This window comes from Streptomyces sp. WM4235, assembly GCF_001279725.1.
Classification (GTDB): Bacteria; Actinomycetota; Actinomycetes; order Streptomycetales; family Streptomycetaceae; genus Streptomyces.
Map to the genome: position 1 here is coordinate 1 of NZ_LGDE01000215.1, position 57,671 is coordinate 57,671.

Below are 57,671 nucleotides of genomic sequence, written 5' to 3' on the forward strand. Positions count from 1 at the left end.
CCCCACCAACCCCGCCAAACCCATCAACGCCTCGCGCGCCGCACCACGACAGCCGCCACGGCCCCGCCGATGAGCACACAAGCCCCCAACCCCAACGCGAGCCACGGAAGCCCCCCGCCGGACTCCTCCGCCCCGGCCCGAGGCGCAGGCGCGGGCTCCACCGACTCGGAGGCCTTCGCACCCGGCACCCCGGAAGGCGCCTTGCCGGCCCCGGCCCCGGCACCCGCGAGATCCGGCAACGGATACACATCGGCCGGCCCAGGATCACCGGGCGTCGGCACCGCGATCCGGGGGCGGACGACGCCGTAGCCGATACCGTCATTGCGCTCGGCGCCATCGACAGACTTACCCGCCGTGTTCAGCAAGACCCGAAGCACCTGATTGTTGGTCCAGTCGGGATGCAACGACCACACGAGTGCGGCCGAGGCGGAGGCGAGCGCGGTGGCATCACTGGTGCCGTGACTCTTACAGAGCCCGGACTTGTCACTGCAAGCCGAGACGATGTCGACACCGGGGGCCGTCATGTCGACCTGAGGCCCGCGCTGCGATTCCTTGGTCACAACACCCTTGGAGTCCACAGCACCGACCCCAACTACGCCCGGCGTGGCCGCCGGATAGTTGATCTCGTTCGTCGAGTGCCCAGTGTTCCCGACAGCTGCAAAGATCAGCTTTCCCTTGGAGAGGGCATACTTCACCGCTTCAAGGCGCGCCGGGTCATCCTTGGGCCTCCCCATGGAAATACTGATGATCTTTGCATCCGAGTCTGCCGCATATCGAATCGCCGCAGTCCAACTCGGGGTCTTCAGGTCTTCCTCGTAGGGCACGCGGATCGGGAGGATCTTGGCGGCGGGCGCCAGCCCGAATGCCCCATCACCACTCGGGTGCCTTCCGGTTGCAGCAATGATCGCCGCCATGGACGTGCCGTGACCGGCGAGGTCGGTTTTCTCATCGCCCTCGACCGTATCGGGTGCGAAGTCTTTGCCGGGAAGAACCTGGCCTTCCAGCTCAGGAATGATCTCCACGCCGTCGTCGATAACAGCGACAGTAACGCCGGCGCCCTTGCTGATCTTCCAGAGGTCGTCTGCCTTCATGACGTCGAGATGCCACTGCTTCTCGCGAATGGTCTCCGCATGGGCGGGGGTCGCAGCGACCCCCGCCAACAGCAGGCCAACGAAGACCGATGTCGCCTTGTGCATGCGCATCTGTTGCAACGTCCGTTCCACTCAGTCAATTACCGGTGGCACAACACGACGGTTGGCCTGCCATGTCTCTTCATCTTCGGCCAGGTAGTCGGGGCGTTCGCCTGCCCGCCCATCGCGCCGCCTGCCCGGATTCTGTGAACCCGAGCTCCCGTGCCCCATCGCTCCGCCGACCGGCCCTGCGCCCGGTGCGTTACGCACGAGCCCCGAACCACCTTGAGTGAACGGTTGACCGCCCACCCCAGGCCGACGTCCGCCGGCAACACCACCGGTCTCTGAGGCCAGGCGGCGCCCAACCGCCGAACCTCCAGAAGCTCCATGAGGGGACCCGGCACCGCCCCCCATTCCGCCGCCCATCATTCCGCGGCCGGCCTGGCCTGCCTCCCCGCCGATGACCGTGCCGCGCGGAATCCCGGCGCTGGGCCCGGTGGCGGGAAGCGCCCGACCGCCAACGATGCCGGGATCACGGGCGGGCAAGCCTGCGGCGCCTACAACCTTGCCGAAAGGTCCGCTCGGCCCGGTCAACTTGCTGCCACCCACCAGGCCAGGGCCACCCGGGTTCCCTAGACCGATGGCTGGTGGGAGCGTCGCGGGCGGAATCGGCAGAACAGGGTTGCCTCTGGCACCTGGGCCGTCCGGCAGCATGCCTGCAATCGGGGGTGAAGGGTGCACCTTCTCCGGCAACGTTCCGGCGGCGTTCAGATCCACAGTCACGTCACGGTCCGGGACCCCCACCACGTTCGCCGTGTCCAGGTTCGCGGAAGAGGGCAGAGGAACAGCGCTGTCCGACCGTGGCACTCTGCCGGACTCCCCGGTCAACTCCCGCGTAGAAGAACTAGATGTGCTCTGAGAGGCACTGAACCGACCTTCGGGGCCAGCCACTGCCCCGGGAGCGCCCTCAGGGCGCTCAAGGCCTTCATTCCCATGGAGGGTCGGTGGAACAAAGTTCGCCGGCGGCGGTGGGAACGTCGGGATCTCCGCCGTGTTCATCTGGTACGCCGACTGCTTGTACGAGGTGGTCAGCTTCTCCAACTGCTGAACAGCGGCCATGCGATGCACTTCCAGCTTTCGCCAGGACTCCCGAGCGACCGGCTGCGCGTCCGGGTCGTTGTGGAACTTCTTGGCCGACGCGTAGCTGGACAAATCCGGGTCGACTTCGTCCCGCTTCGGCATGTCCCGCCGGACCTCGCGCATGGTCTGACCGGCCTCGACCATGTACTTGCCGCCGGTGGCGCTGTACTCGCTCAGGCGGAGCGTCGCGCTGCCCGCCTGGCTCACCCATTCCTGGAAGGCCGTCGAGGCCTCGCCCTCCCAGCCGGACACCTTGTGCGACTTCAGGATCTCCCCGATCGCCTTGATGTCCCCGGCGGCCTTGACCAACGCCGTGCCCCGCGCCTCCACCGTCTCGGGGCTGAAGTTCGCGACCATCGCCATCAGTTGTTCGATCGAGTAGTCCCCGAAGCCCGGCATCAGTTCCCCCCTCCCGGATAGTCCTTGCCAACGGCCGTCGGTGCCTTGTACAGCGGGTCCCGTTCCGGGACGTAGTCCTCGTGCGCCTTCGCCGAGATCGCGGCCATCCGGCGGCGGGTCTCCTCGTCGATGCCCGCGAAGCCCTTGCCCGCCGTTCGGATCGCGATGCCCAGGCCCTCGATCTGTCCCGCCAGCCCCCGCGACAGGTTCACCAGTTGTTCGTGCACCGTCGTGTAGGCGGTCTGCAGTTGGGCGGCCGCCGGGAAACCTTCCCCGAGCACGCCGGCCGGTAGCGTCCCGTCGGCCAGCTTCTTGTCCGCCGCCGCCGAGCCGTCGAGCCTTTCGAGGAGGTCGTCGACCAGGTTCTTGTAGCCGTTCAGCGTCTCGTACTCGATCCGCATCGCCGCCGTCGGCGGGGGTCCTCCGATGTACGGTCCCGGCCCGCCCTGCCCGTAATCCAATGCCACTACGGCCTCCCCGACTCCCCGTTGTCCCCGCGGGAGCGGTGTCGGCACCGCTCCCCGTCCCCGTTCGCTCCCGTTCACACGCGCACGTGCGCAGTCTCGTCGGTCACTCTAGCGACCGGCGCGGACAGCCCCAACCCCGGGGTTGCACGTGCAATGGGCCTCACACGGTCAGGAGTTGGGCGCCGCCACCGCCGCGGATGGCCGGATCGGGAGCCTGTTGACCGGGCGTCCGGTGGCGGATCGGACGGCCGAGGCCACGGCCGCCGGGGTGGTCACCACGGGGACGGCGCTCGCCGCCTTGGCCCCGAAGGGGGCCACCACGTCGCGTTCCTCGACCAGTTTGACGATGCGGACCGTCGGGGCGTCCAGCGCGGTGGGCAGGGCGTAGCCCGTGAGGTCGGGGTGGCGGATGACTCCCCCGATCGAGCGGAGGTTCTCCGTCAGGGCCGCGCCCACGCCCTGGGTGACGCCCGCCTCGATGCGGGCTTCGAGCTGGCGGGGGTTGAGGATGCGGCCGACGTCCTGGGCGACCGCGAGTTCGACGACGCGTACGGAGCCCAGCTCGATGTCCACGTCCACCACCGCCCTGATCGCGCAGAACGCGAGCCCGACGAAGGCGTCGCCCTGGCCGTCGGCGTCCAGGGGTTCGGTGGGGTGGGGGCGGCACTGGGCCGTGGCCCAGAGTTCCTTGCCCTCTATCGCCTCGGCGACGGTGGTGGAGAACGCTCCGTCGTACGACGTGATCCGGCCGTCCGTGATCTGGAGCAGTTCGGTGGACATGCCCAACTTGTGGGCCATCGGCTGGAGGAGTTGGGTACGGACCATCTTCGCCGCGCGTTCGACGGCCCCGCCCGACACCCACGTGTGGCGCCCGTGCGCGGCGGGCCCGGCCGGCGGCTGGTCGGTGTCGACGGGGGCCGTCACGACCTCGTCGACGCCGAGGACCTCCTGGACGATCTGTCGGGCGAGCGTGGCAAAGCCCTGGCCGGTGTCGACGGCCGCGCAGATGACGGTGGCCGCGCCGTCCACGATCTTCACGGTGGCGGTGGAGACCTCGTCGGTCCCCTCGGCACCGAGCATGTGGACCATGCCGACGCCGTATCCGACGCCGCGCCGGACCGCGCCCGGTTCGCCCGCGCCTTCCGGGCCGCCGGGCAGCAGCCACTCGTCCTCGGGGGTGTCCTTCGGGAGGGACGGCAGCGGGTGGTCGCGTACCGCGCGCAGGAGTTCGGCCACCGGCGCGGGGCAGGTGACCGTCTGGCCGGTGGGCAGGAGGTCGCCGGTGGCCAGGACGTTGCGCATGCGCAGCTCGGCGCCGTCGATGCCGAGGGCGGCCGCGAGCTTGTCCATCTGGCCTTCGTAGGCGGCGCACACCTGCATGGCGCCCTCGCCGCGCACGTGGCCCGACGGCGGGTTGTTCGTGCGTACCACCCAGCCTTCGACGAAGGCGTGCGGGACGACGTACGGGCCGCACGCGAAGGCCACGGCGGCGGCCAGCGATTCCGAGGACGAGTCGGCGTACGCGCCCGCGTCCATCAGGATCTGCGCCTCGACCTTGACCAGCCGGCCCTCCGCGTCCGCGTGGTGGCGGTAGCGCAGGAGCGTCGGGTGTCGGTGGGCGTGGCCGAGGAAGGACTCCTCGCGGGTCGCGGCCAGTTTGACGGGGCAGCCGGTACGCAGGGCCAGCAGGCCGAGCGGCAGTTGGAAGGCGGGGTCCTCGCGGTCGGCGGTCGCGCCGGGGACGCCGGTGACGACGATCCGTACCCGGTCGGGCTCCAGCCCGAAGCAGGCGGCGGCCAGGTCGCGGTCGGTGTGCGGGTCGGTGGAGGCGGTGTAGATCTCCACGCCGCCGTCGGGGCGCGGTACGGCGAGTCCGGCCTCGGCGCCGATCGGTGCCGGGTCCTGGCGGCCGATGCGGTACAGGCCCTCGACGACGACCTCGCCGGTCGCGTCCGGGTCGCCGTAGCTCAGCGGGATGTGCCGGATCAGGTTGCCGTCGGGGTGCAGGGCGGGGGCGCCGAACGCCTGCTCGGGGTCGGTGATCGCTTCGAGCGGTTCGTACTCGACGGTGATCGCGGCGGCCGCGAGGCGGGCGGTGTCGGGGTGGTCGGCGGCCACGGCGGCGATGGGCTCGCCGTGGTGGCGGACGATGTCGTGGGCGAAGACGGGCCGGTCGGCGATGCGGCGGCCGTGGGTGGTGGCGCCGGGGACGTCGGCGTGGGTGACGACGGCGCGGACGCCCGGCATGGCGGCGGCGGCCGTGGTGTCGACGGAGAGGATGCGGGCGTGGGCGTGCGGGGAGCGCAGTACGGCCGCCCACAGCAGGCCTTCGGCCCACAGGTCGGCGGCGTAGGGGAACGTGCCGCCGGTCTTGGCCCGGGCGTCGGCGGACGGGACGGAGGCTCCGATCCCGCGCAGCGGTTCCTGCCCGTCGTCCGCTCCGGGGCCCGGGGCCGTCGTCACGGTGGCCGTGCTCGTCGCGGTGGCCGCGTCCTGCCCGCTCACGCCGTGCCTCCGTTGGGGTGGATGCCGCCCTCGCCGGGCGGCGCCTGGTGCGGGATGCGCGTCTCGGTGCCGGAGCCGGAGCCGGTACCGGAGTCGCCGGCGGCGGTCGCCTCGCGTTCGGAGACGACCTCGCGGACGGCCTCGATGACGCCCTTGTAGCCGGAGCAGCGGCAGAGGTTGCCGCAGAGCGCCTGGCGCGTCTCCAGCTCGCTCGGCGCGTGGTTGCCTTCCAGCAGGTCATGGATGGTCATGGCCATGCCGGGGATGCAGAACCCGCACTGCACCCCGCCCGACCTGCACAACGCTTCCTGTACGTCGGAGAGTTCCCCGTCCGTGGCGAGCCCCTCGACCGTCCGGACCTCGCTGGACGCGGCCGTCGCGGCGGGCACCAGGCAGGACGCGACGAGCCGGCCGTCCACCTGCACGGCGCAGGCCCCGCACTCGCCCTGCGAGCAGCCGTCCTTGGCGCCGGCGAGGCCGAGCCGCTCGCGCAGCACGTACAGCAGCGACTCGCCGATCCAGGCGCCGGTGACGGGACGGTCGGCCCCGTTGACGCGCAGGACGTAGGACGCCAGCGGATGCTCGTGATGGGCGTCGGCCCCCGCGTTCTCTTCCTCGTACGTCGTCTCCCCGAGCGGAACACCGGCCCGGTCGCCCGCGTCCGGCAGTGCCACAGCACTGTCCGGGGCGCCCTCGACCGGCACGTCCCGCGCGGTGGCTTCGGCGCGACCACCGGCGGACTCCTGCTCGGGCTCGACGAACACGAGCCCGTGCCCGTCGGTGGCCTCCGGCCCGGCCGGGGCGTCCGCGCGCCCCTCCCCGGGCTCGGACTCCGGCCCGACCACGTCCAACCCGCGGCCGTCCGTGGCGAGACCGCCGGAGTCCACCGCGAACCCGCGCCCGTCCGTACCGGGACCACCGCGGTCATCCACCGCGAACCCGCGCCCGTCCGTGGCGAAGCCGCCGGAGTCCACCGCGAACCCGCGCCCGTCCGTGGCGAGACCGTCCCGATCCACCGCGAACCCGCGCCCGTCCGTGGCGAGACCGTCCCGATCCACCGCGAACCCGCGCCCGTCCGTGGCGAGACCATCCCGGTCCACCGCGAAACCGCGCCCGTCCGTGCCAAGCCCACCGCGGTCATCCACGACGAACCCGCGCCCGTCCGTGGGCTCGGGCTCCCGCCCGGTGGCGGGTCGGTCCGTCCGGGTGAAGCCGTGTCCGTCGCCCGGGCCGGCCTCCGTGCCCACCGGGCGCGGTCGTTCGCCCTCGACCGGCGTCTGTGCCGGGCCGTGGGCGGCGTCGATGTCCGGGGCCGGATGGGTGACCGGCTCCGGGTCGGGGAGCGGGGTGCCCACGCCGGGTCCGCCCAGCACCCTGGGGCCGCGACCGGGAGGGCCGCCGACCGGGCCGTCGCCGTGCCGTGCGGCTCCCCCGTCGTCGCCCTGGAACGTGCCCGGGAGCACCCCCGAGCTCAGCGAGGCGTCGTACACGGGCGTCGCCCAGGGGGCGGCCGCGCCACCCGGCAGGGTCGCCGGGGCCTGGCTCCAGTCGGCGGCGGGCGCGCCGCCGGGCAGCGTCCACTGGCCGGTGTCCCGGCCGTCGCCGGACCGCGTCGCGTCGGGGAACCGCCATTCGGCGGTGTCGGCGGGGTCGGGGTTGCCGGGCGTCTCGGCGGGGTCCGCCTGCGCCTGGTCCTGGCCGGTCGCGCCGAAGACGGCGGCCACGGACGCGGGCAGCGGGATCGAGGCCGGGATCGGCCCCCGCGCGGGCGCCTGGCCGGCCGCGGAACCCGGCGCGGAACCCTGTACGGAACCGTCCTGGCCCGCCGCGCCCGTTCCCGCCTCGGGCCACTGGACCGGCATCGTCCAGGTCCCGGTGGCCGAGGGGTCGGCGGAGCCGGAGCCCAACGGCACGATCATCGGCGGCGGCACGTACCCGTGCCCGGGGGCCGCCAGCGGCTCCCGGTTGTCGAGCGCGTCCAGCATCTCCTGCGGCAGCTTCACGAAGGCCGTGGCCTCGGAGTCCATTTCGCCGCCGTGCGGCACCGGCTCCCAGCCCCAGCCGGCGGGCGCGTGACCGGCGCCCCCGGTCGTTCCGCTCACGTTCTCGTTCTCACTCATGTGCTCAGTGCCCTCCCCAGGGCCCTCCGTGCCAGCACGGCCACCGTCCGCCGCAGGTGCAGTACTCCGGCAGCCACCGGTTCTCCCTGGTCGGGCACGCAGGCCGCGGCGACGTACTCGCCGAAGGCCTCCAGTGCCTCGGGGGCCAGGCTGCGGTCCCCGTCCCAGTCGATCAACGAGGCCACCCACTGTTCGGCCTCCAGCGGCCGCAGGGGCATCGGGGCGACCGCGCCGATGGCGCAGCGCACGCCGCGGCGCGCTGGGTCCAGCACGAGCCCCGCGGAGGCGACCGCGCGCCCGGGGCCCGTACGTCCCGTGGCCTTCAGGAACACCTGCGGCGCGTGCAGCAGGGGAACCCGTACGAAACCGATCAGTTCGCCCGGGCGGAGCATCTCGCGGCCGGCCAGCAGGTGGGAGACCGGGATCTCCCGCCGGGACACCCCGGAGTCGCCGAGGGCGGGCGGGCCGACGATGATCAGCACCGCCTCCAGGGCCGCCAGGACGGGCAGGGCGTCGCCCGTGGGGGCGGCCGTGGCGATGTTCCCGCCGAGGGTGCCCGCGTTGCGGATCTGCGGCGGTCCGGCAGCGCGGGCGGCGGCGGCCAGCGCGGGAATCAGCGCGGCGAAGTCGGGCCTGCCCATCCGGGCGTGGGTGAGGCCGGCGCCGAGGAGGGCGTGGCCGTCCTGGTACTGCCAGCCGCGGATCTCGTTGATCCGGCCGAGGCCGACCAGCGCGGCGGGCCGCAGCAGTCCGGCGTTGACGGCCGCCATCAGGTCGGTGCCGCCGGCGACGGGCACGGCCGCGGGCATGGCGGTGAGCGCCGCCACGGCCTCGTCGAGCGAGGTCGGCAGCGTCACGGACTGCGCCGCCCGAGGACCCTGAGGCCCCTGAGATGAATGCGGTGAGTGCGGTGCGTGCGTGGTCAACCCGGCTGCCCCTTCCCGATGTCCCGGTCCCGGCGCTCACGCCTGTCCGCCGTACGGTACGTCCTCACCGCCGGGACGTGGCAACTCTGGCACATGTTCCGCACCGGCCGGCGCGAGGGTCGGCCGGACGCGCGATGTCGGGGTCCGGCCCGCCGACACCGCGCACTTGCGTCCGTATCGACCTAAATCGGGAAAGAGTTCCAAAGGACTTCAAACGCTGCGTCGGTTGCCTGAGTCACACGATCGGGGGCTCGCCGTCGATCGGGCGCCCGAGCACCCCGGGGCGTCGCTGCCGGGGCAACGGGCCGCCGGGCGGACGGTAGTCGACCCCGAGGGCGTCCAGCCGCGCGTAGTGCGTCGCCATGCGTGCCTCGAACCCCGCCCAGTCCCGTTCCGCGGGCTCCGGCAGGCGTGACCAGACCACCTCGGCGAACGCGGCCAGGCGCGGGAACACCTGGTAGTCGACCCGGCTCTGGTCCTCCGTCACCTCGGTCCACATGTTGGCCTGCGCGCCCAGCACGTGGGCGGCCGCCTCCGGCGACAACTTCGGCGGTACCGGCTCGAACCGGTACACGTCCGCGAGCGAGCGGACGTATCCGATCGGCATCGGCTCGTCCTCGCCCGGCGCCTGACGGTGGTCCAGGTACACCTGCTGCTCGGGGCACATCACCACGTCGTGGCCCGCCTCGGCGGCGGCGACGCCGCCCGCGTAGCCGCGCCAGGAGGACACCGCCGCGCCCGGCGCCAGTCCGCCCTCCAGGATCTCGTCCCAGCCGATCAGCCGGCGGCCGCGCTCGGCGAGCCAGCCGTCGAAGTGCCGGATGAACCAGGCCTGGAGCCCGTCCTCCCCGTCCACTCCCAGTTCCCGGATCCTGGCCTGCGCGGCCCGGGAGGCGCGCCACTGCGTCTTGGGGCACTCGTCGCCGCCCACGTGCACGAAGGGCGAGACCTCGGCCGGGAACAGTTCCAGCAGTTCCTCGAAGACGCCCTCGTAGAACCGCAGTACGGCCTCCGTGGGGGCCAGCACGTTCTCGCAGATCCCCCAGTCGTCCCAGACCCCGAGCGCGGCGGTGTCCACGACGTCGGTGTTCCCCAGTTCGGGGTAGGCGGCGATGGCGGCCTGCGAATGGCCGGGCACGTCGATCTCGGGCACGACCCGCACGTGCCGCTCGGCGGCGTACGCGACGATCTCGCGGATGTCGTCCTGGGTGTAGAAGCCGCCGTGCGGGGTCTCGTTCCACAGCGGTGACGCCCGGTGCCCCCAGCGGCTGCGCGGCCGCCAGGCGCCGACCTCGGTGAGCCGGGGGTACCGCTTGATCTCGACGCGCCAACCCTGGTCGTCCGTCAGGTGCAGGTGCAGCACGTTCAGCTTGTGGGCGGCGAGCAGGTCGATGTAGCGCAGCACCCCGTCCTTGGGCATGAAGTGCCGGGCGACGTCGAGCATCAGGCCGCGCCAGCCGAAGCGGGGGCCGTCGGCGAGGTCGCCGACCGGCAGCCGCCAGACGCGGCCGGGCGCGGCGGGCGCGCGTCGGTACGCGTCGGGGCCGAGCAACTGGCGCAGCGTCTGCACCGCCCAGTGGAGGCCCGCCGGGTCGCCGCCTTCGAGGAGGACCAGGTCGCGGGTGACGTGCACCTCGTACGACTCGGCGCCGGCGCGGGCGATGTCGGGGCGCAGCGCGAGCCGGATCACCGTGCGACCGGCGTGCGCCGCGCCCGCGACCGGCGCGGGGAGCTCCCAGCCGGTGGCCGCGCCGAGTTCGGCGCGCAGTCGGCGGGCGGCGCCCTCCGTGCCGGGGGGCGCCACGAGCACCGGGTCGGTCAGCTCGCACGCGTCGGCGGTCGGGAAGCGCGCGTACCGCGGCTCCGGGATCAGGTCGGGCATGGGCGGGCCTCCACGGAGATGCCGTTGCGTCATGCGCAACGCGCGTTCCACATGTTGCTTACCCGGCCGACCCTAGCTTTCCTCCCGGGCGCGCAAAAGGTCCCCGGCGCACGGTGGCGCGACCGGGGACCTCGGTCCTGCGTGGTGCGGGACGAACGGCCCGGACTACTTGTCCTTGCCGCCCTTGTCCTTGTCGCCGCCGGCGCCCATGGATTCGTAGATCTCCTTGCACATGGGGCAGACGGGGTACTTCTTCGGGTCCCGTCCCGGGACCCAGACCTTGCCGCAGAGGGCGACGACGGGCGTACCGCCGAGCGCGCTCTCCATGATCTTGTCCTTCTGGACGTAGTGGGCGAAGCGCTCGTGGTCGCCGTCGCCGTGGGACACCTGCGGCGTCGGCTCTACGAGGGTCCCCGTACCAGTCCCGCGCTCGGGCTCAAGAGTGCTCATGAAAGCCAGGGTACCGACCCCCGCGCGGCTCAGTTGAGCGACGGGTCGTCCGGATAGGTGGCGATCATCGCCAGCTCGCTGCGCTGACGGCGGAGCACCGCCCTCCACAGCCGTTCGGGGTCCGGGAAGGAGATGTCGCCCGGCTCGGAGTCCACCACGTACCAGGCCCCGCCGCCCAGCTCGTCCTCCAGTTGGCCGGGGCCCCATCCGGAGTAACCGGCGAAGATGCGCAGGCCACCGAGGGCGGCGGCCAGCAGCTCGGGCGGCGCCTCCAGGTCGACCAGCCCGATCGCCCCGTGCACCCGACGCCACCCCAGCGGCCCCTCCTCGCCGGGGATCACCGCGATGCCGAGGGCCGAGTCCAGGCCCACCGGGCCGCCCTGGAACACCACCCCGGGGTCGCCGGCCAGCGGCGCCCAGGGCAGCAGGATGTCGACGACGCCCACCGGCGTCGGCCGGTTGAGGACGACGCCGAGCGAACCCTGCTCGTCGTGGTCGAGCAGCAGCACCACCGCGCGGTCGAAATTCGGGTCCGCGAGGGCGGGGGTGGCCACGAGCAACCGCCCTGTGAGGGAGGACACCTCGGTCATGCCGACATGATCTCGCACATTCGCCCTTCGGGGGGAGCCGGCGGACTCATCGGATCACGCGCAGCTCAGGGCGCACGGCGGCGGAAAGGGGCGCGCTTCCCGAAAGGACCCGGAACGCGACACTCCGCAACGATGCGGCAACAGAGTGTGTTGTGCCGAATTCATGACAGTCCTACGGCCGCGTCAGCCATACAAACAAGGGGGTGGCGACCCTTACCCTTTTCACTGGCCCCCCGCCCACCCCACTCCGGAACGCGAGATCCATGACCGGCACTGACGATGTCCTGCTTGTCCACGGCGGTACCCCGCTCGAGGGCGAGATCCGTGTCCGCGGCGCGAAGAACCTCGTGCCGAAGGCAATGGTGGCCGCTCTGCTCGGCAGCACCCCCAGCCGGCTGCGCAACGTTCCCGACATCCGTGACGTCCGGGTCGTGCGCGGTCTGCTCCAGCTCCACGGGGTGACCGTCCGCCCCGGCGAGGAGCCGGGCGAACTGGTCCTCGACCCCACGTACGTCGAGAGCGCGAACGTCGCCGACATCGACGCCCACGCGGGGTCCTCCCGGATCCCGATCCTGTTCTGCGGTCCGCTGCTGCACCGTCTCGGCCACGCCTTCATCCCCGGCCTCGGCGGCTGCGACATCGGCGGCCGGCCGATCGACTTCCACTTCGACGTGCTCCGCCAGTTCGGCGCGACGATCGAGAAGCGCGAGGGCGGCCAGTACCTGGAGGCCCCGCAGCGTCTGCGCGGCTGCAAGATCCGGCTGCCGTACCCGTCCGTCGGTTCGACCGAACAGGTCCTGCTGACGGCCGTCCTCGCCGAGGGCGTCACCGAACTCAGCAACGCGGCCGTCGAGCCCGAGATCGAAGACCTCATCTGCGTCCTGCAGAAGATGGGCGCGATCATCTCCGTCGACACCGACCGGACCATCCGGATCACCGGTGTGGACGAGCTCACCGGCTACAACCACAAGGCGCTCCCGGACCGCCTGGAGGCCGCCTCGTGGGCTTCCGCGGCCCTGGCGACCCGCGGCAACATCTACGTCCGCGGAGCGCAGCAGCGCTCGATGATGACCTTCCTGAACACCTTCCGGCGGGTCGGCGGTGCCTTCGAGATCGACGACGAGGGCATCCGCTTCTGGCACCCGGGCGGCCCGCTGAAGGCCATCGCGCTGGAGACGGACGTCCACCCGGGCTTCCAGACCGACTGGCAGCAGCCGCTGGTCGTGGCCCTGACGCAGGCCTCGGGCCTGTCGATCGTCCACGAGACGGTCTACGAGTCCCGGCTCGGATTCACCTCGGCGCTGAACCAGATGGGTGCTCACATCCAGCTGTACCGCGAGTGCCTGGGCGGTTCGGCGTGCCGTTTCGGTCAGCGCAACTTCCTGCACTCGGCGGTCGTCTCCGGCCCCACGAAGCTGCAGGGCGCCGATCTGGTCATCCCCGACCTGCGCGGCGGGTTCTCGTACCTGATCGCGGCGCTGGCCGCCGAGGGCACCTCGCGCGTCCACGGCATCGACCTGATCAACCGCGGCTACGAGAACTTCATGGAGAAGCTCATGGAGCTGGGCGCCAAGGTCGAGCTCCCCAACGGCGACCTCGTCTGACGGAAGCGCCCCAGGGCCCCTCAGGGGGCCCTGGACAGGCCGAAGGGCGGCCACCCCGGTGGGGTGGCCGCCCTTCGGCTTTCGTGTGTACTGCTGCCGTCCCGAGGGCCGTGCGGCCCTCGGCACAAGGGCGGTACTACTTACCCTTGGCGGCTTCCTTGAGCTTGGAGCCCGCGGAGACCTTCACGCTGTAGCCGGCCGGGATCTGGATGGGGTCGCCGGTCTGCGGGTTGCGCGCGGTGCGAGCGGCACGGTGGGTGCGCTCGAAGGTCAGGAAGCCGGGGATGGTGACCTTCTCGTCGCCCTTGGCGACGATCTCGCCGACGGTCTCGGCGAGCGCGGCCAGAACGGCGTCGGCGTCCTTGCGGGTCACCTCGGCGCGCTCGGACAGAGCGGCCACCAGCTCACTGCGGTTCATGTTGTACTCCCGTGTTCAACGTGCCTTAGAGGCGTGAGATCGAAGCCGATGCTGCCAGGGCCCTAGGACAGTCCCCGGACCCGGGTCTGAACGTCAGACCCTCTCGCCCGGTTACGCATCCTGCCCCCACCAGCGGCGGGAAAGCCAATCCGGCACCCGCCAGGGTCACACGAAAAGCGCCACTGTCACGCCGCGGTGACGCTCCGTCCGCATCCGATGGTTCCGGTGGATGCGGACCGCGGGCCACGCCGGCATCCCCGCAACCCTAGAGGTGGCCGGGCGGGCCCGCATCTCGCGACGCGCCGGTATCAGGGGGCCGTGAGGGCCGTCACAGCGAGGTTCACGCCCCGGAGGCGGCTTTGCGGACGGCTCCGGCGACCGCGCCCGCGACCTTGTCGTTGAAGACGGACGGGATGATGTAGTTCGCGTTCAACTCGTCCTCGCCGACCACGTCCGCGAGCGCGCTCGCGGCGGCCAGCATCATGTCCGTGTTCACGGTGCGGGACTGGGCGTCCAGCAGGCCGCGGAAGACGCCCGGGAAGACCAGGACGTTGTTGATCTGGTTGGGGAAGTCGGACCGTCCGGTGGCCACGACGGCGGCCGTCTGACGGGCCACCGCGGGGTCGACCTCGGGGTCCGGGTTCGCGAGCGCGAACACGATGGCGCCTTCCGCCATGGCCGCCACGTCGTCGCCGTTCAGGACGTTCGGGGCGGAGACGCCGATGAAGACGTCGGCTCCGACCACGGCCTCCTTGAGGGTGCCCGTGTAGCCCTCGGGGTTGGTGTTGTCCGCGATCCAGCGCAGCGGGGAGTCGGCCGCCGCGTCGACGAGGTCGGGGCGACCCGCGTGCACGACGCCGTGGATGTCGGCGCTGACGGCGTTCTTCACACCCGCCGCGAGGAGCAGCTTGAGGATGGCCGTACCGGCCGCGCCGGCGCCCGACATGACGACCTTGACGTCGCCAACTGCCTTGCCCACCACGCGCAGTGCGTTGGTGAGGGCGGCCAGGACGACGATGGCGGTGCCGTGCTGGTCGTCGTGGAAGACGGGGATGTCGAGGGCCTCGCGCAGGCGGGCCTCGATCTCGAAGCAGCGCGGCGCGGAGATGTCCTCCAGGTTGATGCCCGCGAAGCCGGGGGCGATGGCCTTGACGATCTCGACGATCGCGTCGGTGTCCTGGGTGTCGAGGCAGATCGGCCACGCGTCGATGCCGGCGAACCGCTTGAAGAGGGCCGCCTTGCCCTCCATGACGGGCAGCGCGGCCATGGGGCCGATGTTGCCCAGGCCCAGTACGGCGGAGCCGTCCGTCACGACTGCGACGGAGTTGCGCTTGATGGTGAGGCGCCGCGCGTCCTCGGGGTTCTCGGCAATCGCCATGCACACGCGGGCCACGCCCGGGGTGTAGATCATCGAGAGGTCGTCGCGGTTGCGGATGGGGTGCTTGGACGCCATCTCGATCTTGCCGCCGAGGTGCATCAGGAAGGTTCGGTCGGAGACCTTGCCCAGGCTGACGCCCTCGATTCCGCGCAGCTTCTCGACGATCTCGTCGGCGTGCGCGGTGGAGGTCGCGGCGATGGTGACGTCGATACGGAGCTTCTCGTGACCCGATGCGGTCACGTCGAGGCCGGTGACGGATCCTCCGGAAGACTCCACGGCGGTGGTCAGCTGGGAGACCGCGGTACCGCTCGCGGGCACTTCCAGGCGGACCGTCATCGAGTACGAGACGCTGGGCGCCGTTGCCATGGCCGTGTTCCTCTTCTGTCCCTGGTTTTTCTGTACACAGGGCCCCGGCGCACGGCGGGTGCGGCGGGACCTCTTGTCCGATCGTCCCACCTACCAGCCGGTAAAAGGTAACCAGCTACAAATTTCGGAAAGACACTTCCACCATACGAGATATGAAGGACTCCTGGAAGGGTTTCCGGCCACGCAAAACAGGTCTGCCCCGGCACCGAAGTGCCGGGGCAGACCTGTTCTTCACGTAGATGACACCGACCCGCCATGCTCGCCTCGCGGCAAGTGGTCGCTCTGAGCGACGAAGGTTGGGCCCGGGGGCTTGGATCGAGTCGGTGCCGTACCCAGGCTAACAAAGGATCGCCGGAAGCGACCCCCCTCCAGGCACTTGACTCTTGGACCACACCCCTGGTCGCGGGCCAATCGGCCCATCGCCCCGGCGGGCAGGCCCACCGGGGCCCGGTCGGACGGGGTCTACGGGCGCAGCAGCGTCGGGACGCCCTCCCCGTCGGGGGTGTCGCGCTCGGCCGAGACCACCGTCAGCTGCTGCGTGGCGCGCGTCAGGGCCACGTACAGCACCCTGAGCCCGGCCTCGGACTCGTCCGCGATCTCCGCCGGGGACACCACCACGGTGGCGTCGTACTCCAGCCCCTTCGCCTCCAGGCTGCCCAGCGCGACCGCGCGTTCGCCCAGGTCGGCCAGCCATCCGGCCGCCTCCGCCCGCCGGTCCATGGCCACGACCACGCCCACCGTGCCGTCCACCTGTTCCAGCAGCCGCCGGGTCTCCTCCCGGACCGTCTCGCCCAGGTCGCCCGGGGCGGCCGTGAAGCGGGGCTCCAGGCCCGTGGAGCGCACCGCGGTCGGCGGCTCCATCCCCGGCATGGCCAGTTTCAGCACCCGGGCGGCGACCTCGGCGACCTCGGCGGGGTTGCGGTAGTTCACGGTCAGCGTGAAGCGCCGGCGCGGCCGGGACCCCAGGGCCTCGTCGCGGGCCGCCGCCGCCTCCTGCGGATCCGTCCAGGAGGACTGCGCCGGGTCGCCGACGACCGTCCAGGTGCCGTGCCGGCCCCGGCGGCCCACCATCCGCCACTGCATCGGCGTCAGGTCCTGCGCCTCGTCGACGATGACGTGCGCGTACTCGGTGCGCTCCGCCGCGAGCCGCTCGGCCCGCTCCCACTGGGTCTCCTCGCGGGTCGGCATCAGCTCCTCCAGCCCGCTCAGCTGGTCCAGCGGATTGAGCTCGCGCTTGCGCTTGGGCCGCGCGGGCGCCCCGAGCAGTTGCTGGAGCTCGTCGAGCAGCGCGACGTCGTGCACCGACAGCGGACCCTTGCCGTCCGGACCGACCCGGCGCAGCGAGCGGGCCAGCCGGCGCGCCTCGCGGGGGTTCAGGTCCCGGCGCGACCAGCGGCCGAGCCTGCGTTCGTCGGCCATCGAGGCCAGCACCCCGCGCGGGGTGAGCTCGGGCCACCAGGCGTTCAGGAAGTCGATGAAGGCGTCCTCCGTCGAGATGTCCTCGTCGAAGGCGGACCGCAGCTCGGCGGCGAGTTCCGGGTCGCTGTGCCGGCCGTTCGCGCCGGACTTCGCGTACAGGGCGTCGAGCAGCAGCTTGCGGGCGCGCGGGCGCAGCAGGTTCACCGGCGCGGTGCCGCCGAGCGCGTTCTGTCGGATCCGCTCCAGTTCGTCGGCCTCCAGCTCCTGGCGCCGGCCGAAGGCCACCACGCGCAGCCGCTCGGGGGCGTCGCCCAGTTCGAGGGCGCCCCGTACGGCCTTGCGCAGCACCTTGAGCATCCGGGAGGAGCCCTTGACGCGGGCCACTGCCGGGTCGTCGTACGTGGTCGCCTCGGCCCCGTCGACGAGCGAGCCGAGTGCCCTGATGGCGACCTGTCCCTCCTCGCCGAGCGAGGGCAACACGCCCTCGGTGTAGGCGACGAGCAGCGGGGTCGGGGAGACGATCAGGATGCCGCCGGAGTAGCGCCGCCGGTCCTGGTAGAGCAGGTAGGCGGCCCGGTGCAGGGCCACGGCCGTCTTCCCGGTGCCGGGGCCGCCGGCGACCTCCGCGACGGAGGCGGCGGGGGCGCGGATGACGAGGTCCTGCTCGGCCTGGATGGACGAGACGATGTCCCGCATGGAGTGCGTACGGGCCCGCCCGAGCGCCGCCATCAGGGCGCCGTCGCCGATGGCGGGCAGTTCCTCGCCGTCGAGCGAGGCGGTGACCTCGGGGCGCATCAGGTCGTCCTCGACTCCGAGGACCTTGCGGCCCTTGGAGCGGATCACCCGGCGGCGTACGACGCGGCCGGGTTCCTTCGGCGTCGAGCGGTAGAACGGCGCGGCCGCCGGCGCCCGCCAGTCGATGACGAGCGGCGCGTAGTCGGAGTCGAGGACGCCGATCCGCCCGATGTGCAGGGTCTCCGCGATGTCGGCGGTGAGATCGGCGCGAATCGCGTCGTCGGCCGGCTCGACGGAGGTGTACGCGCCGTCCGGGCCGCGTTCCCCGTCCTTGCCGAGGACGAGGTCGATCCGGCCGAAGAGGAAGTCCTCGAACTCGTTGTTGAGGCGGTTGAGGTGGATCCCGGCGCGAAAGACCTGCGCGTCGCGCTCGGCGAGCGCGCCGGGCGTGCCGACCTGCCCGCGTTTGGCGGCGTCGTTCATCAGGAACTCCGCCTCGTGGATCTTCTCCTCAAGGCGTCGGTACACGTGATCGAGATGCGTCTGCTCGACCGCGATCTCCCGATCGCGGACGGAATCCGCCGTGCTGTCGACAGCGGCATTCTGCGCGGCCACCAAGGCCCCCTTCTGACGTGCATGGGCGACCGTCAACCGTACGCGAACCAGGGCCTTGTCCGCACGCCCGTTCCGGGACCGTCCGCGGATCACACGAACGGCCGCGTCCGGGGTGCTCGGGGGCGGGCGCGGGCGGCCCGCTCAGGCGGATCCGGCGGCGAGCACCCGCCGCCGGTGCCGGGCGACGCGTTCGCGGTTCCCGCACAACTCGCTGGAGCACCAGCGGCGCCGGTGGCCCCGCGAGGTGTCGAGGTAGACCCGGGCGCAGCCCTCGCCCTCGCAGGCCCGCAGCAGCGCCCGATCGCCGGGGTCGGTCAGCAGTTCGACGGCGTCGCGGGCCACCGCCGCGAGCAGCCCCGGGCACTCGACTCCCCCGCACAACTCCCGTACGAGCCGGCCCTCCTGGTCCCGAACGGCACACAGTCCCGGGGGTGGACCGGCGGCCGCCGCGTTGACCCGGGCGAGCGCCCCCTCGTCGGGCCCGGCGCCGGCCAGTTCGGCCCGTACGAGGCTCTCCACGTCGGCGCGCAATGCCCGGAAGGCCTCCACCCAGTCGGGCCCCAACCGGCCCAGCGGCGTCCGGTCGGGCACCAGCCCGGCCCCGACGAGCCACAGGCGCAGTTCGTCGCCGTCGAGGATCGCCTCGGCGTGCCGATGGGCGTCGAAGGTGGCCAGCAGGTCCAGGCAGACCCTCCCGGAGTCGAACCACATACCGGTCACCGCCTCGGTTGCCGTGGGCCGCCTCCCCAGAGTGCCCGCCCACCGACGAAGCGGCTAGAGGGCGGGCGGGTCGTCGTGCAGGATCCGTTGGAAGAGACGGTGGTCGCGCCAGGCTCCGTCGATGTGGAGGAACCGGGGCGCCAGGCCGTACTGCTCGAAGCCGGCCTTCGCCAACACCCGCTGCGAGGCCAGGTTGTCGACCAGCGTGCCCGCCTCGACCCGGTGCAGGCCCAGCTCGTCGCGGGCGATCCGGCACACCTCCTCGACGGCGGCGGTGGCCAGTCCCTTCCCGGCCCAGGCCTCGTCGATCCAGTAGCCGACGCCGCCGCCGCGCAGCGGTCCCAGGGCGATGCCGCCGAGGTTGATGCCGCCGACGGGAACGTCGTCGGCGACCAGGACGAACGGCACCGTGCGTCCGCCGTCCCGCTCCGCGAGCAGGCCCGCGATCCGGTCGCGCTGGCCGGCCTCGGTGTAGAACCGCTCTTCCCGGTAGGGCTCGAAGGGCGCCATGTAGGCGCGGTTGCGCCGCAGTACGTCGGCCAGGCCGGCGGCGTCCTCGATCCGGACGCCCCGCATCTCCACCCCGTCAATGATCACGACGGCACGCTAACCCGGACCCGCCCGCCGCCGACACCCCCCGACCGGAGCCCCTCATCGCGCCGGAGGCACCCCGCAGTCGCCGGCCGCGCCCGCGTCCACGGACAGCCGGTACCCCCGCTTGACCACCGTCTGGATCAGCCTCGGCGCCCCCAACGCCACCCGCAGCCGGGCCATGGCCGTCTCCACGGCGTGTTCGTCCCGCCCGGCGCCCGGCAGCGCCCGCAGCAGGTCCGCGCGGCCCACGACCCATCCCGGCCGTCGGACCAGCGCCCCGAGGAGGGCCATCCCGGCCGGCGGCACCGGCCGCAGTTCGGCGTCGACCAGCACCGCGTGGCCGCGGATCTCCAGGCGGTGCCCGGCGACCGGCAGCACCCGGGCCCGCGCCGGCAGTTCCTGGCAGAGCAGTTGGACCAGCGGCCCCAGCCGGAAGCGTTCCGGCTGCACCGTGACCACCCCCTCGGCCTGGAGCGGGAGCGCGGTCACCGGCCCCACGCACGCCGAGACCACGTCGCCGCGCAGCCCCGCGAGGACCGCCTCCCGCATCCCCAGGTGGTCGGCGCGGGACAGCATCGAGACGACGGCCGGCGCCGAGGTGAAGGCGACGGCGTCCAGGCCGCCGGCGGCCACGGCGTCCAGCAGCCGGTCGAGCGGCGCCGGGTCCTGGGGCGGCATCCAACGGTAGACGGGCACCACCACGACCTCGGCGCCGCCCGCCCGCAGGGATTCGACGAAGCCGGGCTGCGGTTCGCCGTGCAGTTGGAGGGCGATGCGGCGTCCCGCCACCCCTTGGGCGAGCAGCCGGTCCAGTACCTCGGCGAGGGACTCGGAGGCGGGCGACCAGGCCTCCACCAGCCCGGCGGCCCGTACGGCGCCCTTCACCTTCGGCCCGCGCGCGAGCAGTTCGGTGGAGCGCAGCCGGTCGAGGAGTTCCTCGCCGATCCCCCATCCGTCGGCGGCCTCGATCCAGCCGCGGAATCCGATGGCGGTGGTGGCCACCACGGCGTCGGGTGTGCGGTGGATCAGTTCCTTGGTGGCGGCGAGGAGTTCGCCGTCGTCGGCGAGCGGAACGATCCGCAGGGCGGGCGCGTGCAGCACGGAGGCCCCGCGCCGGCGCAGCAGGGCGATCAGGTCGTCGGCCCGCCGGGCGGCGGTGACCCCGACGGTGAAGCCGGCGAGCGGGCCGGTGTCCGGAGCGTCCATGTGGTGTCCTGCCTTGCCCGAGAGGTGCGCGCGTAACGGGGCCGAGCCTGCCAAGTCGCCGTGTCAGGCTCGGTTCCGTCGTATTTCGTCGCCGTTAACCGGCGTTACACCGAGGTGAGCTGCGGTTTCGCCGGTGCCTGCGGTCCGGTGACGGGTGTGGCGGTCGGGCGGCGAAGGTATACCGCCCAGGTCACCGCGCAGCACACCGCGTAGAAGCCGAGGAAGGTCACGAAGGCGGCCGTGCCGGACCCGGAGCGGGCGAACGCCTCCCGGAACACCAGGTTGATGCCGAGGCCGCCGAGGGCCCCCACGGCGCCGATCAGCCCCATCGCGGCCCCGGACAGCCGTCGCCCGCGGGCGGCGGCCTCCTCGGCGCCCAGGCCCTGTGCCAGGGCCTTCGCCTGGAAGATGCCGGGGATCATCTTGTACGTGGAGCCGTTGCCGAGGCCGCTCAGCGCGAACAGCGCCACGAAGCCCACCAGGAACACCGGGAGCGATTCCCGTACGGAGGCCAGGATCACCACCGAGGTCGCGAGCGCCATCGCGACGAAGGCGGCCAGGGTGATGCGGGCTCCGCCGAGCCGGTCGGCGAGCGCCCCGCCCACCGGTCGGACCAGTGAGCCGAGCAGCGGCCCGATGAAGGTCAGCGAGGCGGCCTGGAGCGGGGTGCGACCGAACTGGGTCTGGAGCACCAGCCCGAAGGCGAAGCCGTAGCCGATGAAGGAGCCGAAGGTGCCGATGTACAGGAAGGCCATGATCCAGGTGTGCGGCTCCCGGGCCGCGTCCCGGACCGCGCCCACGTCACCGCGCACCGGCGCCAGGTTGTCCATGCGTACGAGGGCCAGCGCGGCGGCGGTCACGATCAGCGGGACGTAGACCGCGAGCAGCAGCCGGGGGTGGCCGGCGCCGGCGGTCCCGATGACGAGCAGGGCCGCGAGCTGCACCACGGGTACGCCGATGTTGCCGCCGCCCGCGTTCAGTCCGAGCGCCCAGCCCTTCTTCCGCAGCGGGAAGAACGCGTTGATGTTGGTCATGGAGGAGGCGAAGTTGCCCCCGCCCACGCCGGTCAGGGCGGCGACGGCGAGGAAAGTGCCGTAGGAGGTGCCGGGCTCCATGACGACCAGCGCGGCCACGGTCGGCGCGAGCAGCAGCAGGGCGCTGACCACGGTCCAGTTGCGCCCGCCGAACCGGGCGACGGCGAAGGTGTAGGGGATCCGGACGAGGGCGCCGACGGCCGTGGCGGTGGCGATGAGGAAGAACTTCCCGGCCGGGTCGATGCCGTACGCGGGGCCCATGAAGAGCACCATCACGGACCACAGCGACCAGACGGAGAACCCGATGTGTTCGGAGAGCACCGAGTAGAGGAGGTTGCGCCGGGCCACCCGCTCCCCGGTCTCCCGCCAGAAGACCTCGTCCTCCGGATCCCACCGCTCGATCCAGCGGCCCCCCTTGCGCGGTGCGGTCGTTCCGGTCATCACACGCCTCCACAGCTGTCGCGTCCGTGATGACGACCGTAGGAAGCGCGCGTTTCGGCCCGGGTCACCCTCCGATGACCGGGGGGATACCTTGCACTCACCCGGCGTCGGGACCGCCTGTGAGCGCCGCCGGCAGCAGACTCCCGGCCGGCACCTCCAGCCATCCGCGTTCGGCGGCCAGTTCGGCGGCCGCCCGCAGGAGGGCGTCCAGGCCCGGGTGGCGCAGCCCCTTGCGCCACACCATCGACAGCGGGGACAGCGGCACGGGTGCGACCAGGGGGCGTTTCGCGCAGCCGGGCAGGTCCGTGAAGTCCACGGTGACGAGGACGGGGGTGCGGGTCTTGGCCATCACCCGCCCGAACTCCTCCTTGCCCACGGCCACCGGAGCGGGCGGCGCCGGCGCGATCCCCCGCCCGGCGAACAGCTCCCGCGCCAGCCGGGTCCACTCCAGGGTCCGCGGGTTGCCGGCCCCCGCGTACACGGTCTCCCCGGCCAGGGCCGCCAGCGGCACCCGGTCCAGCGCCGCCAGCGGGTGCCCGTCGGGCAGCAGCACGGCGAGCGGCTCGTACCGGACGAGGGTGTGGGCGAGGCGGGCGCGCGACGCGGGCTCCAGGCCGTGCGCGTAGCCGAAGGACACGTCGAGGCGGCCCGCCGCGATCTCCGCCGCGGCATGGGTCAGCCCGCTCTCGAAGCGGGCCATCAGTTCGCAGCCCGGGGCGAGCGCGCGGGCCCGGTCCAGCACGCTGCGCGCGGAACTCGGCCCGTCGCTGTTCAGGTCGACGAGCAGCGGCCCGGGTTCGGCGAAGGCGGCGGCCAGTTCGGTGTGGGCGGCCAGCACCCTGTGCGCGAGCGGCAGCAGCCGTTGCCCGTCGGCGGTCAGTTCCACGGCCCGGGTCGTGCGGGTGAACAGCGCCGCGCCCAGGGTCTCCTCCAGCCGGCGGACGTCCCTGCTGAGGGCCTGCTGGGCGACGTACAGGCGGGCGGCGGCGCGGGAGAAGTGCAGTTCCTCGGCCACGGCCACGAACCCGCGCAGCAGGCGGGGGTCCACATCACGGGAGATCACCCCCGGACACTAACAACGGAAACCGGTGAATGGGTCGTGAACAGGTGTTGGACCCGGCCGGGGACCGGCCCGCAGCCTTGGGTCATGCCCGCCCCGACCCTGATGACCGTCACCGGCTCCACCCTCGTCCTGACCGGCCCGCCGCCGCCCCCGCGTCCGCGCCCCCGCGCACCCCGGGGCGGCCCCTACCGCCGGCTCTTCGCCCGCCCCGGCACCCGCGCCTTCACCGCCGGGAACCTCATCGCCCGGCTGCCCATGGGCATGTTCGGGATCAGCGCGGTGATGATGATCGCCGGCCAGCGCGGCTCGTACGCCCTCGCCGGCGCGGTCACCGCCACCGGTCTGGCCGCCACCGCGCTGGTCGCGCCGTGGACGGCCCGACTCGTCGACCGCTTCGGGCAGTCCCGCGTCGCCGTCCCCGCCACCCTGATCGCGGTCCTCGGCTCGCTCTGCCTGATCGCGTGCGTCCGTACACAGGCTCCGACCTGGACCCTGTTCGCCTCGTACGCGGCGACGGCCACCACCCCCAACATCGGCGGCATGTCACGGGCCCGCTGGACCCTGCTGCTGCGCGCCGCCCCGGCCGACCACCACACGGCGATGTCCTTCGAGCAGGCCGCCGACGAACTCTGCTACCTGCTCGGGCCGGTCGCCGCCGCGTCGCTGTGCACGCTCGTCTTCCCGGAGGCCGGGACCCTCGTCGCCGCGTCGCTGCTCCTCGTCGGCATGCTGATCTTCACCGCGCAGCGCGCCACCGAGCCGCCGCCCACCGGGGTCCAGCCCGCACCCTCCTCGTCACCGCTGCCCGCCCTGCTGCCGCTCCTCGGTCTCTTCGCCGCCACCGGTGCGATCTTCGGCTCGATGGAGGTCACCTCGATCGCCCACCTCGACGCCCACGGCCTCGGCGCCGCCGCGGGCCCGGTCCTCGCCCTCCAGGCCGCCGGCTCCTGCGCCGCCGGCCTGCTCTACGGCACCCGGCGCCCGCGCGGCCTGCGCGTCTGCCTGGTCGCCCTGTGCGCGGCGATGGCCCTGCCCTGGGCGGCGGCGGCCGGCGGTTCGCTCGTCCCGCTGGCCCTGGCCCTGCTCCTGGCGGGCGCGGCCACCGCCCCGACGATGGTGACGGCCATGTCCGAGGTCCACCGCCGCACGCCCGAGGGACGCCTCAACGAGGGCATGACCCTCGCCGTCACCGCGATCCTCGCGGGCATCGCCGCGGGCTCCGCCGCGGCCGGCGCCGTCGTCGAACACCTCGGCACCACCTCCGCCTACGCCCTGCCGGCCGCGGCGGCCCTGACCGCGCTCCTGCTCGGCCTCACCTCCCGCGCGTCCGGCGCCCGTACCGGCTGACGCGGCCTCAGCGGCGGACCGTGAGGCCGTCCAGGGTGAGGTCGAGCAGCCGCTCGGCCTGCTCGCGGTGCTCGGCGCCCGCCGAGGTGAGGGCGATGCCTTCGAGGGCGGCGGCGACGTCGGCCGGCCCGATGTCGGTACGGATCACCCCGGCGGCCACACACGCGTCCAAGAGCGAGGCGATGGCGCCCTGGATCATCTCCCGGCTGTGGCCGTAGGGGTTGCCCCCGGTCGCGGCGATGGCGCGCAGCGCGTCGATCATCCCGTACTTGGCGGTGACGTAGTCCAGGAAGAGCCGGGTCCACGCGCGCAGGGCCTCGGCGGGCGACTCCCGCGCGAGCAGTTCGGGGGCCGCGTCGCACAGTTGGGCCACCTCGTTGCGGTAGACCGCCTCGACCAGGACCTCCCGGGTGGGGAAGTTGCGGTACAGCGTCGCGCTGCCCACGCCCGCCTCCTTGGCGATGTGTTCCATCCGCGCGTCCAGCCCCTGCGTGGTGAACACGCGCACGGCGGCGGCGAGGATCCGCTCCCTGTTGCGCCGCGCGTCGGCCCGCAACGGCCGGTCCGCTCCGTCGGTCATCAGCGTTCGCCGTCCCCTCTCGGGCGCTCTTCGCGGGCGCCCCTCGACTTGCCAAGTGGGGAGGTCCCCACTTAGCTTGAGAAAGTGGGGAACTCCCCACTTCACTGTAGGTCACCACCTCCATCGGCGCGCACCCACGTAAGGAAGCTGATCATGTCGGGTATTCGAGGCAAGGTCGTCGCGATCACGGGCGCCGGCAGCGGCATCGGCGAGGCGACCGCGATCCACCTCGCCGAAAGGGGCGCCCGGCTCGTGCTCGGCGGCCGCGGGGAGGACCGGCTGAACGCGGTCGTGGAGGGCATCACCGCCAACGGCGGCAGCGCCGTCGGCGTGGTCGTCGACGTCACCCGCCGCGAGGACCTCCGGCGCCTGACGGACACGGCCGTCGACCGGTTCGGCCGGCTCGACGTCCTCGTCTCCAACGCGGGCACGATGGCCGTCTCGCCGTTCGACGACCTGCGCCAGGACGACTGGGACGCCATGGTCTCCACCCACATCACGGGCCTGCTCAACGGCATCGGGGCGGCGCTGCCCGTCTTCCGCCGACAGGGCTCCGGCCAGTTCGTCAACGTCGGCTCCACCGCGGCCCACGTCGTCAAGTCGCCCCAGACGGTCTACGCGGCCACCAAGACGGCGGTGAAGGTGCTCACCGAGGGACTGCGCCAGGAAGCGGGCCCCGACCTGCGCGTGACCCTCGTCTCGCCCGGCTTCACCCACACCGAGGGCGTGGGCAAGGGAGCCGCCCCCGAGATCGCGGCCGCGATGATCCGCCTGCGCGACGAGATCGCCATGCCCCCCTCGGCCGTCGCCTCCGCCATCGGCTACGCGATCGAACAGCCCGACGGCATCGACATCGGCGAGATCGTCGTCCGCCCCACCGCACAGGCCTGACCGGATCGCCGCCCGGCCCTCGCACGGGCCCGACCCCGAACCGCCCCCGGGCATGACAAAGGCCCCGCGGCCGGAGCCGCGGGGCCTTTGCCCACATGGGATGAGTGGAGATGGCGGGAATCGAACCCGCGTCCAACGGTGCAGAAGTAGGGCTTCTCCGAGCGCATTCCGCTGCGCTTTTCTCAGCCCCGGAGATCACACGGACAAGTCTCCGACGGGCTCAGTCACTGTTTGATTTCCCTCAAACCCCCGTGACCGGGGCTAGAGGTTTAGATCCCTAGTTGACGCCAGGATCCGGACCGGGACCACTTCCGGGCTGACGCTCCTCACAGAGGCTTCAGCTCACTGTTATTAGGCAGCGAGGGTGAAGCGGGAGTTATCGCTCTTGGAGTTGGCGATTATTGTTTGCGACATATGGTTTACGAGATCATTGCCGCTTCCTCGGCTCGCTTCCCCTACATCGACATCCGCTGTCGAAACCGATCATCCCCATGTTTTTTTATCAAGTGACCCCACCCGCGAGCGGGAGGCGCTGACGCCATCGTACGCGAAGTGGACCTCGGGATGCCAGGTGATTACACCGTGCCCCGCTGCTTGCGTCGGACGGCCGCCACGGCGCGGTTCGTCTCACGGGTGTCCTGCTTCTCCCGCAGGGTCTGTCGCTTGTCGTACTCCTTCTTCCCCTTGGCCAGCGCGATCTCGACCTTCGCGCGGCCGTCCTTGAAGTACAGGGACAGGGGCACGATCGTGTGACCCGACTCCGACGACTTCGAGTCCAGCTTGTCGATCTCCTCCCGGTGCATCAGGAGCTTGCGCTTGCGCCGCGAGCTGTGGTTGGTCCACGTGCCCTGGCTGTACTCCGGCACGTGCACGTTGTACAGCCAGGCCTCGTTGCCCTCCATCGACACGAAGCCGTCGACCAGCGACGCCCGACCCTGACGCAGGGACTTGACCTCGGTGCCCGTGAGCACGAGACCGCACTCGTAGGTGTCGAGGATCGTGTAGTCGTGCCGCGCCTTCTTGTTCTGGGCGATCAGCTTGCGCCCTTTTTCCTTAGCCATAGTGCGGTCATTTTCGCACTACGGACCCACTCGAAGGCCACCCAATACCTTGCGGGCCCGCTCCTCGGTCCCCTCGGCCGCCGACAGGTCCGGGTCGATGCCCCTGCCGTCGAGGCTGCGGCCCGCCGGCGTGCGGTACGTGCCGACCGTCAGCTCCGCCACCGAACCGTCCGGGAGCTCCGTCGGCATCTGCACCGAGCCCTTGCCGAAGGTGCGGCTGCCGACCGTCACCGCGCGGCCCCGGTCCTGGAGGGCGCCGGCGACCAGTTCGGCGGCGCTCATCGTGCCGCCGTCGACCAGCGCCACCAGCGGCCGTGCGGTGTCCCCGCCCGGCCGCGCGTACAGGGCCCGCTCGGAGCCCCGTACGTCGTACGTCGCCACCAGGCCGCCGTCGAGGAACGCGGAGGCCGCGGTCACCGCCTCGGTGACCAGCCCGCCCGGGTTCCCCCGCAGGTCCAGCATCAGGCCGGCGCCCGGCGGGGCCGCGCGGACGGCGTCCCGCACCCGCTCCCCCGAACCCCGGGTGAACGAGGCGACCTTGATGACGGTGACACCGTCCGCGAGACGGCGTACCGTCACCGGCTCGACGCGCAGTTGCTGCCGGCGGACGGTCTCGGTGAAGTCGGCCCCGGCCCGGCTGAGGCCCAGCACGACCGGGGTGCCGGCCTCGCCGCGCAGGAGGGCCACCACGTCGGCGACCGACCGGCCCGTGACGCCCTTGCCGTCCACGCTCAGCAGCCGGTCGCCGGCCCGCAGCCCGGCCCGGGAGGCGGGGCTGCCGGGCTGGACCCGGTCCACCTCGATCCGGCCGTCGGTACGGCGCTCGGCCCACAGCCCGACACCGGTCCAGCGGCCGTCCAGGTCCTCGGCGAAGGCCGCGTACTCGTTCTGGTCGTAGACCATGCCCCAGCGGTCGCCACTGCGGCTGACGACGTCCTGGGCGGCCTTCTTGCCGGACTTGCCCTCGGCCGCGGCCTCGGCGGCGGCGCGTGCGACGGCGTCCCGGTCGGCGGTGCCCGCCGCGGGCGCGCCCGCGGTCTTGTCGTGCGTACGGGCCACCAGGACCCCCGCCGTGTCCACGGCGTCGGCCCGGTCCCAGCAGCCGGTGCCCGCGGCGGTACCGACGGCCGCGAGGAAAGCCAACGTCAGAGCGGCCCCGCGACGCAGGTCGCGGGGCCGGCGACAGAGAGGGGGTGAGCCCGGCATGGCGCCGAGTCTAGGACAAGCCCCGCGGCGGCACGGTGGGTTGACCCGACCGCACACGGGGCGCTTGTCACACCTTCAGGTACTTGCGCAACGCGATGAACGCCGCCAGGGAGGGCATCAGCAGCCCGATGGCGAGCACCAACGGCAGCTTGGTGAGGACGGAGTCCCAGCCGATGAAGTTGATCAATTCCAGCTTGTCGCGGAGCGTCACGCCGTGGTCGATCACGAAGTACTGGCCGGCGCCGAGCATCCCGCAGGCGAGCACCGCGCCGATGAGGCCGGCGACGGCCGCCTCCATGATGAACGGCACCTGGATGTAGAAGCTGGACGCGCCCACCAGCCGCATGATGCCGGTTTCCCGCCGACGGCTGAACGCGGAGACGCGCACCGTGTTGACGATCAGCAGCAACGCCACGATCAGCATGATCAACATGATGCCGAGCGCGGCCCAGTTGAGGGAGCCGAGCAGGCTGAAGAGGCTCTCGACCTCACGGTTCTGGTCCTGGACCGACTGAACGCCCTCGCGCCCCGAGAAGGCGCTGGTGATGACCCCGTACTGTTCCGGGTTCTTGAGCTTGACCCGGAAGGAGTCGGGCATCTGGTCCGGGGTGACGACCGAGGCCAGCGCGGTGTCCCCGTACCGCTCCTTGTAGTGCTTGAACGCCTCGTCGGACGACTCGTACACGACGTTCTGGACGAGGTCGATCTTCTTCAGATCGGTCTCGATCTGCTTCTTCTGCTCATCGGTGACCGCGCCCTTCTCACAGGGCTGCTTGACCCGCTCCGGCCCGGCGTTGCCCTTGGCGGGGTCGGGCTTGTTCGCGTCGGGCTTGGCCGGGTCCGCGGCGGGCGTCTCGGCGGCCCTGGCGGCGTCGGTGGCGTCCTTGGCGTCGCTCTTGTTGCAGAGGTAGACCGTGACGTTGACCTTGCCGTACCAGTACCCCTTCATCGCGCTGACCTGGTCGCGCATGAGCAGGGAGCCACCGAACAGGGCCAGCGACAGGGCCACGGAGATGATGACCGCGAAGGTCATGGTGAGATTGCGACGGAGACCGACGCCGATCTCCGACATGACGAACTGGGCGCGCATGGCGTCCTTTCAGTGCTGGTAGCCGTAGACGCCGCGCGACTGGTCGCGCACGAGACGGCCCTGTTCGAGTTCGATGACGCGCTTGCGCATCTGGTCCACGATCTGCTGGTCGTGCGTCGCCATGATCACGGTGGTGCCGGTCCGGTTGATCCGGTCCAGCAGCTTCATGATGCCGACGGAGGTCTGCGGGTCGAGGTTGCCGGTCGGCTCGTCCGCGATCAGCAGGGCGGGGCGGTTGACGAAGGCGCGGGCGATGGCCACGCGCTGCTGCTCGCCGCCGGAGAGCTCGCCGGGCATCCGGCTCTCCTTGCCCCCCAGCCCCACCAGCTCCAGGACCTGCGGAACGGCCTTGCGGATCTCGCCGCGCGGCTTGCCGATGACCTCCTGTGCGAAGGCGACGTTCTCGGCCACCGTCTTGTTGGGGAGGAGCCGGAAGTCCTGGAAGACGGTCCCCAGCTGGCGCCGCATGTGCGGGACCTTCCAGTTGGAGAGCTTGGCGAGGTCCTTGCCCAGGACGTGGACCTGGCCGTGGCTCGCCCGCTCCTCGCGCAGCACCAGCCGCAGGAACGTGGACTTGCCGGAGCCGGAGGAGCCGACCAGGAAGACGAACTCGCCCTTCGCGATGTCCAGCGAGACATCTCTGAGTGCGGGGCGGCTCTGCTTCGGGTAGGACTTGGAGACACTGTCGAATCGGATCACGGGTGCACCACGGTCGCCGGGAGTAGGTGAGCGTGACCATACGCGAACGGGCGCGGGGTGTGGACCCGGCATCCGGACTTGACCGATATGTCCCGCGTCCCGGGGCCGCCCGATCGCGATGGCCCGGACGGGCCGCGCCGAATGTCGTGGAAGCCGGCACAGTGGTAGGGGGAACGGACCCGTCCCCCTTGCCGTTGTACCAGGGGACGAGAGGAGGAGCGCATGACATATGACCGGCTCGTGTGCGCGAACTGCGCCGCACCCGTCAACCAGGGCCGCTGCCCTGTGTGCCGGGCGAACCGGGAGCGCCTCCAGCAGGAGAGCCCCTTCGCCGGCCTGAATCCCATGGCGCTCATCGCGCTTCTGGTGGTGCTGGTGGCGGCTCTGGCGCTGGTGGCCCAGACCGCGTAGTTCGACCGCGTGGCTGCCCGCGCAGTCCCGACCGCGTGGCTGCGAGCGCGCCGTTCTTCCGCCGCGTCCCGATCGCACGTACGCGAAAGGCCCGGACACCTTGGGGTGCCCGGGCCCTTCCACGTTCACGCGTACCCGCCGCCGAACGGTCCGACGCTCTCCAGCACGTGCTCAAGCACGTCCTCAAGCGCGTTCTTAAGCGGTCTGCTCCTGCTGCTTGCGCCAGCGGATCCCGGCCTCCAGGAAGCCGTCGATCTCGCCGTCGAGCACCGCCTGCGGGTTGCCGACCTCGAACTCCGTCCGCAGGTCCTTGACCATCTGGTACGGGTGCAGGACGTAGGAGCGCATCTGGTTGCCCCAGGAGCTTCCGCCGTCCTTGAGGGCGTCCATCTTGTCCTTCTCCTCCTGGCGGCGCCGCTCCAGCAGCTTGGCCTGGAGCACGTTCATCGCGCTGGCCTTGTTCTGGATCTGCGAGCGCTCGTTCTGGCAGGAGACGACGATGCCGGTCGGGAGGTGCGTGATGCGCACGGCCGAGTCGGTCGTGTTGACGCCCTGGCCGCCGGGGCCGGAGGCGCGGTACACGTCGACGCGCAGCTCGGCCTCGTCGATCTCGACGTGGTCGCTGGTCTCGACGACCGGCAGCACCTCGACGCCCGCGAAGGAGGTCTGGCGGCGGCCCTGGTTGTCGAAGGGCGAGATCCGGACGAGGCGGTGGGTGCCCTGCTCGACGGAGAGGGTGCCGTAGGCGTACGGGGCCTTGACGACGAAGGTGGTCGACTTGATGCCGGCCTCCTCCGCGTAGGAGGTCTCGTAGATCTCGGTCGGGTAGCCGTGCCGCTCGGCCCAGCGCAGGTACATGCGCTGGAGGCGCTCGGCGAAGTCGGAGGCGTCGACGCCTCCGGCCTCGGCGCGGATGTTGACCAGGGCCTCGCGCTCGGAGTACTCGCCGGAGAGCAGGGTCCGGACCTCCATCTCGTCCAGCGCCTTGCGCACGGAGACCAGCTCGGTCTCCGCCTCCGCGAGGGTGTCCGCGTCGTCCATCTCCTGGGCGAGCTCGAAGAGCACGGAGAGGTCGTCGATGCGGCCCCGGAGGGTCTCGGTCTTGCGGACCTCGGCCTGGAGGTGCGAAAGCTTGCTCGTGATCTTCTGGGCGGCTTCCGGGTCGTCCCACAGGGACGGCGCGGCGGCCTGCTCCTCGAGCACGGCGATATCTGCCCTCAGCTTGTCGAGGTCCAGGACGGCCTCGATCGACCCCATGGTCGAGGAGAGGGACTTCAGCTCTTCGGAAACATCGACGACTGCCACGGGTCCAGCGTAGCCGGTCGCGGGACGGCACTCTCCGGCCAGGCCGGCCGGGCCCGTACGGACATGCGCTCGCACGGGCGTACGCTCAGCATATGACTGTCCTCCTCGTGAAGCGCCGCCATGTGGACCACATGCGTGTCACCACCACGAGCTGTCTGCCGCCGGACCTCGCACGAGCCTGATCCACCCCGATCCGACTTCGGTCCTGTACGCGGACACCCGGCCCCGGCGCCATCCCTGCCGACGGCCAGTCCCACCCGCTGCCCCGCCATCTCAGGGGAACAGGACCCCGTGACATCCGAAACGGAGCCGTCATGCCGTCCGCGCACCCTTCCTCCTCCTCCCGTGCCGACTCTGGCACCACCTCCCTCGCGACCTCCCTCGCCGTCATCGACCTGTCCCGGGCCGACGACCCCGCCGAGCGCGAGGACTTCCTGCGCCGGCTGCACGCGGCCGCCCGGGACACCGGTTTCCTCTACCTGACCGGGCACGGGATCAGCGCGTCGGAAACCGCCCGCATCCTCGACCTGACCAGAGCCTTCTTCGCGCTCCCGGAGGCCGATCGGCTGGCCGTGAGCAACCTCAACTCCCCGCACTTCCGCGGCTACACCCGGATCGGGCACGAGCTGACCGGCGGCGCCTCCGACTGGCGGGACCAGTTGGACGTGGGCGCCGAGCGGCCGGCGCCGGTGGTCGGCCCGGACGACCCGGCCTTCCTGTGGCTGGAGGGACCGAACCTGTGGCCGGCGACCCTGCCGGAGCTCCGCACGGTCGTCCTGGAGTGGCAGTCCCGCCTCGCCGCGGTGGCGCACCGCCTGCTGCGGGAGCTGCTGACCTCGATCGGCGCCCCCGCGGACTTCTTCGACGAGGCCTTCGCGGACCGCCCCCACCTGCACACGAAGCTGATCCGCTACCCCGGGTCCGCCCCGACCGGCGCGGACCAGGGCGTGGGCGCGCACAAGGACTACGGCTTCCTGACGCTGCTGCTCCAGGACTCGGTGGGCGGGCTCCAGGTCGTACGGGAGGGGCGCTACGTCGACATCCCGCCGCTTCCGGGGGCCTTCGTGGTCAACCTGGGCGAGCTGCTGGAGATAGCGACGGAGGGCTACCTGCGGGCCACCGACCACCGGGTGGTGAGCCCGCCGGGGGCGCAGGAGCGCTTCTCGGTGCCGTTCTTCTACAACCCGCGGCTGGACGCGGTGGTGGAGACCGTCCCCGGCGCGTACCTGAGCGAGGCGCCGGGCGTGGCCCACGACGCGTCGAACCCGCTGCACGCCGAGTACGGGCGCAACGAGCTGAAGGGGTGGGTACGGGCCCACCCGACCGTGGCCCGGCGCTGGCACCCGGAGCTGGTCTCGGCGTAGGCGGTGCGCGGGCCGCGGTGCGGCCGGGTCGGGCGGACGACGTACGCCGACCCGGCCCGCCGATGTCCGGGGCCCGGCCGGGCCGGTCACGGGGCGCGGCCGGCGCCACCGCGGCCGGCGCCCGCTACGGGACCGCCGTGCCCGACTGCTTGCTGTCCTGCGGGGCGGGGGCGTCGTCCCCGTCGGACACCGCGAACCAGGTGCCCAGCCCGACCGCCGCCACCAGGGCCACCGCCGAGGCGGACAGCACGAGCCGGCGCTTGCGGACCGTCTCGGCCCGGTGCCGGGCGGAGCCGGGCCGGTGGCCGCCCGCGGGGCGCGGGACCCGGGCGGTGCCCAGCGCGCCCCCGGCCAGCTCGTCGGGGCCGGGTACCCGCATGGAGGTGTGCGTGTCCCGGTTGGAGTCCGTCGCCGAGCCGGGGACCAGCGGCACCACGCCGCGCCGCCGTACCGGATCCGCGGACTTCTCCTCGGTCTGTTCCGGTTCCGTGTCGGCCTCGTCCGGCTCGTCCACGTCCAGGGGCGGGATCCCGGCCAGCATCGGCAGCAGGTCCCGCAGCCGGGTCGACAGTTCCGAGGCCCGCAACCGTGACGCCGGCGCCTTGGCGAGGCACTGCACCATGAGCTGCCACAGTTCTTCCGGGATGCCGGGCAGCGGTACGACGGTCTCGGTCACGTGCCGGCGCAGCACCGCCCCGGGGTGCCCGCCGCCGAACGGCGTGAACCCGGCGAGCAGCTCGTACAGCACCGTGGCCAGTGCGTAGATGTCGACGGCCGCGCGCGGCGGCAGCCCCTCCACGATCTCGGGAGCCAGGTAGTCGGGCGTGCCGATGATCCGGGTGGTGGGCGCCGAGGCGCGGCCTCCGGTGCTGCGGCGCGGCGAGTCGATCAGCTTCGCGACGCCGAAGTCGGTCAGCAGCGCCGGGTGGGCGCCTCCGGGGCCGAGAGGGCCCTGCATGTCGAGCAGGACGTTCTCCGGCTTGACGTCGCGGTGCACGACGCCCGCCGCGTGCGCCGCGGCCAGCGCGTCCGCGACGTCGGCGACGATGGCGACGGCCGCCTCGGGGGCGAGCCGTCGTTCGCGGTCGAGCCGCGTCCGCAGGTCCGTGCCGCGGACGAGGTCCATGACGAGGGCGAGGTCGTTGCCGTCGACGACGAGGTCGCGGACGGACACGACGTGGGGGTGTTCCAGGCCGAGCAGCGCGCTGCGCTCCTGGACGAACCGTCCGACCAGCTCCTGGTCGGACGCGAGGTCCTCGCGCAGCAGTTTGACGGCGACGGGGCCTTCCGGCCCCTCGCCCAGCCACACCGTGCCCGCGCTGCCGCGCCCAAGGATCTGGTGCGCGGTGTACCGGCTGCCGATCTTCCGTGCCACGACTGCTCCCTCAGCGGCTGGCCTACGCACCAAAGCTACGCGGCCGGGTGGGCGTTGAACGCCCCGCATCGCGGCGACCTTCACTTCTGCGGGCGAAATCACGTCCCAGAAGTCGACAAATCCACGAAGTCGGCGCTGCGGGGGGTGCCCCGAGCGCCTCCTGGTGGACCGTCAGCCGGCCGTCAGGGGGTGGATCCGCCGCCGGAGCCGCCTGCGGAGTCGCCGATGGCGGTGACCCAGTCGACCGCGTCCGAGCCCCACGTCCACACCTGGTCCCACCAGCCGCGTCCGGTGCCGACCCACTCCTGGAGCGGGGTGAGCTCCCAGACCAGCCAGCCCGCCACGAAGAACAGCAGGATCATGACCACACAGCCCTTGAGGCAGCCCAGACCGGGGATCCGGACCGGGTTGGCACTGCGGCGACGCGGTTCGCGCGGCTCGCGCGGGGCCGGCTGTCGAGGCGGCGGACTCTGCTGGGGCCGGGTGGGCTGCTGGTACTGCGGCTGCTGCTGAGGCGGCTGCTGGTACTGCGGCTGGTGGACCGGCTGGTGCTGCTGCGGCTGCTGGTACTGCTGGGGCGGCGGGCCCTGGCGGTACGGCTGCTGCTGCGGCGGCTGCTGGTACTGGGGCTGATGCGCCGGCGGCTGCCGGTACTGCTGCGGCGGCGGACCCTGGCGGTACGGCTGCTGCTGGGGCGGCGGGGGTGCCTGGCGCTGCGGGCGGCGGCGCAGCGGGTCCTCGCTCGGGTCGAGGTACTGCATCTGCGTCTGCTCGTTGCGGTCGCGGGCGGCCCGCATCTGCGACTGCCAGGGGTGCACCCCGTCCTGCACGGGCGGCATGACGGACGTCGGGTCCGCGCCGCCCGCCCCGGTGGCGGGCAGCACGGAGGTGGCGTCGGCCGCGCCGACCGGCGGCAGGACGCTGGTCATGCCGTTCGGGTCGTAGGCACCCATCGGGGAGCCGGGGAGCGCCTGGGTGGCGTCCGCGACGCCGGGGGTCGCGGGGACCGGGGCGGGCGAGGGGTCGGGGGCGAGCAGCGCGGCGACGCCGAGCGCGGCCTCCACCTCGGCGGGCGAGGAGTGCACTCCGATGCCGGAGGCGACCACGCGCAGGCCGCGCGCCAGGCTCTCGGCGCTCGGGCGCTCACCGGGTTCCTTGCGCAGGCAGCGCTCTATGACCGTCCAGAGCGGCTCGGGCAGGTTCGCGGGGCGCTGCGGGTCCTCGCTGAGGTGGCGGTGGAGCACTTCGAGTGCGGTGCCGCCGGCGAACGGCGGGCGGCCGGTGACCAGCTCGTAGAGCAGGATGCCGGCGCCGTAGATGTCGACGGCGGAGGTCTGGGGGCGACCCTCGGCGGACTCGGGGGCCACGTAGGAGGGGGTGCCGACGAACTCGTGGGTGCGGGTCAGGCCCGGGGAGTCGGCGAGGCGCGCGATGCCGAAGTCGGTGAGCATCGGCTTCATCTGGCCGCCGCGTTCGTCCAGCAGGACGTTGGCGGGCTTCAGGTCCCGGTGGACCACGCCGTCGGCGTGGCTGGCGGCGAGCGCGTCCGCGATCTGTGCGGTCAGCAGGCTCGCGGCGACGGGGCTGAAGGGGCCGTTCTCGCGGAGGTAGCGGTGCAGGTCCGGGCCGTCGATCAGGTCCATGACCAGGGCCAGCAGGTCGCCCTCGACGACGAGGTCGCGCGTGCGGACGATGTTGGGGTGGGTCAGGCGCAGCAGGACGGAGCGCTCGCGAAGGAAGCGCATCACGATGTCCGGGTCCTGGGCCAGTTCCTCCTTGAGGACCTTGATGGCCACGGTCTCGCCGGGCTGCCCGGCGACGGCGGCCTCCGCACCGGCGGTCTCCCGCTGGCGGGCGCGCCAGACGGTGCCCGTGGCGCCGCGCCCGAGCGGCTCCTCGAGCAGGTATTTGCTGCCGACTGGCCGCACGTCTCGCGCTCCCCTGCTGTCGTCTGACTGTCGTCTGGTTTCGGCTGTTTCCGCTGTGGGTTTTCCGGCCCACTCTAGGGGGTGTCCCGGATGAAGACGCCGGGCATCGAAGGTTGGTTGCCGTACATATGTACGAAGAGTGAGTTTTACCGGGTATGCCGGAGGCGATTTTCCTTGGCTTTCATCGACTCGCTTGTCCGTATGTGAGCGACGAGTGGTTCGGGTCACGATCGATCAAGATCATTTGTCGCCGGGTGCCGGGCGTGTTGTCCGCGACAGGTGCGAGGATGCACCCGTACGGAACGGCGGGGACGGGAGCCCTTCCTTCCGGCAGACCTGACCGGACGACGCGTCCGTGCCGGGTGGGGGGTCATCGGGCCGGCACGTCCCGCCGTTCCCCTGCCGGGCGCACGCACGTGCACTGCGCACCGCGCAGAAGGGACCGCTGACGGCGATGCAGATCCGGCTGACCGTCCTCGGGTCGCGCAGCGGCCACCAGACCTCCGGCACGCCCGTCGGCTGCGACGTGCTCGTCACCGCGCCCCTCGGGACCGCGCTCGCCGCCGTCGCCTCCGGGCTCGCGGCCACCGTGGGCGGACCCGACACCGGGGGCACCGTCGTGCTGTACGCCGGTACGGAACGGCTCGACCTCCAGCGGCGGATCCTGGGCGAGCCGCCCCTGGTGGACGGGGCCGTCCTGGCCCTGCACGCGCCCGCCCCGGACGGGCTGCCCGCGCTGCCCGAGGACGGACCGGCCGCGCCCCAGCTCCACGTGGTCGCCGGTCCGGACGCGGGCGGGGTGCACCTGCTGCACCCCGGGGCGGTACGGATCGGACGCGCGGCCGACGCGGACGTGCCGCTGGACGACCCCGACGTGTCGCGGCTGCACTGCGCGGTGACGGTGATGTCGGACGGGCGGGTGGCGGTGGCCGACCTCGGCTCGACGAACGGCACGACCCTGGACGGCGCCCCCGTCGGAGCGCGGACGGTGCCACTGGTGCCGGGGGCGTTGCTGCGGATCGGCGAATCGACCCTCCGGCTCGCGGCCCGGGGCGCGTCGCCGGCGCTGCCCGTGGTGCCGGACCTGGAGGGTCACCTGTCCCTGCCGGGCACCGCCGGCGTCGCTGGCGGTCCCGGCACCGGTGTCGACGCCGGGATCGGGATCGGCACCGACGGCCCGGACGGTGTGAACGCGCCGTACGCGGGAGCACGGACGCCGGCCCACCACCCGGACCACCACCCCGCCCCGTTCCCCGGCGCCGGGCTCGCACCCGACCTCCCCGACCCCGACGCGACCGGCGGCGGGCAGGGCGCCGCCCCCGCGTTCGAACCCCGGCGGCGGGGCATCGGGGCGTGGGCGCGCAAGTGGGTACGGGGCGAGGACATCGCCGAGCCGGCCGCCGAGACCGAGCCGGCGCCGACCGCGCGCCCCGCCGCCGACGACCCCGCCACCCTGCTCCTCGCCGCCCTCGGGCCCACCGGGCGGCTCTGGTCCCGCCCGCCGGGCGCCCTCGACGTCGGGCTCGGCGCCGGCAGCCGGGTCGAACTCCGCGAGGCCGGGGCGCTGGGCATCGCCGGTCCGCGGGCCCGCCTCACCGGCGTGGCCCGGTCCGTGATCGCCCAGCTCGCCGGACTGCACGCGCCGGGCCGACTGGAGATCGTGCTGGTCTGCGCGGGTCGCGGCCGGGGCCTCCAGGAGCGGCGCGCCGACTGGGGCTGGCTCGGCTGGCTCCCGCACGTACGCCCCGCGCACGGCCAGGACTGCCGACTGCTCCTCGCGTTCGACCGCGACCAGGCCGCCGCCCGCACCGGCGAGCTGACCCGCCGGCTCGACGAGAGCCCGCTCGGCGCGGGTTGGGCGTCCGCCGGGCCGGAGGCGGTGCGCCGGGCGGCGAGCGCGTACGAGGGCCCGTACACGCTCCTCGTCCTCGACGGCGACCCCGGCGCGGGGCAGCTGCGCGACGTCACCGGACGGTTGGCCTCGCACGGGCCCGCCGCCGGGATCCATGTCCTGGCCCTCGCGGAGGCACCGGCCGCGACGCCGGCGAGCCCGGTCTCCGACACGTACGAGACGGCCTGCTCGGGCTCCCCCGCGTTCCGGGACTGTGGGGCGGTCGCCCTGCTCAGCGGTGATGTCGCCACCGCCGTACGGACCTTCGCGATCGTCGGCGGCAGACCGGTCCCGCCCGGCACGACCGCCGTGGCCGACGCCGTGTCCGCGGCGTGGGCGGAGCGGTTCGCCCGCGCCCTCGCCCCGCTGCGCGCGGAGTCCACCGGCGCCGAGGCCCAGCGGCCGGCGACCGCCTCGCTGCCGCAGACGGCGCGGCTCCTGGACGAGTTGGGTCTGGCGCGGGCCACCCCGGCGTCCCTGATGGCCCGTTGGGCGGCCGGCACGGAGCAGGGCCAGGGTGTCGGCGGGCTCGCCGAGGTGGTGCTCGGTACCGGCCGGCGCGGGGCGGTCGGGGCCGAGCTGGTCCACGACGGCCCCCACCTGCTGATCGAGGGGCCCGCCGGCAGCGGCCGGACCGAGCTTCTGCGCTCGGTGGCCGCCTCGCTGGCCGCCGCGGCCCGCCCCGACCGGCTGGGGCTCGTCCTGCTCGACGGCGCCGGCGGCGAGCGGGGTGACGGGCTGCTGCCCTGTACCGAGTTGCCGCACGTCTCGGCGCACCTCGTGGCCTCGGACCCGGTGCGGATGCGGGAGTTCGCGCAGGCGCTGGGCGCCGAGCTGAAGCGCCGGCACGAGCTGTTGGACGGGGTGCCGTTCAGCGAGTGGCACGCCCGGCGGGAGGTGTCCGACCGGATGGTCGCGCCCCGCCGGCCCACTCCCGGCGAGCTGAGCGGCGACCTCGACTCGCAGCGTTCGGGGACCCTGCGGCTGCGTTCCGCCGCCGCCCGTACCGATCCGGCGTCCGGCCCGGGGCCGCTGCCCCGGCTGGTGCTGCTGGTCGACGACTTCGACGCGCTGGTCGCGCCGGGCCTCGGCAGCACGGGCCGGCCCGCCGCCGGGTCGGTGGTCCGGATCCTGGAGGGGGTGGCCCGCGAGGGCGCCCGGCTCGGGGTGCACCTGGTCGCCACCACCGCCCGCCCGGACCGCACGGCCGACACCGAACTGTCCCGCCTCGCCAAGCTGCGGGTCGAGCTGGACGCCCCGGACCAGCCCGGCCCCGGACGCGGTGTGCTCCGGTACGCGGACGGTCGGACGGTTCCTTTCCAGGGCGGCCGGGTCACCGGTCGGATCCCGCGGACGGCGACGTCGAGGCCGACCGTGGTCCCGGTGGAGTGGGAGCGGATGGGTGATCCGCCGGCCCGCCGCCCGGTCCGTGAGCTGGGCAACGGGCCCACCGACCTGGCGCTGTTGGCCAGCGCCCTGGAACGGGCGTCGCGCCTGGTCTCGGCGACGCCGGTGCGGTTCCCGGCCGCCCCGTAGTCACCCGTCCGCCCCGCCGGCACCGCGCGCGACGGGCTCCCCGGGCCGCCCGCGCACGCCGGTTCCCGGCCCCCGCACGCCCCGACGCGGTATTGCGGGGGTGCGCGGGTCGGCGTAGACCTTGTGGCACGGGACACACCATCAAGGCCGGACGGGCATCGGGGGCAGAACCATGCGCAGTCAGCAGGGAACCAGCCGTACGAAGAGCCGCAGGAAGCACCTCAGAAGCCGTACGAGGAGCCGCGCGTGGGCCGCGTTGCTCGCGGCGGGCGCGCTCGCGCTCACCGGGTGCGGCGGCGGGGACAAGAAGGAAGAGACGCCGTCCTCCGGCGAGGCGCCGACCGGGCCCCGGGTGGAATTACCCCGTCTGGCCGGGGAGAAGCTGGAGGTCGCGGCGGTCTGGACGGGTCCGGAACAAGCCAACTTCACGAAGGTGTTGAAGGAGTTCGAGAAGCGGACCGGCGCCACCGTGACGTTCGTCCCGGCGCAGGATCCGATCGTCACCTTCCTCGGTACGAAGATCGCGGGCGGCGCCCCGCCGGACGTGGCCCTGCTCCCCCAGGTCGGGGCGCTGGTGTCCGCGGTGGAGAAGAAGTGGGCGCAGCCGGTGGGTCCGGAGGCGAAGGCCCAGCTGGACAAGAACTACTCGGACGGGTGGAAGAAGCTCGGAGCGGTAGACGGCGCCCAGTACGGCGTGTATTACAAGGCGGCCAACAAGTCGCTGATCTGGTACAACGCCAAGGCCTTCGAGGCAGCGGGCGTGCAGCCCCCGAAGACCTGGAAGGAACTGTTGACGGCGGCCGACACGCTGTCCGCCTCCGGCACCCCGGCGGTGTCGGTGGCCGGCGCGGACGGCTGGACGTTGACGGACTGGTTCGAGAACGTCTACCTCTCCCAGGCCGGCCCGGAGCTGTACGACAAGCTGGCGAAGCACGAGATCAAGTGGACGGACGACAGCGTCAAGCGGGCGCTGACGACCCTCGGTGAGCTGTTCGGCCGCAAGGACTTCCTGGCGGGCGGGCCGAGCGGGGCCCTGTCCACGGAGTTCCCGAAGTCGGTGACGCAGACCTTCACCGGTGGCGACCGGCCGGCGGCGGCGATGGTCTTCGAGGGCGACTTCGTGGCGGTGAACATCGCGCAGACCGGGGCGAAGGTCGGCGAGGACGCCCTGGTGTTCCCCTTCCCCGCGGTCGGCGACAAGGCCCCGGTGGTCTCGGGTGGTGACGTGGCGGTCGCGCTGAAGCCCTCGAAGGGCGCGCAGGCGCTGCTGACGTTCCTGGCGTCGGCGGACGCCGCGGAGATCCAGGCCCGCGAGGGCGGTTTCGTCTCCCCGAACAAGTCGGTGAATCCGGCCGCCTACCCGAACGCCATCCAGCGCGACATCGCGAAGGCCTTGATCGCGGCCGGCGACGACTTCCGCTTCGACCTGTCGGACCAGGCTCCGGCGGCCTTCGGCGGGACCCCGGGCGCGGGCGAGTGGAAGCACCTCCAGGACTTCCTGGCGAACCCGGCGGACGTGGCGGGCACCCAGGCGAAACTGGAGAGTGACGCGGCCAAGGCGTACGGGAACTGACCGGTGGCCACCAAAATCGCCACCGCGGCCGCGGTCGTCGCCGCGACGGGCGGCGCCGGGCGCAGGGGTTCCGCGGAGGCCCGACGCCGCCGGCTGATCGCGGCGGCGTTCCTCCTCCCGGCCCTGCTGCTGCTCGGCGCGCTCGTCGTGCACCCGATCGGCTATTCGGTCTACCGCAGTTTCTTCGACCGCTCCGGCGACACCTTCGTGGGGGGCGGCAACTACCGGGAGATACTGAGCGACGACACGATCCGCACCGCCCTGGGGAACACCGCGATCTGGGTGGTGCTGGCCCCCACGACGGCCACCGCCCTCGGGCTGATCTTCGCGGTGCTCACCGAACGGGTCCGTTGGGGGACGGCGTTCAAGCTGCTCGTGTTCATGCCGATGGCGATCTCGATGCTGGCGGCGGGCATCATCTTCCGGCTCGTGTACGACCACGACCCCGACCGGGGCGTGGCCAACGCGGTGTGGGTGGGGGTGCACGACACCTTCGCGGAGGCCTCGGCGTTCCCGAAGGCCCGCCCGGGCCGGGACTCCCCGCTGGCGCCGGCCGAGGGGGGCGGGTACGTGACGCGCGATCCCGTACGGGCGGGTGTGCCGGCGCTGCTCCCGCTGGTCGGGGTGGCCCCGGAGGCGCTGCCCGAGGGCACCCGGGCCGCGCGGCCCGCCGCCGCCGAGCCCGGCAAGGTCACCGGGACCGCCTGGCAGGACTTCACCCGGGGTGGGGGTGGTCGGACGAACGCGGTGGACCCGACCGAGTCGGCGTTCGCCGGGATGCGGATCGAGGCGGTGAAGGACGGCGCGGTGGTCGACTCGGCGTCGGCCCGCGCCGACGGCACGTTCACCCTGTCCGAGCGGGCCGACGGGGCGCTGCTGCGGCTGCCCGCCTCGAACTTCCGGGAGGCCTACGCGGGGGTCCAGTGGCTGGGTCCGGCGCTGGTGACCCCGGCGATCATCGGCGCGTACGTGTGGATGTGGGCCGGTTTCGCGATGGTGTTGATCGGGGCCGGGTTGGCGGCCGTACCGCGTGAGCTGCTGGAGGCGGCGCGGGTGGACGGGGCGAGCGAGTGGCAGGTGTTCCGGCGGATCACCGTCCCGCTGTTGGCGCCCGTCCTGGCGGTGGTCATGGTCACGCTGGTCATCAACGTGATGAAGGTCTTCGACCTGGTCTTCGTGATCGCGCCGGGCGCGGTCCAGGACGACGCGAACGTGCTCGCGTTCCAGCTGTACCGCACCTCTTTCGGCACCAACGCCGACCCGGGGCTGGGCAGCGCCATCGCCGTGCTGCTGTTGGTGCTGGTGGTGCCGGTGATGCTCTACAACATTCGCCGGATGCGCCGGGAGGCCCGCCGATGAGCGCACAGTCCCTCGCCTCCCGTGCGGCCGGCGGGGTGCTGCGGGTCTTCCTGATCCTCGCCGGCCTGTTCTGGCTGGTGCCCACCCTCGGGCTGCTGATCTCCTCCTTCCTCTCCCCCACCGGCCTCAACGAGGGCGGCTGGTGGCAGGCGCTGAGCGCGCCGTCGCGGCTGACCGCCGACAACTACGCACGACTGCTGGCCGACGACACGATCACCGGCTCGCTGCTGAGCACCGTCGCGATTGCCGTTCCGGCGACGCTGCTCGTCCTCGTGTTGGGGGCGTTCGCCGGGTACGCCTTCGCCTGGTTGGAGTTCCCGGGTCGGGACTGGTTGTTCCTGATCGTGGTGGGGCTGCTGGTGGTCCCCGTCCAGGTGGCCCTGATCCCGGTGTCGGAACTCTTCGGCGCGATCGGCCTGTTCGAGACCACGGCCGGGGTGGTGCTGTTCCACACGGCCTTCGGGCTGCCGTTCGCGGTGTTCCTGTTGCGGAACTTCTTCGCGGAGATCCCGCGCGAGCTGTTGGAGGCGGCCCGTCTCGACGGGGCGGGTGAACTGCGGCTGTTCGCACGGGTGGTGCTGCCGCTCGGCGGTCCGGCCATCGCCTCGCTCGGCATCTTCCAGTTCCTGTGGGTGTGGAACGACATGCTGGTGGCGCTGGTCTTCGCGGACTCGGCGAACCCGCCGATCACGGTGGCGCTCCAACAGCAGGTGCGCCAGTTCGGGAACAACATCGACGTGCTGGCGCCCGGCGCGTTCCTGTCGATGCTGGTGCCTCTGGTGGTCTTCTTCGCCTTCCAACGGCAGTTCGTCTCGGGGGTGATGGCCGGGGCGATCAAATGACCGGGCCGCGATCACGGGGCCGGTCCGCGATCACCGACCGGCGTGGGTGTCGGGGCGGCAGGGCGTCGGGGCGGGCCTGTGGCCGTAGGGGCGACGGAGGCTAGGCGGTGAGGCCCGCGACGACCGAGCGGGCCAGCTCGTCGAGGTACGGTCCCGCCACGGGTTCGCGTACGACGACCTGACGCCAGTACAGCGGCCCGATCGCCAGGTCGAGGGCCCTCGACGGGTCGGTTCCGGCGGCCAGTTCGCCCCGTGCGACGGCCTCGGAGACGATCCCCTCCGCCATCCGCCGCTCCCCTTCCAGGAGGGCTCCGCGCACGGCGTCCGCGAGCTCCGGGTTGCGTGCCGCCTCGACGAGCAGGTCGGGGATCACGGCGGAGGCGACCGGGTGGCTCAGCAGGTGGGACATGACCTCCAGCAGGGCTCGTACGTCGCCGTACAGGGAGCCCGTCGCCGGCGCGGGCAGCCCGTCCACGGCGAAGGCGGCCACGAGGTCCAGGACCAGGTGGAGCTTGGACTTCCACCGCCGGTAGACGGCGGTCTTGCCGACGCCGGCCCGGCGGGCGACGGCCTCGATGGACATCCGGGCGAAGCCGACCGCCGCGAGTTCCTCCAGCACGGCCGCCCGGATCGCCTCGGTGACGTCCTCGCGCAGTACGGCGGCCCCGGCGGGGGCCCGGCGGGCGGGGGCGGCGGCGGGCTCGGTGGTCATGCGGAGAGCATAGCCGCGCACACCGGCACCCGCACGTCACGACGATACGGTTGCGTTCCGACGCCCAACGTCCTAGCCTCGCCGTAGCGACGATACGGTCCCGTTCCGTCGTCGTCCGAGTCCGAACCCCTCGAAAGCGCGCCCCGTGAACAGCGCACCCGCGAACAGCGCGCCCCGTCGAAAGCGACCCCCGTGACCGCGACCCCCGTGACCCACCACACCGCCTCGCCGGCGGAGCTGGCGGCGGCCCACGGCCTGACCGTGAGCGGCGCCCGCCCCTCCCTCCCCCGCTACGTCGCGGAGCTCTGGGGTCGGCGCCACTTCGTGACGGCCCACGCCACCGCCCGGATGCACGCCACGTACAGCACGGCCCGGCTCGGGCAGGTCTGGCACCTCGTGACCCCCCTGCTGAACGCGGCCGTCTATTACCTGATCTTCGGCATCGTGATGAAGGCCCGCCACGGCGTGCCCGACTACCTGCCGTTCCTGCTCACCGGCGTCTTCGTCTGGGACTTCATCGGCAGCTCCGTCAACGCCGGCACCCGCGCCGTGCACGGCAACCTCGGCCTGGTCCGCGCCCTGCACTTCCCGCGCGCGAGCCTGCCCGTCTCCACCGTCGTCCAGCTCTTCCAACAACTCCTCGTCACCATGGGCGCGCTGGTCGTGCTGCTCCTGGCCTTCGGGCAGACCCCCGGCCCGGCCTGGCTCCTGGCCGTGCCCGCCCTCGTCCTGATGGCCGTCTTCTGCACCGGCTGCGCCCTGGTCATGGCCCGCGTCGGCGCCAAGAACCCGGACGTCAGCCAGCTGATGCCGTTCGTCCTGCGCACGTGGATGTACTCCTCGGGCGTGATGTGGTCCATCGACCAGATGCTCGGCAAGGACCACCTGCCGCACTGGGTCGAGACGGCCCTGAAACTCAACCCCGCCGCCCTCTACATCGACCTCGTGCGCTTCGCCCTGATCGACGGCTTCAAGGCCGCGTCGCTCCCGCACCACGTCTGGCCCATCGCGATCGGCTGGGCCCTGCTCGCCGGCGTCGGCGGGTTCGTCTACTTCTGGAAGGCAGAGGAGGAGTACGGCCGTGGCTGACCCCACCCTCCCGACCCGCACCACACCCATCCCCGGAGCCCCGACTCCCGACACCCGCGTCCCGACCGTCATCGCGGACGAAGTCCACGTCGTCTACAAGGTCCACGGCGCCGGCGGCCCCAAGGGCGGCGCGGTCGCCGCCCTCGGCCGGATCCTCTCCCGCCGGGCCGTCCCCGCCGTCCGCGAGGTGCACGCCGTCCGGGGCGTCAGCTTCACCGCGTACCGGGGCGAGGCCATCGGTCTCATCGGCACCAACGGCTCGGGAAAGTCCACCCTGCTCAAGGCCATCGCCGGCCTCCAGCCGGTGACGAGCGGCGCCGTCTACTCGCACGGGCAGCCGTCCCTGCTCGGGGTGAACGCCGCCATGATGAACGACCTGACCGGCGAGCGGAACGTGGTCCTCGGCGGCCTCGCGATGGGCATGACCCGGCAGCGGATCCGCGAGCGCTACCAGGACATCGTCGACTTCTCCGGGATCAACGAACGGCAGGACTTCATCTCCCTGCCGATGCGCACCTACTCCTCCGGCATGGGCGCCAGGCTGCGGTTCTCCATCGCCGCCGCCAAGGACCACGACGTGCTGATGATCGACGAGGCCCTGGCCACCGGGGACGCCGGGTTCCAGCGCCGCAGCCAGGCCCGCATCGAGGAACTGCGCGAGCGGGCCGGCACCGTCTTCCTCGTCAGCCACGGCATCGGCACGATCCGCGCCACCTGCGACCGGGCCATCTGGCTGGAATCGGGCGTGCTGCGCATGGACGGCCCGTCCGCCGAGGTCTGCGACGCGTACGAGGCCTTCACCCGGACGAAGTGAGCCCACCGACGCCGAAGGGGCGCCCGGGCCGGTGAGAACCGGCCCGGGCGCCCCTGTCGGGCATTCGTCTAGACGTGCGTCCGCAGCAGGGAACGCATGGTCCGCATCGCGACGGACAGGTTCGCCAGGTCGAAGTCGTCCGAGCCCCGGATCTCCTCCAGGGTCGTCCGCGCACGCCCGATGATCGCCGCGTTCTTCTCCTCCCAGGCCTTGAAGCGCTCCTCGGGAGTCGACTCGCCGTTGCCCACCGCCAACACGTCGGCCGTCAGGGCCGCGTGCGCCGCGAACAGGTCCTCGCGGATGGAGGCGCGGGCCATCGACTGCCAGCGGTCGGACCGCGGCAGCTCGATGATCCGGTCCATCAGCCGGGTGATGTCCAGCCGGTCCGCGAGGTCGTAGTAGACCTCCGCGACGTCCAGCGGGTCGACGCCCGTACGGTCCGCGATGGCGACGATGTCGAGCGTCGGGAAGGCGGACGAGAAGCCGGCCACCTTCGCCGCCAGTTCCTCCGGCACACCCTCGCCGACCAGCTCGTCCATGATCGACCGGTACCAGTCCAGGTCCGCGCCGCGCACCAGCTTCGGCAGCTCGGCCCACACCCGCGCCACCCGCTCGCGGAACAGCTCGATGGTCTCGGTGATCTCCAGCGGCTGCGGCCGGTTGTTCAGCAGCCAACGGGTACCGCGCTCGACCAGGCGCCGCGAGTGCAGCCGCACCCGGGTCTGGACGTCGGCGGCGACCTTGTTGTCGAGGGCCTCGACCTCGTCCCACACGCCGGCCATGCCGAAGATCTCGCGGGCCGAGAGCTGCGCCCGGACGATCTCCTCCGTGGACGCGCCGGTCTCCTCCCGCAGACGGTGCAGGAAGGTCGTACCACCGGTGTTGACGGTGTCGTTGACCAGCAGCGTGGTGGTGATCTCCCGGCGCAGCGCGTGCGCGTCGATCTGCTCCGGGAACTTCGCGAGCAGGGCGCCCGGGAAGTACGCGTGGAGCAGACGGCGCAGGTACGGGTCGTCCGGCAGCCCGGTGGCGATCAGCTCGTCCGCCACCGTGATCTTCGTGTAGGCGAACAGGACGGCCAGCTCCGGCTGGGTCAGCCCCTTGCCGTTGCTCAGCAGCTCGCGGATCTGCCGGTCCGTGGGCAGGAACTCCAGCCCGCGGTTGAGCAGTCCGTCCCGCTCCAGGCGGCGCATGAAGCGCTGCTGGGCGTGGAGCAGGCTGGGCGCCTGGGCGGCGCCGTTGGCCAGGGCGGTGTTCTGCGCGTAGTTGTTGCGCAGCACCAGGTGGCCGACCTCGTCGGTCATCTCGGCCAGCAGCTTGTTGCGCTGCTTGACGGTCATGTCGCCGTCCGCGACGACCGCGTTCAGCAGGATCTTGATGTTCACCTCGTGGTCGGAGGTGTCCACGCCGGCGCTGTTGTCGATGGCATCGGTGTTGATCTTGCCGCCCTCGCCGCCGGCGCCGGTGCGGGCGAACTCGATGCGGCCGAGCTGGGTCAGACCCAGGTTGCCGCCCTCGCCGATGACCTGGGCGCGGACGTCCGAACCGTTGACGCGGATCGCGTCGTTGGCCTTGTCGCCGACGTCGGCGTGCGTCTCGGCGGTCGCCTTGACGTACGTGCCGATGCCGCCGTTCCACAGCAGGTCCACGGGGGCCTGGAGGATGGCCTGCATCAGGTCGGCCGGGGTCATCTTGGTGATGCCCGCCTCGATGCCGAGGGCCGCGCGGACCTGCGCGTTGACCGGGATGGCCTTGGCGGTGCGGGGGTGGATGCCACCGCCCGCGGACAGCAGCTCGGTCTTGTAGTCGGCCCACGAGGAGCGCGGCAGGTCGAACAGGCGCCGGCGCTCGGCGTAGGAGACGGCCGCGTCCGGGTTCGGGTCGATGAAGATGTGCCGGTGGTCGAAGGCGGCGACCAGGCGGATGTGCTCGGAGAGCAGCATCCCGTTGCCGAACACGTCACCGGACATGTCACCGACGCCGACGACCGTGAAGTCCTGGGTCTGGGTGTCGTGCCCGAGCTCACGGAAGTGCCGCTTGACGGACTCCCAGGCGCCGCGGGCGGTGATGCCCATGCCCTTGTGGTCGTAGCCGGCCGAGCCGCCCGAGGCGAAGGCGTCGCCCAGCCAGAAGCCGTAGGCCTCGGCGACCCCGTTGGCGATGTCGGAGAAGGTCGCGGTGCCCTTGTCGGCGGCGACGACGAGGTAGGTGTCGTCCTCGTCGTGGCGGACCACGCCCTTGGGCGGCACGACCTCGCCGGCGACCATGTTGTCGGTGATGTCGAGCAGCGCCGAGATGAAGATCTTGTACGAGGCGATGCCCTCGGCGAGCCACGCGTCGCGGTCCACCGACGGGTCGGGCAGGTTCTTGGCGACGAAGCCGCCCTTCGCGCCGACCGGCACGATCACGGTGTTCTTGACCATCTGCGCCTTGACCAGGCCGAGGATCTCCGTACGGAAGTCCTCACGCCGGTCGGACCAGCGCAGGCCGCCTCGGGCGACCTTGCCGAAGCGCAGGTGGACGCCCTCGACGCGCGGGGAGTAGACCCAGATCTCGAACGCCGGGCGGGGCGCCGGCAGGTCCGGGATGGCCTGCGGGTCGAACTTCATCGACACGTAGGCGTGCTGCTCGCCCGCGTCGTTCAACTGGAAGAAGTTCGTGCGCAGCGTCGCCTTGATGAGGGTGAGGAACGAGCGCAGGATGCGGTCCTCGTCGAGGGAGGCGACCTGGTCCAGGGCCCCGTCGAGTTCCTCCAGCATCGCGTCGATCAGCTCGGTGCCCGCGGCCTGTCGACCGGGCGACATCCGGGCCTCGAACAGCGAGACCAGCAGCCGGGTGGTGTGGACGTTGTTGCGGAGGGTGTCCTCCATGTAGTCCTGGCTGAAGGGCGAGACGGCCTGGCGCAGGTACTTCGCGTACGCGCGCAGGACCACGGCCTGCCGCCAGGTCAGCCCGGCGCTCAGCACCAGGGTGTTGAAGTTGTCGTTCTCCGCCTCGCCCTGCCAGACCGCCGCGAAGGCGTCCTGGAAGCGCTCGCGGGCGTCGTCGCCGAGGTGGGCGTCTCCGTTCCCGGAGTGGACGGGCATCCGCAGGCCGAAGTCGTAGATCCACGCGTTCGTCCGGTCGCTGCACCGCAGCTCGTACGGCCGCTCGTCGGTGACCTCGACGCCCAGGCGCTGGAGGACCGGCAGCACCGCGGACAGGGAGACCTGCTCGCCCTGGCGGTAGATCTTGAAGCGGCGTTCGCCGGGGCCCGCGCCCACGGGCTCGTACAGCGAGAGGTCGAAGTCGCTGTCCCCGGCGGACAGGCGCTCCAGCCGGACCAGGTCGGCGACGGCGGAGCGCGGCGAGTGGTCGGCCTTGTAGCCCTCGGGGAAGGAGCCCCCGTAGCGGCGCAGCAGTTCGGCGGCGCGCTCCTCGCCGGTCTCCGCGATGAGCGCCTCGCCGAAGCCGTCGGCCCAGGAGCGGGCCGCCTCGACCAGGCGGGCTTCGATGCGGTCCACGTCGGCGTCGGTCAGGACGGGCAGTTCCTTGCCCTGCGGGACGCGGACGACGAAGTGGATGCGGGAGAGAATCGATTCGGTGTTCCAGGCGGTGAAGTCGACGCTGGTGCCGTCGAGCTCCTCCTTGAGGATGTCGATCAGGCGCAGCCGGACGCCGGTGGTGTACCGGTCGCGCGGCAGGTAGACGAGCGCGGAGTAGTAGCGCCCGTACTCGTCCTGGCGCAGGTACAGCCGCAGCCGGCGGCGCTCCTGGAGGTACAGGACGGAGGTGACGATGGCCCGGAGCTGGTCGACGGGCGTCTGGAACAGCTCGTCGCGCGGGTAGGTCTCCAGGATCTGGAGCAGGTCGCGTCCGTCGTGGCTGGACGGCGCGAAGCCGGCGCCGTCGAGGACCTCGACGACCTTGCGGCGGATGACGGGGACCCGGCGCACCGACTCGGTGTACGCGGCGGAGGAGAACAGGCCGAGGAAGCGGCGCTCGCCGACGACGTTGCCGTCGGCGTCGAACTTCTTCACGCCGACGTAGTCGAGGTACGAGGGGCGGTGCACGGTCGAGCGGCTGTTGGCCTTGGTGAGGACGAGCAGGCGGTGCTCGCGGGCCTTGGCGCGCGCGTCGGCCGGCAGCCGGTTGAAGGACGGCGAGACGGGGTGGCCGTCCTCCTTGCCGCTGTGCAGCGGGTCGGAGCGCAGGATGCCGAGGCCGGTGCCGGGCACGGCGGAGAGGGAGTCCCCGTCGACCAGGTTGTACTCGCGGTAGCCGAGGAAGGTGAAGTGGTCGTCGGCGAGCCAGCGCAGCAGCTCGCGGGCCTCTTCGAGCTCGTACTCGCGCAGGTCGGGCGCGGTGGGCTCGTTCGGGAGTTCCTCCGCGATGCGCATGGCCGCGTCGCGCATCTTCTCCCAGTCCTCGACGGACTCGCGGACGTCGGACAGGACGCGCAGCAGGTCGGCGGTGATCTGCTTGAGGTCCGCCCGGTCGGTCTCGCGGTCGATCTCGACGTGGATCCAGGACTCGACGAGCGAGTCGTGGGGTCGGTCGGTCTTGGGCCCGTGCGCGTCGCAGTCGGGGCCGAGGATCTCGATCAGCTTGCCGGTGACGTCACGCCGCACGACGACCTGCGGGTGGATCACGACGTGGATGCCGCGTCCCTGGCGGGACAGCTCGTTGGTGACGCTGTCCACGAGGAACGGCATGTCGTCGGTGACCACCTCGACGACCGAGTGGCTGGAGGTCCAGCCGTTCTCCTCGACCGTGGGGGTGTGCACGCGGACGTTCGCGGTGCCCTGGGGGCGCTTCTCCGCGAGCCGGTAGTGCGAGAGCGCCGCGCCGAACACGTCGACCGGATCCCGGTCGGCGAGGTCCTCCGGCGCGGTGTGCAGGTAGTAGCGCTGGAGGTAGGACAGCGTCGTGCCCCGGTCGGGCCGCTCCCCTTGCTCGGACCCAGACGGAAGTAGCCCCCCGGCCGGGCTGTTCTCAGCTACCCGGGCCGCCCGTGAAAGCAGCTCGGCCTTTGCTTCGTCCAGCTTGGTCTGCATGTCCTCTGGCTCCTGTCGCGCGCCATTGCGTGACGTAGGTGAAGGAAGGAATGACATGGCGGCGCGACGCGGGCCGCGAGGCGGGATGTCCGTTCGGGATCGACGCCATGTCGTCGAGAAAGGCCACCGGAAGCGAATCGGCCAAGATCGGCACGTGGTTCCGGCAGCGGAGATCGGCGAAGGCCCGGGCACGTTCGTGCGCCGGGCGCGTGCCGGGGGCTTCAGTGCCCCCGAGGACTATCGCGCTGATCACGGGTACCAGGCTATCCCCACCCACCCCGTGCTCGTCATGAGCTGTATGTGTACAAATCCGGGGGTGGAACTTTGACACTCTGGACAGCGACGTGCCCGGCCACACGTGCACGCCGCCGCCAGATACCCGTGTCACGTGCCTATTCGGCCATTTCGCGAGCTGTGGCGACGGCCTCCGCCAGCGTGTCCACGACGGGCACGCCGGCTGATTCGAGGCTGCCGCGGCTGTGCGAGCCCCCGGTGTACAGCACGGCCCGCGCGCCCACGTGTGCGGCCGCGAGGGCGTCGTCCACCGCGTCTCCGATGAGGACCGTACGGTCGGCCGTCACCCCCGCCGCCGCCATGGCGGCCATATGGCGTACGAGATGGCCCGCCTTGGTGGTGTGCGAGGGCCCCGTGCGCCCGTCGACGCGGAGGAAGTGCGTGTCGATGCCGTGCGTCCGGACCAGCGGCACCAGCTTGTCGTGGGGCGCGAGGGAGAGCAGGGACTGCGTCGACCCGGCTCCCTGCCAGCCCCGGAGCAGCTCCAGTGCGCCCTCGGCGAGCCCGGCGGTCTCCGCGGACGACCAGTAGTGCCGGTGGAAGGTCTCGTCCATGACGAGCCACTCCGCCTCGGTGGGCATCCTGCCCATCAGTCGCTCGTAGAACTTCGGGACCGGCACCACGTACAGCTCGCGGTACGTCTCCAGGGTGATCGGCGCGAAGCCGAACTCCGCGAAGGAGGCGTTGGTCGCGAGGATCACGGCGTCGATGTCGTGGAGCAGCGTCCCGTTCCAGTCCCACACGATGTGCGGGCCACGACGCGCCGTCGCGCTCACGGCGGTCACTTCGAACGCTTCCGTCACTTCGAACGCTTCCGTCACTTCAGCAACCCCGGAATCTCCTGCACCCCGAACCACAGCAGCTCGTGGTCCTCGGCGCCGTCCACCAGGGACAGCGCGTCGCCGTCCCCCGCGTCGGCCGCCTCGACGGCCCCGACGGCGGCCGTGACGTCCTCCAGCGCGTCATCGGCGTCCACGTGCACGGCCGCGGCCACGGAGAGCCTTACGGAGCTCCCCAGCGACACCTGTCCGAGGGCGGCCTCGTCGTTCCCGGGCGCCGCGGTGGCGGCCCGGTCGTCGACGTCGAAGGCCACGACGACCCGCCTGCGGGGGGCGTCAGCGTCGGCGGCGATCATCCGCAGGGAGGCGAGGGCGGCGCGGCCGAGGGCCGCGTACTCCAGCTCCTCGATGTCGTCGGACACGTACCACTCGCGCAGGCCGGGAGTGACCGCGTAGGCGCGCAGCGGGGCGGGACCCAGCTCGCCCGCCTCGTGCACCTCGGCGAGCCCGGGGACGGTCAGGGGGACGTACACGCGCATGGCCGGCTGCTTTCGGTAGTCGGGAACGCCCTCAGGATACGACCGGACCGCCCGTTCACCGATGCCCCCTCACAGCGGGTGCTCACGGCGGTCGCGCCACCGCGTCCGGTGACGGCGACGGTCCCCCTTCGGGGTGGCGGGGGCGGGGCGCGGCGCGTCCACCCGGTGCCCGCGGAGGGCCCGGGGACGGGGCGCGGCCCCGGGTCCCCCACCCGGATAGGTGAAGGCGGCCGGGGTCCGGGGCGAGCGCCCGGACCCGTTGCGGAGCGTGTTCGGCGGGCCGTACAAGTGACCCGACCAAGTTACCGCCCGGTACCGCAGGTGCCGGGCCCACACTCCCCGGGGACGACCACCATGACCAGGACGAGGACCACCACCCGCCCTCCCGGCCGGCACGACCAGCGCCACCCCGGGCGTCCCCGCACCGCGCGGGGCCCGCACGACTGGTTCGCCGAACGCCTCCTCGCGGTCCTCAGCGGCCGTCGCCCCGTCCACTCGCTGCTGGGCCACACCGTCGGCCCGGCGTACGAGCAGCTCGTCACCCTGGCCCCCGCGGGCCCCCTCCGCGACCGACTCCTCCCGGTCCTGCGCCACTGCGGCCGCTTCCACCCCGGCCCCGGTGTCATCGAGGCCTTCGCCCGCATCGCCACGGGCGACCGCGTCTCGGCGATGGCCTTCCGCCTGGAACAGGGCCCGGACCTCCGCTGGCGCTGCGCGGCGATCGAAATCCAAGGCCCCCGCCCCTGACCCGGCCATTCCAGCCCCGCCCCGCGAATCCGACCCCGGACGCCGGCCCATTCCAGCCCCGCCGGCGTTTGAGGCGCGGGGTCCGGGGCGGAGCCCCGAAAGCCCGGCGCAGCCGGGGCCGCCCCGCGCAACGGCCCCGCACGACGCCCGGACCCGGCCCCCCCGCACCAGCCCCGCAGGGCCCCCGCAGGGCCCGGCCCCGGACACAACGCCGCCGGGGCCGGACACCCGTACAACGGTGTCCGACCCCGGCAGGGTCACTGTCCCGACGGGCCGCCAGGCCAAGAGGCCACAGACCCGGCGGGGCTACTTCTTGCGCCGCCGACCGCCGGCGGCCTTCTGCGCCTTGCGCCGCTCCGCCCGCGTCATGCCGTCACCGTCACCGCCGCCCTCGCTCTCGAAGTCGCCCTCGACGACCCCGCCCTCCCCGTCCACCGACGGGGCGGAGAAGTGCAGCCGGTCCGGCCGCTGCGGCGCGTCCAGGCCCTTGGCCCGGATCTCCGGCTTGGCCAGGGACGGACGGGCGTCCTGCACGGGAAGCTCCTCGACCTGCTGCTCGACCTGGACCTCCAGGTTGAACAGGTAGCCGACGGACTCCTCCTTGATGCCTTCCTGCATGGCGTTGAACATGTCGAAGCCCTCGCGCTGGTACTCGACCAGCGGGTCCTTCTGGGCCATCGCGCGCAGGCCGATGCCCTCCTGCAGGTAGTCCATCTCGTACAGGTGCTCACGCCACTTGCGGTCCAGGACGGACAGCACCACGCGCCGCTCCAGCTCACGCATGATGTCGGAGCCGAGCGTCTTCTCGCGCGTCTCGTACTGCTCGTGGATGTCGTCCTTGACGGACTCGGCGATGAACTCGGCGGTGATGCCGGCGCGGTCGCCGGCGGCCTCCTCCAGCTCCTCGACGGTGACCTTCACCGGGTAGAGCTGCCGGAAGGCGCCCCACAGGCGGTCCAGGTCCCATTCCTCGGCGAAGCCCTCGACCGTCTCGGCCGCGATGTACGCGTCGATGGTGTCGTCCATCATGAAGCGCACCTGCTCCTGCAGGTCCTCGCCCTCAAGGACGCGACGGCGCTCGCTGTAGATGACCTCGCGCTGGCTGTTGAGGACCTCGTCGTACTTCAGGACGTTCTTGCGCGTCTCGAAGTTCTGGGTCTCGACCTGCGACTGGGCCGACGCGATGGCGCGCGTCACCATCTTGTTCTCGATCGGGACGTCGTCCGGCACGTTGGCCATCGCCATGACCCGCTCGACCATCTGCGCCTTGAACAGGCGCATCAGGTCGTCGCCCAGCGACAGGTAGAAGCGGGACTCGCCCGGGTCGCCCTGACGGCCGGAACGACCGCGCAGCTGGTTGTCGATGCGGCGCGACTCGTGCCGCTCGGTGCCCAGCACGTACAGCCCGCCGAGGTCCTTGACCTCCTCGAACTCGGCCTTCACGGCCGCTTCCGCGCGGGTGAGGGCCTCGGGCAGGGCGTGCGCCCATTCCTCGATGTGCTCCTCCGGGTCGAGCCCGCGCTGGCGCAGCTCGGCCTCGGCGAGGTCGTCCGGGTTGCCGCCGAGCTTGATGTCGGTACCGCGACCGGCCATGTTCGTGGCGACGGTGACGGCTCCGCGGCGACCGGCCTGCGCGACGATCGAGGCCTCGCGCTCGTGCTGCTTGGCGTTGAGCACCTCGTGCGGGATGCCGCGCTTGGAGAGCTGCTGCGAGAGGTACTCGGACTTCTCGACCGACGTCGTGCCGACGAGGATCGGCTGGCCCTTCTCGTGCTTCTCCGCGATGTCGTCGACGACGGCGGCGAACTTCGCGACCTCGGTGCGGTAGATCAGGTCCGCCTGGTCCTTGCGGACCATGTCGCGGTTGGTCGGGATCGGGACGACACCGAGCTTGTAGATCTGGTGGAACTCGGCGGCCTCGGTCATGGCCGTACCGGTCATGCCCGACAGCTTCGAGTAGAGGCGGAAGAAGTTCTGCAGGGTGATCGTGGCGAGGGTCTGGTTCTCGTCCTTGATGTCCACCCCTTCCTTCGCCTCGATCGCCTGGTGCATGCCCTCGTTGTAGCGGCGACCGGCGAGGATGCGGCCCGTGTGCTCGTCGACGATCATGACTTCGCCGTCGATGACGACGTAGTCCTTGTCGTTCTTGAAGAGTTCCTTGGCCTTGATGGCGTTGTTCAGGTAGCCGACGAGCGGGGTGTTCACCGACTCGTAGAGGTTCTCGATGCCGAGCCAGTCCTCGACCTTCGCGACACCGGCCTCGTGGATGGCGACGGTGCGCTTCTTCTCGTCGACCTCGTAGTCGCCGGTCTCCTCGATGCCCTTGAGGGGTTGACCGGCCTCGCCCTTGGTGAGGCGGGTGACGAGCTTCGCGAAGTCGGCGTACCACTTCGTCGCCTGGTCGGCCGGGCCGGAGATGATCAGCGGCGTACGGGCCTCGTCGACCAGGATCGAGTCGACCTCGTCGACCACGGCGAAGTTGTGGCCGCGCTGGACCAGCTCGTCCTGCGACCACGCCATGTTGTCGCGCAGGTAGTCGAAGCCGAACTCGTTGTTCGTGCCGTAGGTGATGTCGGCGCTGTACTGCTCGCGGCGCTGGGCGGGCGACATGTTCGCCAGGATGCAGCCGACCTCGAGGCCGAGGAACTTGTGCACCCGGCCCATGAGCTCGGAGTCGCGCTCGGCGAGGTAGTCGTTCACCGTGATCAGGTGGACGCCCTTGCCGGACAGCGCGTTCAGGTACGCGGGGAGGGTGCCGACGAGGGTCTTGCCCTCACCGGTCTTCATCTCGGCGACGTAGCCGAGGTGCAGCGCCGCGCCGCCCATGATCTGGACGTCGTAGTGCCGCTGGCCGAGGACGCGCTTGGCGGCCTCGCGCGTGGTCGCGAAGGCCTCGGGCAGCAGGTCGTCCAGGCTCTCGCCGTCCTGGTACCGCTGCTTGTACTCGTCCGTGAGGGCCCGCAACTCGGCGTCGGAGAGGTTGACGAAGTCCTCTTCGATGGAGTTGACCTGGTCCGCGATGCGGTGCAGTTTGCGCAGGATCTTGCCTTCGCCTGCACGCATGAGCTTGTTGAAGACGGACACCGAGGTTTGTCTCCTTGCCGGTCGGGCCTGGCACTGGTTCGTGCGCGGGCACGGAGGGTGGGCCCCACCGCAACGGCCATCGTAAGCGAGGACACGGTCGCGTCGGGAGGTCCGCACTATCCGTAGGGCACGGGTGCCCGGAATGAGAACGTACGGGGGGCACCGAAGGTGCCGGTGTCGACGAAAACTGTTGGCCTGGTGATCGTGCCCGTACCAGAATCCGTTCATGGAGCCCACGACACTGACCACCGCGCGTCTGCACCTGCGCCCCTTCGTCCCGGCCGACGCCGACGAGGTCTACGCGGCCGCCCAGGATCCCGACGTCCAGCGGTGGACCCTCGTCCCCTCGCCGTACGAGCGGGTGCACGCCGACACCTTCGTGGGCGAGATCTGCCCGACGGGTTGGCGCGAGGGCAGCGGGTACAGCTTCGCCGTGCGCCTCGGCGCGGACGGACCGCTCGTCGCGGCCATCGGCGTACACGTGCGCGTGGTGGACGGGGAGAACGGCTACGAGATCGGCTTCTGGGCGACCAAGGAGCACCGCGGCAACGGCTACATGACCGAGGCCCTGGGCGCCGTCGCCCGCTGGGCCTTCACCGAGTTGGGCGCGCCCCGCCTGGAGTGGCGGGCCGAGGTCGGCAACGCGGGCTCGCGCGCCGTCGCGGAGAAGGCCGGCTTCCGCTTCGAGGGCCTCCTGCGCGCCGGCCTGGTCAAGGGCGACACCGTACGGGACTGCTGGATCGGCGCCCTGCTCCCCGGGGACCTCGGCCTGCCGTCGCCGCTCGCCTACCTCCCGTCGCCCTCGGCGTGACGGGACGTGGGGCGTGGGGCCGCGGGGTCGTGATGTCAGTGGCACCGCCTAGGGTGCGGGCATGACGACCGTGCCGGCGCCGACCGTGTCCCTTTCCGCCGACGAG

44 protein-coding genes and 1 other RNA gene (1 of these 45 running past the window's edge) are annotated in these 57,671 nt (G+C 72.2%); 14 read left to right on the forward strand and 31 right to left on the reverse strand.

The window, feature by feature from the left end:
• Nucleotides 1-23 precede the first annotated feature (23 nt).
• The 9 genes from mycP to ADK55_RS16305 form a co-directional block, all read right to left on the reverse strand.
• Complete coding sequence (gene mycP / locus ADK55_RS16265) at nucleotides 24-1,202, reverse strand: type VII secretion-associated serine protease mycosin (protein WP_053679360.1); 1,179 nt, start codon at nucleotides 1,200-1,202, stop codon at nucleotides 24-26.
• Between the two features lie 21 nt (nucleotides 1,203-1,223).
• Nucleotides 1,224-2,669 (reverse strand): WXG100 family type VII secretion target, encoded by a 1,446-nt coding sequence (locus tag ADK55_RS38570; RefSeq protein ID WP_159041415.1) that lies wholly within the window; start codon nucleotides 2,667-2,669, stop codon nucleotides 1,224-1,226.
• The gene (locus ADK55_RS16275) at nucleotides 2,669-3,136 is read right to left on the reverse strand and encodes a DUF2563 family protein (RefSeq protein WP_234350071.1); all 468 of its coding nucleotides are present in this window, start codon (nucleotides 3,134-3,136) and stop codon (nucleotides 2,669-2,671) included. Before ADK55_RS16275 ends, ADK55_RS38570 begins: the two co-directional genes overlap by 1 nt.
• Nucleotides 3,137-3,304: 168 nt before the next feature.
• Nucleotides 3,305-5,641, reverse strand: a complete 2,337-nt coding sequence (locus ADK55_RS16280) for a xanthine dehydrogenase family protein molybdopterin-binding subunit (protein WP_053679367.1) — start codon at nucleotides 5,639-5,641, stop codon at nucleotides 3,305-3,307.
• A complete protein-coding gene (locus ADK55_RS16285; protein WP_053679369.1) occupies nucleotides 5,638-7,761 on the reverse strand; it encodes a (2Fe-2S)-binding protein in 2,124 nt (707 codons plus the stop codon). Before ADK55_RS16285 ends, ADK55_RS16280 begins: the two co-directional genes overlap by 4 nt.
• Entirely contained in the window at nucleotides 7,758-8,687 is a 930-nt protein-coding gene (locus ADK55_RS16290) for an FAD binding domain-containing protein (protein ID WP_053679371.1), read from the reverse strand. Before ADK55_RS16290 ends, ADK55_RS16285 begins: the two co-directional genes overlap by 4 nt.
• 235 nt (nucleotides 8,688-8,922) lie before the next feature.
• A complete protein-coding gene (locus ADK55_RS16295) occupies nucleotides 8,923-10,569 on the reverse strand; it encodes a beta-N-acetylhexosaminidase (RefSeq protein WP_078998988.1) in 1,647 nt (548 codons plus the stop codon).
• Nucleotides 10,570-10,734: 165 nt separating this feature from the next.
• Nucleotides 10,735-11,019, reverse strand: a complete 285-nt coding sequence (locus ADK55_RS16300; protein WP_053679372.1) for a DUF3039 domain-containing protein — start codon at nucleotides 11,017-11,019, stop codon at nucleotides 10,735-10,737.
• Nucleotides 11,020-11,048: 29 nt separating this feature from the next.
• Nucleotides 11,049-11,609: a YqgE/AlgH family protein gene (locus tag ADK55_RS16305; RefSeq protein ID WP_053679374.1), complete on the reverse strand. Its 561-nt coding sequence runs from the start codon at nucleotides 11,607-11,609 to the stop codon at nucleotides 11,049-11,051.
• Between the two features lie 263 nt (nucleotides 11,610-11,872).
• Here ADK55_RS16305 and murA point away from each other — a divergent pair, with 263 nt between their 5' ends.
• Nucleotides 11,873-13,213 (forward strand): UDP-N-acetylglucosamine 1-carboxyvinyltransferase, encoded by a 1,341-nt coding sequence (murA, locus tag ADK55_RS16310; protein ID WP_053679376.1) that lies wholly within the window; start codon nucleotides 11,873-11,875, stop codon nucleotides 13,211-13,213.
• A 136-nt stretch (nucleotides 13,214-13,349) separates the two neighbouring features.
• Here murA and ADK55_RS16315 read toward each other — a convergent pair whose 3' ends face one another.
• The 8 genes from ADK55_RS16315 to ADK55_RS16350 form a co-directional block, all read right to left on the reverse strand.
• Nucleotides 13,350-13,631: an HU family DNA-binding protein gene (locus tag ADK55_RS16315; protein ID WP_007264399.1), complete on the reverse strand. Its 282-nt coding sequence runs from the start codon at nucleotides 13,629-13,631 to the stop codon at nucleotides 13,350-13,352.
• Between the two features lie 340 nt (nucleotides 13,632-13,971).
• Complete coding sequence (locus ADK55_RS16320; RefSeq protein WP_053679378.1) at nucleotides 13,972-15,375, reverse strand: NAD-dependent malic enzyme; 1,404 nt, start codon at nucleotides 15,373-15,375, stop codon at nucleotides 13,972-13,974.
• Between the two features lie 462 nt (nucleotides 15,376-15,837).
• A complete protein-coding gene (locus ADK55_RS16325; RefSeq protein WP_053679448.1) occupies nucleotides 15,838-18,144 on the reverse strand; it encodes a HelD family protein in 2,307 nt (768 codons plus the stop codon).
• 141 nt (nucleotides 18,145-18,285) lie between these two features.
• Complete coding sequence (locus tag ADK55_RS16330) at nucleotides 18,286-18,855, reverse strand: CGNR zinc finger domain-containing protein (protein WP_053679381.1); 570 nt, start codon at nucleotides 18,853-18,855, stop codon at nucleotides 18,286-18,288.
• A gap of 63 nt (nucleotides 18,856-18,918) precedes the next feature.
• Entirely contained in the window at nucleotides 18,919-19,440 is a 522-nt protein-coding gene (locus tag ADK55_RS16335; RefSeq protein ID WP_053679450.1) for a GNAT family N-acetyltransferase, read from the reverse strand.
• A gap of 75 nt (nucleotides 19,441-19,515) precedes the next feature.
• Nucleotides 19,516-20,664: a uroporphyrinogen-III synthase gene (locus tag ADK55_RS16340; protein ID WP_053679382.1), complete on the reverse strand. Its 1,149-nt coding sequence runs from the start codon at nucleotides 20,662-20,664 to the stop codon at nucleotides 19,516-19,518.
• 104 nt (nucleotides 20,665-20,768) lie between these two features.
• Nucleotides 20,769-22,139: a nitrate/nitrite transporter gene (locus tag ADK55_RS16345; RefSeq protein ID WP_053679385.1), complete on the reverse strand. Its 1,371-nt coding sequence runs from the start codon at nucleotides 22,137-22,139 to the stop codon at nucleotides 20,769-20,771.
• A 97-nt stretch (nucleotides 22,140-22,236) separates the two neighbouring features.
• Nucleotides 22,237-23,202, reverse strand: a complete 966-nt coding sequence (locus ADK55_RS16350; RefSeq protein ID WP_053679386.1) for a LysR family transcriptional regulator — start codon at nucleotides 23,200-23,202, stop codon at nucleotides 22,237-22,239.
• A gap of 84 nt (nucleotides 23,203-23,286) precedes the next feature.
• Here ADK55_RS16350 and ADK55_RS16355 point away from each other — a divergent pair, with 84 nt between their 5' ends.
• Nucleotides 23,287-24,549, forward strand: a complete 1,263-nt coding sequence (locus tag ADK55_RS16355) for an MFS transporter (protein WP_053679388.1) — start codon at nucleotides 23,287-23,289, stop codon at nucleotides 24,547-24,549.
• Between the two features lie 7 nt (nucleotides 24,550-24,556).
• Here ADK55_RS16355 and ADK55_RS16360 read toward each other — a convergent pair whose 3' ends face one another.
• Nucleotides 24,557-25,129, reverse strand: coding sequence for a TetR/AcrR family transcriptional regulator (locus ADK55_RS16360; RefSeq protein ID WP_078998990.1), 573 nt, complete (start codon nucleotides 25,127-25,129; stop codon nucleotides 24,557-24,559).
• A 153-nt stretch (nucleotides 25,130-25,282) separates the two neighbouring features.
• Between ADK55_RS16360 and ADK55_RS16365 the strand changes: the two genes are divergently transcribed.
• Nucleotides 25,283-26,020: an SDR family oxidoreductase gene (locus ADK55_RS16365; protein WP_053679390.1), complete on the forward strand. Its 738-nt coding sequence runs from the start codon at nucleotides 25,283-25,285 to the stop codon at nucleotides 26,018-26,020.
• A gap of 102 nt (nucleotides 26,021-26,122) precedes the next feature.
• Here the strand turns inward: ADK55_RS16365 and ssrA are convergent.
• The 5 genes from ssrA to ftsE form a co-directional block, all read right to left on the reverse strand.
• Nucleotides 26,123-26,511: a transfer-messenger RNA gene (gene ssrA, locus ADK55_RS35550) on the reverse strand.
• 84 nt (nucleotides 26,512-26,595) lie between these two features.
• Entirely contained in the window at nucleotides 26,596-27,081 is a 486-nt protein-coding gene (gene smpB, locus ADK55_RS16370) for an SsrA-binding protein SmpB (protein ID WP_053679392.1), read from the reverse strand.
• An 18-nt stretch (nucleotides 27,082-27,099) separates the two neighbouring features.
• Nucleotides 27,100-28,287, reverse strand: coding sequence for a S41 family peptidase (locus ADK55_RS16375; protein WP_053679394.1), 1,188 nt, complete (start codon nucleotides 28,285-28,287; stop codon nucleotides 27,100-27,102).
• Nucleotides 28,288-28,354: 67 nt separating this feature from the next.
• Nucleotides 28,355-29,377 (reverse strand): permease-like cell division protein FtsX, encoded by a 1,023-nt coding sequence (ftsX, locus tag ADK55_RS16380; protein WP_053679396.1) that lies wholly within the window; start codon nucleotides 29,375-29,377, stop codon nucleotides 28,355-28,357.
• Nucleotides 29,378-29,386: 9 nt separating this feature from the next.
• Nucleotides 29,387-30,076: a cell division ATP-binding protein FtsE gene (gene ftsE / locus ADK55_RS16385; protein ID WP_053679398.1), complete on the reverse strand. Its 690-nt coding sequence runs from the start codon at nucleotides 30,074-30,076 to the stop codon at nucleotides 29,387-29,389.
• 222 nt (nucleotides 30,077-30,298) lie between these two features.
• Between ftsE and ADK55_RS16390 the strand changes: the two genes are divergently transcribed.
• On the forward strand, nucleotides 30,299-30,487 hold the full coding sequence (locus ADK55_RS16390; RefSeq protein ID WP_053679400.1) for a hypothetical protein: 189 nt from the start codon (nucleotides 30,299-30,301) through the stop codon (nucleotides 30,485-30,487).
• Between the two features lie 195 nt (nucleotides 30,488-30,682).
• Here ADK55_RS16390 and prfB read toward each other — a convergent pair whose 3' ends face one another.
• Complete coding sequence (prfB, locus tag ADK55_RS16395; RefSeq protein ID WP_053679402.1) at nucleotides 30,683-31,792, reverse strand: peptide chain release factor 2; 1,110 nt, start codon at nucleotides 31,790-31,792, stop codon at nucleotides 30,683-30,685.
• A 314-nt stretch (nucleotides 31,793-32,106) separates the two neighbouring features.
• On the opposite strand from prfB, the gene ADK55_RS16400 reads away from it, so the two are divergent.
• On the forward strand, nucleotides 32,107-33,156 hold the full coding sequence (locus ADK55_RS16400; protein ID WP_107089206.1) for an isopenicillin N synthase family dioxygenase: 1,050 nt from the start codon (nucleotides 32,107-32,109) through the stop codon (nucleotides 33,154-33,156).
• A 124-nt stretch (nucleotides 33,157-33,280) separates the two neighbouring features.
• Here ADK55_RS16400 and ADK55_RS16405 read toward each other — a convergent pair whose 3' ends face one another.
• Both ADK55_RS16405 and ADK55_RS16410 read right to left on the reverse strand, forming a co-directional pair.
• Nucleotides 33,281-34,531, reverse strand: coding sequence for a serine/threonine-protein kinase (locus ADK55_RS16405; RefSeq protein ID WP_053679404.1), 1,251 nt, complete (start codon nucleotides 34,529-34,531; stop codon nucleotides 33,281-33,283).
• A gap of 182 nt (nucleotides 34,532-34,713) precedes the next feature.
• Nucleotides 34,714-36,459: a serine/threonine-protein kinase gene (locus ADK55_RS16410; RefSeq protein WP_053679406.1), complete on the reverse strand. Its 1,746-nt coding sequence runs from the start codon at nucleotides 36,457-36,459 to the stop codon at nucleotides 34,714-34,716.
• A 454-nt stretch (nucleotides 36,460-36,913) separates the two neighbouring features.
• Between ADK55_RS16410 and ADK55_RS16415 the strand changes: the two genes are divergently transcribed.
• The 4 genes from ADK55_RS16415 (at nucleotide 36,914) to ADK55_RS16430 (ending at nucleotide 43,660) form a co-directional block, all read left to right on the forward strand.
• Nucleotides 36,914-39,886 (forward strand): FHA domain-containing protein, encoded by a 2,973-nt coding sequence (locus tag ADK55_RS16415; protein WP_053679408.1) that lies wholly within the window; start codon nucleotides 36,914-36,916, stop codon nucleotides 39,884-39,886.
• A gap of 172 nt (nucleotides 39,887-40,058) precedes the next feature.
• Entirely contained in the window at nucleotides 40,059-41,459 is a 1,401-nt protein-coding gene (locus tag ADK55_RS16420; RefSeq protein WP_078998992.1) for an ABC transporter substrate-binding protein, read from the forward strand.
• A 3-nt stretch (nucleotides 41,460-41,462) separates the two neighbouring features.
• Nucleotides 41,463-42,818 carry a carbohydrate ABC transporter permease gene (locus tag ADK55_RS16425; protein ID WP_053679411.1) on the forward strand — a complete coding sequence of 452 codons (1,356 nt, stop codon included), beginning with the start codon at nucleotides 41,463-41,465 and terminating at the stop codon, nucleotides 42,816-42,818.
• Nucleotides 42,815-43,660, forward strand: coding sequence for a carbohydrate ABC transporter permease (locus tag ADK55_RS16430; RefSeq protein ID WP_053679413.1), 846 nt, complete (start codon nucleotides 42,815-42,817; stop codon nucleotides 43,658-43,660). Before ADK55_RS16425 ends, ADK55_RS16430 begins: the two co-directional genes overlap by 4 nt.
• Before the next feature lie 100 nt (nucleotides 43,661-43,760).
• On the opposite strand, the gene ADK55_RS16435 is transcribed toward ADK55_RS16430, so the two are convergent.
• On the reverse strand, nucleotides 43,761-44,372 hold the full coding sequence (locus ADK55_RS16435; RefSeq protein WP_053679415.1) for a TetR/AcrR family transcriptional regulator: 612 nt from the start codon (nucleotides 44,370-44,372) through the stop codon (nucleotides 43,761-43,763).
• A 192-nt stretch (nucleotides 44,373-44,564) separates the two neighbouring features.
• On the opposite strand from ADK55_RS16435, the gene ADK55_RS16440 reads away from it, so the two are divergent.
• Together ADK55_RS16440 and ADK55_RS16445 are read left to right on the forward strand one after the other, a co-directional pair.
• Nucleotides 44,565-45,461, forward strand: a complete 897-nt coding sequence (locus tag ADK55_RS16440; RefSeq protein ID WP_053679417.1) for an ABC transporter permease — start codon at nucleotides 44,565-44,567, stop codon at nucleotides 45,459-45,461.
• A gap of 28 nt (nucleotides 45,462-45,489) precedes the next feature.
• Nucleotides 45,490-46,275 carry an ABC transporter ATP-binding protein gene (locus ADK55_RS16445; protein ID WP_053679456.1) on the forward strand — a complete coding sequence of 262 codons (786 nt, stop codon included), beginning with the start codon at nucleotides 45,490-45,492 and terminating at the stop codon, nucleotides 46,273-46,275.
• 68 nt (nucleotides 46,276-46,343) lie between these two features.
• On the opposite strand, the gene ADK55_RS16450 is transcribed toward ADK55_RS16445, so the two are convergent.
• The 3 genes from ADK55_RS16450 to ADK55_RS16460 all read right to left on the reverse strand — a co-directional run bounded on the left by ADK55_RS16450 (nucleotide 46,344) and on the right by ADK55_RS16460 (nucleotide 52,923).
• Nucleotides 46,344-51,311, reverse strand: coding sequence for an NAD-glutamate dehydrogenase (locus ADK55_RS16450; RefSeq protein ID WP_053679419.1), 4,968 nt, complete (start codon nucleotides 51,309-51,311; stop codon nucleotides 46,344-46,346).
• Between the two features lie 392 nt (nucleotides 51,312-51,703).
• Entirely contained in the window at nucleotides 51,704-52,408 is a 705-nt protein-coding gene (locus tag ADK55_RS16455) for an HAD family hydrolase (protein ID WP_234350072.1), read from the reverse strand.
• Between the two features lie 14 nt (nucleotides 52,409-52,422).
• The gene (locus ADK55_RS16460) at nucleotides 52,423-52,923 is read right to left on the reverse strand and encodes a DUF6912 family protein (RefSeq protein WP_053679421.1); all 501 of its coding nucleotides are present in this window, start codon (nucleotides 52,921-52,923) and stop codon (nucleotides 52,423-52,425) included.
• 354 nt (nucleotides 52,924-53,277) lie between these two features.
• Between ADK55_RS16460 and ADK55_RS39225 the strand changes: the two genes are divergently transcribed.
• Nucleotides 53,278-53,670 carry an Rv3235 family protein gene (locus ADK55_RS39225; RefSeq protein ID WP_053679423.1) on the forward strand — a complete coding sequence of 131 codons (393 nt, stop codon included), beginning with the start codon at nucleotides 53,278-53,280 and terminating at the stop codon, nucleotides 53,668-53,670.
• Between the two features lie 306 nt (nucleotides 53,671-53,976).
• Here the strand turns inward: ADK55_RS39225 and secA are convergent, their stop codons facing one another.
• Nucleotides 53,977-56,754 (reverse strand): preprotein translocase subunit SecA, encoded by a 2,778-nt coding sequence (gene secA / locus ADK55_RS16470; protein WP_053679426.1) that lies wholly within the window; start codon nucleotides 56,752-56,754, stop codon nucleotides 53,977-53,979.
• 226 nt (nucleotides 56,755-56,980) lie between these two features.
• On the opposite strand from secA, the gene ADK55_RS16475 reads away from it, so the two are divergent.
• Both ADK55_RS16475 and ADK55_RS16480 read left to right on the forward strand, forming a co-directional pair.
• Complete coding sequence (locus tag ADK55_RS16475) at nucleotides 56,981-57,565, forward strand: GNAT family N-acetyltransferase (RefSeq protein WP_053679428.1); 585 nt, start codon at nucleotides 56,981-56,983, stop codon at nucleotides 57,563-57,565.
• Nucleotides 57,566-57,626: 61 nt separating this feature from the next.
• Nucleotides 57,627-57,671: the 5' portion of a winged helix-turn-helix domain-containing protein gene (locus ADK55_RS16480; protein ID WP_053679430.1), read on the forward strand. 1,131 nt of this gene lie beyond the right edge of the window; the window shows 45 of its 1,176 coding nt (coding positions 1-45); its start codon is at nucleotides 57,627-57,629; its stop codon lies beyond the right edge, outside the window.

Coding starts and splice junctions, on each gene's coding strand:
- ADK55_RS16315 (WP_007264399.1), bottom strand. CDS start 13,631: ATGAACCGCAGTGAGCTGGTGGCCGCTCTGTCCGAGCGCGCCGAGGTG.
- ADK55_RS16295 (WP_078998988.1), bottom strand. CDS start 10,569: ATGCCCGACCTGATCCCGGAGCCGCGGTACGCGCGCTTCCCGACCGCC.
- ADK55_RS16305 (WP_053679374.1), bottom strand. CDS start 11,609: ATGACCGAGGTGTCCTCCCTCACAGGGCGGTTGCTCGTGGCCACCCCC.
- ADK55_RS16360 (WP_078998990.1), bottom strand. CDS start 25,129: ATGACCGACGGAGCGGACCGGCCGTTGCGGGCCGACGCGCGGCGCAAC.
- ADK55_RS16390 (WP_053679400.1), top strand. CDS start 30,299: ATGACATATGACCGGCTCGTGTGCGCGAACTGCGCCGCACCCGTCAAC.
- ftsX (WP_053679396.1), bottom strand. CDS start 29,377: ATGCGCGCCCAGTTCGTCATGTCGGAGATCGGCGTCGGTCTCCGTCGC.
- ADK55_RS16340 (WP_053679382.1), bottom strand. CDS start 20,664: ATGGACGCTCCGGACACCGGCCCGCTCGCCGGCTTCACCGTCGGGGTC.
- ADK55_RS16400 (WP_107089206.1), top strand. CDS start 32,107: ATGCCGTCCGCGCACCCTTCCTCCTCCTCCCGTGCCGACTCTGGCACC.
- ADK55_RS38570 (WP_159041415.1), bottom strand. CDS start 2,669: ATGCCGGGCTTCGGGGACTACTCGATCGAACAACTGATGGCGATGGTC.
- ADK55_RS16420 (WP_078998992.1), top strand. CDS start 40,059: ATGCGCAGTCAGCAGGGAACCAGCCGTACGAAGAGCCGCAGGAAGCAC.
- ADK55_RS16475 (WP_053679428.1), top strand. CDS start 56,981: ATGGAGCCCACGACACTGACCACCGCGCGTCTGCACCTGCGCCCCTTC.
- ADK55_RS16345 (WP_053679385.1), bottom strand. CDS start 22,139: ATGACCGGAACGACCGCACCGCGCAAGGGGGGCCGCTGGATCGAGCGG.
- ADK55_RS16375 (WP_053679394.1), bottom strand. CDS start 28,287: ATGCCGGGCTCACCCCCTCTCTGTCGCCGGCCCCGCGACCTGCGTCGC.
- ADK55_RS16300 (WP_053679372.1), bottom strand. CDS start 11,019: ATGAGCACTCTTGAGCCCGAGCGCGGGACTGGTACGGGGACCCTCGTA.
- ADK55_RS16365 (WP_053679390.1), top strand. CDS start 25,283: ATGTCGGGTATTCGAGGCAAGGTCGTCGCGATCACGGGCGCCGGCAGC.
- ADK55_RS16335 (WP_053679450.1), bottom strand. CDS start 19,440: ATGCGGGGCGTCCGGATCGAGGACGCCGCCGGCCTGGCCGACGTACTG.
- smpB (WP_053679392.1), bottom strand. CDS start 27,081: ATGGCTAAGGAAAAAGGGCGCAAGCTGATCGCCCAGAACAAGAAGGCG.
- ADK55_RS16460 (WP_053679421.1), bottom strand. CDS start 52,923: ATGCGCGTGTACGTCCCCCTGACCGTCCCCGGGCTCGCCGAGGTGCAC.
- ADK55_RS16450 (WP_053679419.1), bottom strand. CDS start 51,311: ATGCAGACCAAGCTGGACGAAGCAAAGGCCGAGCTGCTTTCACGGGCG.
- ADK55_RS16355 (WP_053679388.1), top strand. CDS start 23,287: ATGCCCGCCCCGACCCTGATGACCGTCACCGGCTCCACCCTCGTCCTG.
- ADK55_RS16285 (WP_053679369.1), bottom strand. CDS start 7,761: ATGAGTGAGAACGAGAACGTGAGCGGAACGACCGGGGGCGCCGGTCAC.
- mycP (WP_053679360.1), bottom strand. CDS start 1,202: ATGCGCATGCACAAGGCGACATCGGTCTTCGTTGGCCTGCTGTTGGCG.
- ADK55_RS16330 (WP_053679381.1), bottom strand. CDS start 18,855: ATGTGGTTCGACTCCGGGAGGGTCTGCCTGGACCTGCTGGCCACCTTC.
- ADK55_RS16435 (WP_053679415.1), bottom strand. CDS start 44,372: ATGACCACCGAGCCCGCCGCCGCCCCCGCCCGCCGGGCCCCCGCCGGG.
- ADK55_RS16320 (WP_053679378.1), bottom strand. CDS start 15,375: ATGGCAACGGCGCCCAGCGTCTCGTACTCGATGACGGTCCGCCTGGAA.
- ADK55_RS39225 (WP_053679423.1), top strand. CDS start 53,278: ATGACCAGGACGAGGACCACCACCCGCCCTCCCGGCCGGCACGACCAG.
- ADK55_RS16415 (WP_053679408.1), top strand. CDS start 36,914: ATGCAGATCCGGCTGACCGTCCTCGGGTCGCGCAGCGGCCACCAGACC.
- murA (WP_053679376.1), top strand. CDS start 11,873: ATGACCGGCACTGACGATGTCCTGCTTGTCCACGGCGGTACCCCGCTC.
- ADK55_RS16430 (WP_053679413.1), top strand. CDS start 42,815: ATGAGCGCACAGTCCCTCGCCTCCCGTGCGGCCGGCGGGGTGCTGCGG.